The organism is Solirubrobacter ginsenosidimutans (assembly GCF_027587205.1).
In genome coordinates this window covers 115344-171762 of the sequence record NZ_JAPDOD010000014.1, presented here as the reverse complement: position 1 = coordinate 171762, position 56419 = coordinate 115344, and the positions used below count along the sequence as shown (strand labels likewise).

The 56419-nt window shown below is 71.0% G+C and carries 54 protein-coding genes (2 of these 54 only partly in view); 30 read left to right on the top strand and 24 right to left on the bottom strand.

Annotated features, from left to right (window positions below):
* Positions 1–26: the start of a Clp protease N-terminal domain-containing protein gene (locus OM076_RS16380; RefSeq protein WP_270041085.1), read on the bottom strand. 559 nt of this gene lie to the left of the window's left edge; only the first 26 of its 585 coding nucleotides appear in the window; its start codon is at positions 24–26; its stop codon lies beyond the left edge, outside the window.
* Positions 27–75: 49 nt separating this feature from the next.
* On the opposite strand from OM076_RS16380, the gene OM076_RS16375 reads away from it, so the two are divergent.
* The 4 genes from OM076_RS16375 (at position 76) to OM076_RS16360 (ending at position 4618) form a co-directional block, all read left to right on the top strand.
* On the top strand, positions 76–1713 hold the full coding sequence (locus OM076_RS16375) for an RNA polymerase sigma factor (protein ID WP_270041083.1): 1638 nt from the start codon (positions 76–78) through the stop codon (positions 1711–1713).
* Between the two features lie 357 nt (positions 1714–2070).
* Positions 2071–3459 carry an alkaline phosphatase D family protein gene (locus tag OM076_RS16370; RefSeq protein ID WP_270041082.1) on the top strand — a complete coding sequence of 463 codons (1389 nt, stop codon included), beginning with the start codon at positions 2071–2073 and terminating at the stop codon, positions 3457–3459.
* A 10-nt stretch (positions 3460–3469) separates the two neighbouring features.
* The gene (locus OM076_RS16365) at positions 3470–4225 is read left to right on the top strand and encodes a hypothetical protein (RefSeq protein WP_270041080.1); all 756 of its coding nucleotides are present in this window, start codon (positions 3470–3472) and stop codon (positions 4223–4225) included.
* 3 nt (positions 4226–4228) lie between these two features.
* Positions 4229–4618, top strand: a complete 390-nt coding sequence (locus tag OM076_RS16360) for a (R)-mandelonitrile lyase (protein ID WP_270041079.1) — start codon at positions 4229–4231, stop codon at positions 4616–4618.
* Here the strand turns inward: OM076_RS16360 and OM076_RS16355 are convergent.
* Positions 4606–6048: an MFS transporter gene (locus OM076_RS16355; protein ID WP_270041077.1), complete on the bottom strand. Its 1443-nt coding sequence runs from the start codon at positions 6046–6048 to the stop codon at positions 4606–4608. The genes OM076_RS16360 and OM076_RS16355 overlap by 13 nt on opposite strands.
* Positions 6049–6131: 83 nt before the next feature.
* Between OM076_RS16355 and OM076_RS16350 the strand changes: the two genes are divergently transcribed.
* From OM076_RS16350 to OM076_RS16340, 3 genes are read left to right on the top strand one after another with little or no spacing between them, the layout of a single operon-like run.
* Complete coding sequence (locus tag OM076_RS16350; RefSeq protein ID WP_270041076.1) at positions 6132–6413, top strand: helix-hairpin-helix domain-containing protein; 282 nt, start codon at positions 6132–6134, stop codon at positions 6411–6413.
* The gene (locus tag OM076_RS16345) at positions 6388–6837 is read left to right on the top strand and encodes a GNAT family N-acetyltransferase (protein ID WP_270041075.1); all 450 of its coding nucleotides are present in this window, start codon (positions 6388–6390) and stop codon (positions 6835–6837) included. The genes OM076_RS16350 and OM076_RS16345 overlap by 26 nt, the downstream gene beginning before the upstream one ends.
* Positions 6838–6849: 12 nt before the next feature.
* On the top strand, positions 6850–7449 hold the full coding sequence (locus tag OM076_RS16340) for an alpha/beta hydrolase family protein (RefSeq protein ID WP_270041074.1): 600 nt from the start codon (positions 6850–6852) through the stop codon (positions 7447–7449).
* On the opposite strand, the gene OM076_RS16335 is transcribed toward OM076_RS16340, so the two are convergent.
* Genes OM076_RS16335 through OM076_RS16325 form a run of 3 tightly spaced genes read right to left on the bottom strand, consistent with a single transcriptional unit; the run spans position 7417 to position 8970 of the window.
* Positions 7417–7824 (bottom strand): hypothetical protein, encoded by a 408-nt coding sequence (locus OM076_RS16335; protein ID WP_270041073.1) that lies wholly within the window; start codon positions 7822–7824, stop codon positions 7417–7419. The two genes, OM076_RS16340 and OM076_RS16335, sit on opposite strands and share 33 nt — an antisense overlap.
* 53 nt (positions 7825–7877) lie before the next feature.
* Positions 7878–8393: a GNAT family N-acetyltransferase gene (locus OM076_RS16330; protein ID WP_270041072.1), complete on the bottom strand. Its 516-nt coding sequence runs from the start codon at positions 8391–8393 to the stop codon at positions 7878–7880.
* Positions 8394–8403: 10 nt separating this feature from the next.
* Entirely contained in the window at positions 8404–8970 is a 567-nt protein-coding gene (locus OM076_RS16325) for a hypothetical protein (protein WP_270041071.1), read from the bottom strand.
* 123 nt (positions 8971–9093) lie between these two features.
* On the opposite strand from OM076_RS16325, the gene OM076_RS16320 reads away from it, so the two are divergent.
* Positions 9094–9702 carry an FAD-dependent oxidoreductase gene (locus tag OM076_RS16320; RefSeq protein WP_270041070.1) on the top strand — a complete coding sequence of 203 codons (609 nt, stop codon included), beginning with the start codon at positions 9094–9096 and terminating at the stop codon, positions 9700–9702.
* Here OM076_RS16320 and OM076_RS16315 read toward each other — a convergent pair.
* On the bottom strand, positions 9608–10075 hold the full coding sequence (locus OM076_RS16315; RefSeq protein ID WP_270041069.1) for a hypothetical protein: 468 nt from the start codon (positions 10073–10075) through the stop codon (positions 9608–9610). The genes OM076_RS16320 and OM076_RS16315 overlap by 95 nt on opposite strands.
* 32 nt (positions 10076–10107) lie before the next feature.
* On the opposite strand from OM076_RS16315, the gene OM076_RS16310 reads away from it, so the two are divergent.
* Positions 10108–11622 (top strand): hypothetical protein, encoded by a 1515-nt coding sequence (locus tag OM076_RS16310; protein ID WP_270041068.1) that lies wholly within the window; start codon positions 10108–10110, stop codon positions 11620–11622.
* Here the strand turns inward: OM076_RS16310 and OM076_RS16305 are convergent.
* From OM076_RS16305 to OM076_RS16290, 4 genes are read right to left on the bottom strand one after another with little or no spacing between them, the layout of a single operon-like run.
* On the bottom strand, positions 11598–12401 hold the full coding sequence (locus OM076_RS16305; protein ID WP_270041067.1) for an alpha/beta fold hydrolase: 804 nt from the start codon (positions 12399–12401) through the stop codon (positions 11598–11600). The genes OM076_RS16310 and OM076_RS16305 overlap by 25 nt on opposite strands.
* A 30-nt stretch (positions 12402–12431) precedes the next feature.
* Positions 12432–12941 carry a hypothetical protein gene (locus tag OM076_RS16300; RefSeq protein ID WP_270041066.1) on the bottom strand — a complete coding sequence of 170 codons (510 nt, stop codon included), beginning with the start codon at positions 12939–12941 and terminating at the stop codon, positions 12432–12434.
* Positions 12942–12946: 5 nt separating this feature from the next.
* Entirely contained in the window at positions 12947–14638 is a 1692-nt protein-coding gene (locus OM076_RS16295; RefSeq protein ID WP_270041065.1) for an alpha/beta fold hydrolase, read from the bottom strand.
* A 26-nt stretch (positions 14639–14664) separates the two neighbouring features.
* Positions 14665–15531 (bottom strand): LysR family transcriptional regulator, encoded by an 867-nt coding sequence (locus OM076_RS16290; protein WP_270041064.1) that lies wholly within the window; start codon positions 15529–15531, stop codon positions 14665–14667.
* Between the two features lie 50 nt (positions 15532–15581).
* On the opposite strand from OM076_RS16290, the gene OM076_RS16285 reads away from it, so the two are divergent.
* Both OM076_RS16285 and OM076_RS16280 read left to right on the top strand, forming a co-directional pair.
* Positions 15582–16490, top strand: coding sequence for a DMT family transporter (locus OM076_RS16285; protein ID WP_270041063.1), 909 nt, complete (start codon positions 15582–15584; stop codon positions 16488–16490).
* Positions 16487–17359 carry an SDR family oxidoreductase gene (locus OM076_RS16280; protein ID WP_270041062.1) on the top strand — a complete coding sequence of 291 codons (873 nt, stop codon included), beginning with the start codon at positions 16487–16489 and terminating at the stop codon, positions 17357–17359. The genes OM076_RS16285 and OM076_RS16280 overlap by 4 nt, the downstream gene beginning before the upstream one ends.
* Here the strand turns inward: OM076_RS16280 and OM076_RS16275 are convergent.
* Positions 17350–18270 (bottom strand): type IV toxin-antitoxin system AbiEi family antitoxin domain-containing protein, encoded by a 921-nt coding sequence (locus OM076_RS16275; RefSeq protein ID WP_270041061.1) that lies wholly within the window; start codon positions 18268–18270, stop codon positions 17350–17352. The two genes, OM076_RS16280 and OM076_RS16275, sit on opposite strands and share 10 nt — an antisense overlap.
* 65 nt (positions 18271–18335) lie before the next feature.
* Positions 18336–19376 carry an HpcH/HpaI aldolase/citrate lyase family protein gene (locus OM076_RS16270; RefSeq protein ID WP_270041060.1) on the bottom strand — a complete coding sequence of 347 codons (1041 nt, stop codon included), beginning with the start codon at positions 19374–19376 and terminating at the stop codon, positions 18336–18338.
* A 20-nt stretch (positions 19377–19396) separates the two neighbouring features.
* Here OM076_RS16270 and OM076_RS16265 point away from each other — a divergent pair, with 20 nt between their 5' ends.
* The 5 genes from OM076_RS16265 to OM076_RS16245 all read left to right on the top strand — a co-directional run bounded on the left by OM076_RS16265 (position 19397) and on the right by OM076_RS16245 (position 28744).
* Positions 19397–19897: a MaoC family dehydratase gene (locus OM076_RS16265; RefSeq protein WP_270041059.1), complete on the top strand. Its 501-nt coding sequence runs from the start codon at positions 19397–19399 to the stop codon at positions 19895–19897.
* 201 nt (positions 19898–20098) lie between these two features.
* Positions 20099–21892: a phosphoenolpyruvate carboxykinase (GTP) gene (locus OM076_RS16260; RefSeq protein ID WP_270041058.1), complete on the top strand. Its 1794-nt coding sequence runs from the start codon at positions 20099–20101 to the stop codon at positions 21890–21892.
* Between the two features lie 11 nt (positions 21893–21903).
* Positions 21904–26646 carry an NAD-glutamate dehydrogenase gene (locus OM076_RS16255; protein ID WP_270041057.1) on the top strand — a complete coding sequence of 1581 codons (4743 nt, stop codon included), beginning with the start codon at positions 21904–21906 and terminating at the stop codon, positions 26644–26646.
* A gap of 66 nt (positions 26647–26712) precedes the next feature.
* Positions 26713–27678 (top strand): CE1 family esterase, encoded by a 966-nt coding sequence (locus OM076_RS16250; RefSeq protein WP_270041056.1) that lies wholly within the window; start codon positions 26713–26715, stop codon positions 27676–27678.
* A gap of 427 nt (positions 27679–28105) precedes the next feature.
* Positions 28106–28744, top strand: a complete 639-nt coding sequence (locus OM076_RS16245) for a hypothetical protein (protein WP_270041055.1) — start codon at positions 28106–28108, stop codon at positions 28742–28744.
* Here the strand turns inward: OM076_RS16245 and OM076_RS16240 are convergent.
* Genes OM076_RS16240 through mftF form a run of 3 tightly spaced genes read right to left on the bottom strand, consistent with a single transcriptional unit; the run spans position 28701 to position 31674 of the window.
* Positions 28701–29324 (bottom strand): YkgJ family cysteine cluster protein, encoded by a 624-nt coding sequence (locus OM076_RS16240; RefSeq protein WP_270041054.1) that lies wholly within the window; start codon positions 29322–29324, stop codon positions 28701–28703. The genes OM076_RS16245 and OM076_RS16240 overlap by 44 nt on opposite strands.
* Positions 29325–29356: 32 nt before the next feature.
* Complete coding sequence (locus OM076_RS16235) at positions 29357–30016, bottom strand: peroxiredoxin (RefSeq protein ID WP_270041053.1); 660 nt, start codon at positions 30014–30016, stop codon at positions 29357–29359.
* A 50-nt stretch (positions 30017–30066) separates the two neighbouring features.
* Positions 30067–31674 carry a mycofactocin biosynthesis glycosyltransferase MftF gene (mftF, locus tag OM076_RS16230; protein WP_270041052.1) on the bottom strand — a complete coding sequence of 536 codons (1608 nt, stop codon included), beginning with the start codon at positions 31672–31674 and terminating at the stop codon, positions 30067–30069.
* Positions 31675–31694: 20 nt separating this feature from the next.
* Between mftF and OM076_RS16225 the strand changes: the two genes are divergently transcribed.
* From OM076_RS16225 to OM076_RS16205, 5 genes are all read left to right on the top strand, one after another.
* The gene (locus tag OM076_RS16225; RefSeq protein ID WP_270041051.1) at positions 31695–32837 is read left to right on the top strand and encodes a saccharopine dehydrogenase family protein; all 1143 of its coding nucleotides are present in this window, start codon (positions 31695–31697) and stop codon (positions 32835–32837) included.
* 78 nt (positions 32838–32915) lie between these two features.
* A complete protein-coding gene (locus OM076_RS16220; protein WP_270041050.1) occupies positions 32916–36623 on the top strand; it encodes a 5'-nucleotidase C-terminal domain-containing protein in 3708 nt (1235 codons plus the stop codon).
* A 109-nt stretch (positions 36624–36732) separates the two neighbouring features.
* A complete protein-coding gene (locus OM076_RS16215; protein WP_270041049.1) occupies positions 36733–36933 on the top strand; it encodes a hypothetical protein in 201 nt (66 codons plus the stop codon).
* 57 nt (positions 36934–36990) lie between these two features.
* On the top strand, positions 36991–38337 hold the full coding sequence (locus OM076_RS16210; protein ID WP_270041048.1) for a class I SAM-dependent methyltransferase: 1347 nt from the start codon (positions 36991–36993) through the stop codon (positions 38335–38337).
* Between the two features lie 16 nt (positions 38338–38353).
* Entirely contained in the window at positions 38354–40924 is a 2571-nt protein-coding gene (locus tag OM076_RS16205) for an ATP-binding protein (protein WP_270041047.1), read from the top strand.
* Between the two features lie 122 nt (positions 40925–41046).
* Here OM076_RS16205 and OM076_RS16200 read toward each other — a convergent pair whose 3' ends face one another.
* Positions 41047–41541, bottom strand: coding sequence for an RNA polymerase sigma factor (locus OM076_RS16200; protein ID WP_270041046.1), 495 nt, complete (start codon positions 41539–41541; stop codon positions 41047–41049).
* A gap of 140 nt (positions 41542–41681) precedes the next feature.
* On the opposite strand from OM076_RS16200, the gene OM076_RS16195 reads away from it, so the two are divergent.
* The gene (locus OM076_RS16195; RefSeq protein WP_270041045.1) at positions 41682–42707 is read left to right on the top strand and encodes a Glu/Leu/Phe/Val dehydrogenase family protein; all 1026 of its coding nucleotides are present in this window, start codon (positions 41682–41684) and stop codon (positions 42705–42707) included.
* Here OM076_RS16195 and OM076_RS16190 read toward each other — a convergent pair.
* From OM076_RS16190 to OM076_RS16180, 3 genes are read right to left on the bottom strand one after another with little or no spacing between them, the layout of a single operon-like run.
* Positions 42704–43318, bottom strand: a complete 615-nt coding sequence (locus OM076_RS16190) for a Clp protease N-terminal domain-containing protein (protein WP_270041044.1) — start codon at positions 43316–43318, stop codon at positions 42704–42706. The genes OM076_RS16195 and OM076_RS16190 overlap by 4 nt on opposite strands.
* Before the next feature lie 2 nt (positions 43319–43320).
* The gene (locus OM076_RS16185) at positions 43321–44088 is read right to left on the bottom strand and encodes an ABC transporter permease (protein WP_270041043.1); all 768 of its coding nucleotides are present in this window, start codon (positions 44086–44088) and stop codon (positions 43321–43323) included.
* Positions 44085–44840 carry an ABC transporter ATP-binding protein gene (locus OM076_RS16180; RefSeq protein ID WP_270041042.1) on the bottom strand — a complete coding sequence of 252 codons (756 nt, stop codon included), beginning with the start codon at positions 44838–44840 and terminating at the stop codon, positions 44085–44087. Before OM076_RS16180 ends, OM076_RS16185 begins: the two co-directional genes overlap by 4 nt.
* Positions 44841–44899: 59 nt before the next feature.
* Here OM076_RS16180 and OM076_RS16175 point away from each other — a divergent pair, with 59 nt between their 5' ends.
* Genes OM076_RS16175 through OM076_RS16165 form a run of 3 tightly spaced genes read left to right on the top strand, consistent with a single transcriptional unit; the run spans position 44900 to position 46831 of the window.
* Positions 44900–45838, top strand: a complete 939-nt coding sequence (locus OM076_RS16175) for an RNA polymerase subunit sigma-70 (RefSeq protein WP_270041041.1) — start codon at positions 44900–44902, stop codon at positions 45836–45838.
* Positions 45835–46065, top strand: a complete 231-nt coding sequence (locus OM076_RS46125) for a cupin domain-containing protein (RefSeq protein WP_270041040.1) — start codon at positions 45835–45837, stop codon at positions 46063–46065. The genes OM076_RS16175 and OM076_RS46125 overlap by 4 nt, the downstream gene beginning before the upstream one ends.
* A gap of 4 nt (positions 46066–46069) precedes the next feature.
* Positions 46070–46831, top strand: coding sequence for an inositol monophosphatase family protein (locus tag OM076_RS16165; protein WP_270041039.1), 762 nt, complete (start codon positions 46070–46072; stop codon positions 46829–46831).
* On the opposite strand, the gene OM076_RS16160 is transcribed toward OM076_RS16165, so the two are convergent.
* Entirely contained in the window at positions 46824–47159 is a 336-nt protein-coding gene (locus tag OM076_RS16160; protein WP_270041038.1) for a TfoX/Sxy family protein, read from the bottom strand. The genes OM076_RS16165 and OM076_RS16160 overlap by 8 nt on opposite strands.
* Positions 47159–48079: a methyltransferase gene (locus OM076_RS16155; protein ID WP_270041037.1), complete on the bottom strand. Its 921-nt coding sequence runs from the start codon at positions 48077–48079 to the stop codon at positions 47159–47161. Before OM076_RS16155 ends, OM076_RS16160 begins: the two co-directional genes overlap by 1 nt.
* A 36-nt stretch (positions 48080–48115) precedes the next feature.
* On the opposite strand from OM076_RS16155, the gene OM076_RS16150 reads away from it, so the two are divergent.
* The 4 genes from OM076_RS16150 (at position 48116) to OM076_RS16135 (ending at position 53024) form a co-directional block, all read left to right on the top strand.
* Positions 48116–48445, top strand: a complete 330-nt coding sequence (locus OM076_RS16150; protein ID WP_270041036.1) for a hypothetical protein — start codon at positions 48116–48118, stop codon at positions 48443–48445.
* Positions 48446–48496: 51 nt separating this feature from the next.
* A complete protein-coding gene (locus OM076_RS46120; protein WP_270041035.1) occupies positions 48497–50632 on the top strand; it encodes a putative bifunctional diguanylate cyclase/phosphodiesterase in 2136 nt (711 codons plus the stop codon).
* A 137-nt stretch (positions 50633–50769) separates the two neighbouring features.
* Entirely contained in the window at positions 50770–52410 is a 1641-nt protein-coding gene (locus tag OM076_RS16140) for a M28 family metallopeptidase (protein WP_270041033.1), read from the top strand.
* A gap of 56 nt (positions 52411–52466) precedes the next feature.
* Positions 52467–53024, top strand: coding sequence for an NYN domain-containing protein (locus OM076_RS16135; protein WP_270041032.1), 558 nt, complete (start codon positions 52467–52469; stop codon positions 53022–53024).
* 25 nt (positions 53025–53049) lie between these two features.
* Here the strand turns inward: OM076_RS16135 and OM076_RS16130 are convergent, their stop codons facing one another.
* The 3 genes from OM076_RS16130 to OM076_RS16120 all read right to left on the bottom strand — a co-directional run bounded on the left by OM076_RS16130 (position 53050) and on the right by OM076_RS16120 (position 55003).
* A complete protein-coding gene (locus tag OM076_RS16130) occupies positions 53050–53700 on the bottom strand; it encodes a hypothetical protein (protein WP_270041031.1) in 651 nt (216 codons plus the stop codon).
* A gap of 3 nt (positions 53701–53703) precedes the next feature.
* Positions 53704–54498, bottom strand: a complete 795-nt coding sequence (locus OM076_RS16125) for an ImmA/IrrE family metallo-endopeptidase (protein WP_270041030.1) — start codon at positions 54496–54498, stop codon at positions 53704–53706.
* A 64-nt stretch (positions 54499–54562) separates the two neighbouring features.
* Complete coding sequence (locus tag OM076_RS16120) at positions 54563–55003, bottom strand: helix-turn-helix domain-containing protein (RefSeq protein WP_270041029.1); 441 nt, start codon at positions 55001–55003, stop codon at positions 54563–54565.
* Between the two features lie 144 nt (positions 55004–55147).
* Between OM076_RS16120 and OM076_RS16115 the strand changes: the two genes are divergently transcribed.
* A protein-coding gene (locus OM076_RS16115) for a PKD domain-containing protein (protein WP_270041028.1) crosses the window boundary here: on the top strand, positions 55148–56419 show its 5' end (the start). It continues 5394 nt past the right edge of the window; 1272 of the gene's 6666 nt are visible here — the first part of the coding sequence; it begins with the start codon at positions 55148–55150; its stop codon lies beyond the right edge, outside the window.

Genomic DNA, 56419 nt, shown 5'->3' with positions numbered 1-56419 from the left:
ACGATGTTTTGCGCGTTGGGGGCCATATGGAGTCAACGCGCACTTCCGCGCAAGGTTGGGTACTAGTTCCGCGAGATGGCGGCGATCGCTGTTCCACTTCGGCTGCATCGCGAGCGCACCCTGCGCTCCCGCGCGACGCGTGGGGACACCGCGGCGTTCACCGCCGTCTACGAGCGCCACCACCAGGCGCTCTACCGCTACTGCCGCTCGATCGTCCGCCACGAGGAGGACGCGCAGGACGCGCTGCAGAGCACCATGGCCCGCGCGTTCGTGGCGCTCCAGGACGAGCAGCGCGACTTCGAGCTGCGCCCCTGGCTGTTCCGGATCGCCCACAACGAGGCGATCACGATCCTGCGCCGGCGGCCGGCGACGGGCGAGCTCGAAGACTCGCCGGCGCCCGGCTCGCTCGAAGACCGCGTCGCCGACCGCGAGGAGCTGCGGCTCCTGCAACTCGACCTCGCCGATCTGCCCGAACGTCAGCGCGCGGCGCTGATCCTGCGCGAGCTCAACGGCCTCAGCCACGCGGAGATCGGCGTCGTCCTGGACATCTCCGCGGGCGCCGTCAAGCAGGCGATCTTCGACGCGCGCAGCACGCTGCTGGGCTTCCGCGAAGGCCGCGCGACCGCCTGCGTGGACATCCGCCGTCTTTTGTCTGACGGCGACGGCCGCGTCCTGCGCGGGCGAGGCGTGCGCGGCCACCTGCGCGGGTGCCCGGACTGCCGGCGCTTCCGCGCGGACCTCGCGGGCCGTCCCGCCGCGCTACGTGCCTTGGCGCCACCGCTGCCGGTGGGTGGGGCGGCGGCGCTGCTCGCCTCGCTGCTCGGCGGCGGAACCGCGGTGAAGCTGCTGGCCTGCGTCGTCGTCGTGGGCGGGGGAGGGGCGACACTCGCCGCCGACCTGCGCCACGCCCGGGAACCCGCACACCTCGCCCCGGTGGTCGCCGAGGTGCGCCAGAAGCGCGCTCCGAAGCCGCCACCGGTCGTGAAGAAGACGCCGGTGCGGACCGCGGTGCTGGTCAGTGAGCCATTGACGGCGACGCCTCGTCCGCAGGTGGGTGGGGCGGGGCCGCAATCCGGGGACGGATCGAAGCCGTCGCGCGCGGGGAGTAAGGCGGCGCGGGCGCGAGCGGCGCGCAAGGCCGCACGCGTGCGAGCGGCGCGCCATGGCCGGCTGGGTCATAAGACGGCGCGGGCACGCGCGGCGCGCAAGGCAGCGCGGGCGCACGCGGCGCGCCATGGCCGGCTGGGTCATAAGACGGCGCGGGCACGCGCGGCTCGCAAGGCAGCACGCGCGGCGCGCCACGGCCGTCTGGGCCATGACGCGGCGCGGGCACGCGCGGCACGCAAGGCGGCACGCGCGGCGCGCCACGGCCGTCTGGGTCATGACGCGGCGCGGGCACGCGCGGCACGCAAGGCAGCACGAGCGCACACGGCGCGCCACGGGCGAGCAGGCCGCAACGCGGCGCGGAGCGTCGTCGCGCGCAACGCCCGATCCGGGCGCAAGGCGGCGCGGGCCAACGCCCACCGCGGCCGGCACGCCGGCTCAGCGCGCAGGGGCAAGTGGGCCCGGTCAGCAACGCGCGCAGCGCGGGGAGCCGTGCCGGTCCGAGCCCGCAGCCGTTTCACCCGCCCGACCGCCCGCCGGTTCGCCGCACAGCCCCACGGCGGTTCCGGCCGTCACCGCGGCGCGGGCTCGCACCGCCGCCACCGCTGACCGCACCCGCGCCGACGCGCCGCCAGTCGACCCGCGGCCACCGTCGCGGCGCGGGCAGCCACCACAGCCCCCGCAACCGGCGTCGCGCTGCCGCCCGCCGCGCTCGTCCACGACCGCGGACCGCCGGTCCCGGCCCCGCCGGCTCGCCCCGCCCACGGCGCCAAGCGGCCCGGTGTACCACATGCATACCACCGATATACCGGGGTCAGACCCCGGTGTACCGCTTGTATACCGGCGGGATACCGGGGTCAGACCCCGGTATACGACTTGGATGCATGGGTGTGGGTGGCGCTGGTGCCGGGTGCTCGCGGACCCGGTTCGCATCGGGGGCGCCGGTGACCATACGATTGGCCGACGATGGCGAGCGGAGTGTGGGTGACCTGCGGTGCGCCGCTCCCGGCCGGGGACGGGTGGCGGGTGTGGTACTCGTGGCCCGGCGGGGCGTTCACACCCGCCACGCCGCGCGTCCGGACCACGAACGGGACGCCGATGGCGGTCACGCTCGGGCCGTGGGCGCCCGGCAAGCCTCCGCCTGGCTCCAAGCGGCCGATGGCGATCCGCGAGCTCAAGGTGGAGAACGCCACGCCCGGTGCGCTGTATGAGGTGACGATCCCGGAGGCGCCGAAGCCGTTCCTGTGGCGCACGCTGCCCACGCGGCTGCCGAGCGAGGGCGTGAGCCTGCTGATCGGCTCGTGCTTCTGGCTCAACGACGACCGCGACGGGTACTACTCGGCCGCGGTCAAGGAGCTCGTGCAGCGCGAGCGGCCGGTGTTCAAGATCCTGATGGGCGACCAGCTCTATGCCGATGTGTGGGCGCCGCTGCCGAACACGATCCCTGAGGGGATGGCGCAGAAGTACGAGCGCTACTGGGGCGACGACGCCTACCGCGACCTGCTCGCCGCCTGTCCGACGCTGGTCAGCTGCGACGACCACGAGTTCTGGAACGACTTCCCGCAGAAGCAGATCCAGGTCCCGCTCTCCTGGGATCGCTACCAGCCGCACGCGGGCGACACGGCGGCCGCGCTCTACGACAGCTACCAGGCGCTGCTCAACCCCGGCGGCAAGCGCTGGATGAGCCTGGACCTCCCGCCGGTGTCGTTCTTCATCGCCGACACCCGCTCCTACCGGACCAGCGACGACGACCCCCACGCCCGCCTGATGCTCGAGGCCCAGTGGGAGGACCTGGAAACGTGGGCCAGGCAGCTCCAAGGCCCCGGCGTCCTCGTCCTCCCGCAGCCGCTGCTCAAAGCAGGCGGCAGCAAGACCGACCGCACGCTGCTCGACTTCAAGGAGTCCGACCGACTCGGCGCGATCTTCGAGCGCGCCCTCGGCGGTCCCAACCCGCACGACATCCTGATCCTGACCGGCGACATCCACACCGGCCGCCTCAGCAGCGCCGAGATCGTGGGCCTGCACGGGCAGATCTACGAGCTCGTCGCGTCCCCGGCGAGCCTCGTCACGCCCTTCCTGCCGCCCTGGGGCCACAAGCCGAACCCCCTGCCCGACAGGCTGACGATCAACCGCCGCACGTGGCATGTGACCGGCAACCAGAGGCTCACGGCCACCGTGGACAACAACGTCGGGCTGATCCGGATCGCCCCCGGGCGCAACGGCAGGTACCGCTTCACGCTGCAGCTGTGGCGGGTCCGGCCGCTGATCGGCATCGCCGGCCGGATCTTCGGCAAGAAGCCGAAGGCCAAGGGCGCGCAACCGATTCACGACCCGATCGAAATCGAGCTCCGCTGAGGAGGAAATGGTGCTCCGGCACTCCCAGAGCGACACGCAGAACCCGAACGTCACCAACTGGTCCGAGAAGTACGCGTCCACCGACAACTCGGCGTTCTTCACCGACGCCATCGCGGATCTGAGCGGCGACCAGGACGGCCTCGGCCTGATCGGCCTGGTGGGAAGCTCGGACCTGCCGGGCGTGGCCTTGCGCCGCGCGCAGAGCATCCTGCGCTGGGACCGGCGCCCGAGCCTGTGGTCGCACGCCTTCCTGCTCGTCGGCGGGGGAGAGATCCGCGAGGTCGCGCTGCACTCGCGCGCCGGACACTTCCCCGAGCCCGCCGACAACGCGATCACCGAGGCCACGCTCGCCCACTACGGCGACCCCAAGCGCGACCCGAACGTCGCCCTGCTCGCCGTCAAGATGGACGCCGAAGAGGCTGCCCGCGTCACCTCTCGCGCGACCGAGGACCCCAACCTCGAGCGCCTGCGCTACGACCTGTTCGAGACGCTCGGCTTCTGGCAGGCCTACCTCTGGACCCGCGGCACCGCCAACCCGCTCGAGGCCGGCGTCCCGAACCACTCGTCCGCGATGGTCGAGTACTGCTTCGAGGAGATCCAGCTGGACCTGACCCCCGGGGCCAACGATCGCAACAGCGCCCCCGAGCACCTCTGGAACGGCGCGCGCTGGTGGAACGACGCGTTCGGCGAGTTCGACCGCCCGATCTCCGGCCGCTTCGTGATCCGCGACCCGCACTGCGCGGTCCTGGGCCCGGGGGAGCTCTAGCCCGTGGAAGTCATCCGCCGCCAGCCCGACACCAAGCGCGGGCGCGCCGAGTGGTTCACCGGCGACGTCTACCTCGACGAGATCTCACCCGGCCCGCACGTGAAGCTGCTCAGCGTGCACTTCACGCCGGGGGCGCGCACGGCCTGGCACGCGCACCCGTTCGGCCAGACGATCCACTGCACGGAAGGGCTCGGGCTCTTCCAGGTCGCCGGCGACACGGTGCAGCCGCTGCGCCCCGGTGACACCGTGCGCTTCGACTCGGGCGAGGTCCACTGGCACGGCGCCGGCCCGTCGACCTTCATGACCCACCTGGCGATGCAGGAGGTCGCGGACGACGGGTCCGACGCTTCGTGGGGACCGCACGTGACCGACGAGGAGTACTACCCGGCGTGAGCGGCAAACGCCGCCGCCGGCGCGCTCTCGGAGACGGCGGCGCGCGGCACGCGGAGCACGACCAAAGCGATCACGACCGCGACGGCCAGCGCGCCCGCGCCGATCAGGTACGCGAGGTGGTAGCCGGAGTTCAGCGCCACCGCTGAGGTGGAGTCGCCGGTGCGCTCGCTCGCGAGCGTCGCCAGCACGGCCAGGCCGATCGCCCCGCCGACCTGCACGGTCGTGTTGACGAGCCCCGAAGCCAGCCCCGAGTCCTGCGGCGTCGCGCCGGACATCGCCAGCGCGATCACGGCCGGTGTCGAGAGGCCGGCGCCGAGGCCGATCAGCAGCGTCGCCGGGAGGATGTCGAGGACGTAGTTGCCGTCGACCGGCGTGCGGGCGAACAGCAGCAGGCCCGCGATCGTCACCAGCAGACTCGGCACCAGCACCCGCTGCGGGCCGTGGCGCATGATCAGCGGCTGCGACGCGCGCAGCGACACGATCCCCATCACGACCGTCGACGGCAGGAAGGCCAGACCGACCTCGAGCGGCGCGTAGCCGAGGATGCGCTGGAGATACAACGCTCCAAGGAAGAACAGGCCGAACATCCCGACCACGATCATCGCCATCACGAGGTTCGAGCCGGTGACGTTGCGCGAGCGGAACAGCCGCAGCGGCATCAGCGGGTTCTCGATCCGCGCCTGGCGCACGAGGAACGCGCCCAGCAGCAGCGCGGCGATGGCCGCGAGACCGACGGTGCGGTTGGAGGTCCAGCCGTGCTCGGTGATGCCGAGGATCGTGTACACGCCGAGCATCACGCCCGCGGTCAGCAGCACCGCGCCGGGGATGTCCGCACCGGCGCCGACGCCGATGCCGGGCTTGGGCTCGATCAGCCGCAGCGCCAGCACGCCGGTGATCACGCCGACCGGCAGGTTGATGAGGAAGATCCAGTGCCAGCTGATCAGGTCGGTCAGCACGCCGCCGGAGAGCAGGCCGATCGACCCGCCCGCGGACGCCACGAACCCGTACACGCCGAGCGCCTTGGCCTGCTCGCCCGGTTTCGGGAACATCGTCACGATCATCCCGAGAATCACGGCGGAAGTGAGCGCGCCGCCGACGCCCTGGATGAAGCGCGCGCCGATCAGCATCTCCTGCGTCTGCGCGAGCGCGCACAGCGCCGAGGCGGCGGTGAAGATCGCCAGGCCGATAAGGAAGATCCGTCGCTGCCCGATCAGGTCGCCGACGCGGCCGGCGAGGAGCAGCAGCCCGCCGAACGCGATCAAGTACGCATTGACCACCCAGGCCAGGTTGCTGGCTGAAAAGCCGAGGTCGTCCTGGATGGAGGGGAGCGCGACGTTCACGATCGTCGCGTCGAGCACGATCATCAGGGCGCCGGCGCACAGCACGTACAGCGCCGCCCAGCGATTGCGGTCTGTCTGCGAGGAGGTCATGCACATATGACCAGCCCTCTCACGGAAACTCATCGGTCGGCGCGTGACCGATTCGTTCAAGACCCGCGCGCGACACTGGAACCATGGCCGATCTCACGAGCATGCCCAACGTCGGGCCCAAGATTGCCGCGAAGCTCCGCCGGCTCGACGTCGACACCCCCGAGGACCTGCAGGGTCAGGACGGCGAGGAGCTGTTCGAGCGTCTCTGCGCAATGGACGGCCGGCGCCACGACCCGTGCCTGCTGGACACGTTCGTCGCCGCGGTCGACTACGCCAACGGCGGGCCTCCGCGGCCGTGGTGGGAGTACTCGCGCCAGCGGCTCGCGCGAGAATCCGCGCATGGAGGTGCGGAGCAGCCGGCCTGAGGATGGCGTCGAGGCGTTCCTGCGCGAGCACAACGCCGACAGGGTCGCGCGGCTCGGCGTGCTCGAGGACGCGCTCGCGCACCCGCACCTGGTCGCGCTCGACCCAGGGCTCGCCGGCGTCCTGACCTACGTCCTGCGCGACGACGATTGCGAGGTCCTGACCCTGCACGCCACGCGACGTCGCCACGGCGCGGGGACGGCGCTGCTTGAAGCGGTGCGCGCCATCGCGGGCGATCGCCGCCTGTGGCTGATCACCACCAACGACAACGTCGACGCGCTGCGCTTCTACCAGCGCCGCGGCTTCCGCCTCGCCAAGCTGCACGCGAACGCGGTCGATGACGCCCGCGAGCGCCTCAAGCCCGAGATCCCGCGCATCGGCAACTACGGCATCCCGCTGCGCGACGAGCTCGAGCTGGAGGGCTAAGGTCCAACCACGATGATCGAGCTCGAGACTCCGCACGGGCCCGCCCGCGCCCACGTCAACGAGGCGGCCGAGCCCGTCGCCGTCCTGGTCCTCGGTCACGGTGCCGGCGGCGGAGTCGGCGCGCCCGACCTGAAGGCCGCGACCGAGGCGGCGCTCGCGGTCAACGTGACCACGATCCTCGTCGAGCAGCCCTACCGCGTCGCCGGCCGCAAGTCCGCCGCGCCCGCCGCACAGCTCGACACGGCCTGGACCGCCGTGATCGAGCAGCTGCCGATCAACGGACTCCCGCTCTACGTCGGCGGCCGCTCCTCAGGCGCGCGCGTCGCGTGCCGCACGAGCGCCGCGGTGAACGCGACCGGCGTCCTCTGCCTCGCCTTCCCGCTGCACCCGCCCGGGCGTCCGGAGAAGACACGTCTGCCCGAGCTCGAGCAGGTGACCGTCCCGGTCCTGATCGTGCAGGGCGAGAGCGACCCGTTCGGGATGCCGCCCGAGGCGCCGAACCGCCAGGTCGTCCGGCTCAAGGGCAACCACAGCCTGAAGTCCGACGTCAACGGACTCCGCGACGCGGTCAGGACCTTTCTAGGGCGCGGGAACGACGGCGACGTCGATTAGCCGCGCGCAGGTGGCCCGCGCGCGAGCTCGAGCGAGCATCAGCTCCTCGAGGATCCCGTGCAGCGTGCGGGCCGCGAGCGAGGGATTCAGGCGCGCCGGCCGGATCGAGACGGCGCACACGAGCCGTACGTAGGCCGTCCCGCGCTGGTGCGCGACCCGCTCCACGCCGAAGGAGTCGACGTGGTAGCCCTCGGCCTCGAGCGTGGCGTGCTCGAGCCGGTGGTCGGTGTCGCCGAGCAACTCGGCCGCCCAGTCGGTGTCCGTGCGCTGGGCGCGGATGCAGTCGACCGCCCAGACCCCGACCACCTCCGCGTGCCGTATCACACGGTCACGCAACTCGGTCACGGGACGTACGGGCGCTGCGGTGCCGGCCATGGGTCTCTCCTCGCGGAACTGGTGTCCGCACGGCTGTATGCCCAACTAGCCCATCAGGTATTCATAAGGCGATAGAGCACGTGGTCGCCGTAGACCTTGTACGGCGCCGTCTTCTCGTACACGAACCCGAGCTTCTCCATCACCCGCCGTGAAGCACCGTTATGCGGGAGAGTGAACGCGACCAGATCGGCCGAACCTAACGGTCCGAAGGCAATACTCACGCACGCCTGTCCAAGCTCTGACGCGAAGCCCTCGCCCCAGCGCTCGGGCGTGGTCGTCCAGCCGACCTCGAGCTCGGGCTTTCCGTCGAAGACGGTGCGCGCGAGCCCGCCGCGCGCGACCGGCTCGCCGGTGGAACGCTCGAACCACATCATGTAGCCGAAGCCGTGCTCTTCCCAGTGCGCGTCCATGATCTGCGCGAGCGACTCGACGCTCGCCCGATCGGCCACGCCGCCCATCGTCGCGCCGACCCGCGGGTCGGAGAAGATCGGCAGCAGCACGTCGACGTGGTGCGGCCCGATGCGCTCGCCGCGGAGTCGCTCCGTAACGATCACTTCGGGCCCGCCCATCACGTCGAATTTACAGGAACAGCGACACGTCGAACGTCCAATCGTCGGTCCAGAACGTGGTCGCGCCGTTGCCGACGCGGCGCTCGATCCGGACGATGTGATTGCCGTCGCCGACGCGCTGGACCCACTCGTAGGCGTGCGCGGAGGCCGTTCCGTCCTCGGAGTCCATCGCCTGGAAGTTCGCGCCGTCCGGGTCCATCGGAGCACCGTCGATCAGGGCACGGACGTAGCAGGAGTCCGCCGCCAGCGGGCTCTGGCAGGCGGTCTCGGCGGTCAGGACCACCTTCACGCAGCGCGACTGGCCGCCGGGAACGTTGATCTGCGTCGCCGCCCCGAGGAGCGGGCTGAAGTTGACCGTGTTCGTCGTGGTCGGCGAAGCATCGGTCTTGACGATGCTGGTCTGGTTCGGGCCGCAGTTCGTGGTCATGACGTTCGGGCCTTGAGGAACCGGCGGGCCGCCGTCGGGCGGGTTCGGGATGACCTGGGCAGCGGCGAGCGCGGCGGTGGTGCCGAGCACGGCGGCGGCGCCGCCGAGGCCGGCGAGGAGCTTGGCGCGGGTGGTGCGGGGGCGAGGCATGAGCCTTCCCTTCCTTGGGGGTGGTGGTGGGGTCGAAGAGCAAGACCCCTCCCGCTCCGGAAAGGTTGGACGGTTAGGAAGACGATTCCGCGGGGGTCGCTCGTCGACGCCCTTCACACACGCGTGAAGGAGTTGGGCGTCCAGTGCCACTTCGGCGAGCGGGTCACCGAGCTGCCGGCCGGCGTCGTGATCGTCGCCGTCGAGCCCGAGCAGGCCCGCGCGCTGCTGGGCGACGACTCGCTGCGCGTGCCGAGCGGCCGCACGGTGTGCGCCGATCTCGCGCTCACCCACCGGCGCGGCGACCCCTACACGGTCTCCGACCTCGACGAGGCCGGCTGGGTGCAGCGCTACACCGCGGCCGACCCGACGCTCGCGCCTGACGGCGTGGAGCTCGTGCAGGCGCAGCTGCCGATGCGGCCGGACGAGACCGCCGACGAGGCCGCCGTGCGCCTGGACGCGCTGCTCGACGTCTCACTGCCCGATCGCGCGGCGCGGACGCAGTGGCACCGCCGGCTCGTGATGGAGGGACGCACCGGCGCGCTCGAGGAGCCCGGCAGCACCTGGCGCGACCGGCCCGCGATCGAGCGCGGCGACGGCGTCTTCCTCGCGGGCGACTGGACCGCCGCGCCCGGCCTGCTCAGCGAGGTGGCGTGGGCGAGTGGGGTCGAGGCCGGCGCGGGAGCCGTGCAGGCCGCGCAGCTCGCCCGGCCGTCGCTTCGCCGCGTGGCCTGAGCGCCAGCCACGCGGCGGCGAGTGCCCCGATGGCGGGCGCGACGAACGCCACGTACGCCGGCCATGCGAACGCCGGCGGAGGCGTGAAGTTCGGCGGGTCCAGCACCCACGCGCCGACGAACACGGCGCCGGCCGCCAGCACCACCGCCGCGACTCCCGCGACCGCGCGCCGCGGGAACGCGGCGGCCAGGAGCGCGACGGCGCCGAGGACGGTCGTCACGTCCCCGAGTCGCTCCTCCCACGCGAGGTCGAGCCCGAACGGCGTGCCGGGATCGCCCAGCAATAGTGCGTGCCAGCCATCGGCCTGGTACCACGATATGCGCGACACGACGATCGTCGCGAGCGCGCTCAAGAGCAGCGCGATTCGACCCACTAAGTGGACGCTACATGAGATAGCGTCGCGCGATGATCAACGTCATCCGGCGCCTGATGGGGAAGCCCGTCAAGCTCTCTCCGAAGCAGGAAGCCAAGATGGCCCGGATGTACGCGCGCGCCGACGAACAGGCCGCCAAGCAGCAGGCGGAGATGCGCAAGAACCGGGCGGAGTACGAGGCGTTCATGGCCTCGCAGGGGCTCCCGGTGCCGGACGCGCAGCCGGTCACGGCGCCGGCGAACCTGCGTGAGGCGGCCGGGATGTTCAAGCAGTCCTTCGAGGGCTTCAAGGACGCGATCGGGGAGAGCTTCGACGATCGCCGCGACGTGCTCGACCCCGGCGAGGCGCAGCTCAATAAGCCGATCGCCGAGGTCGAGGACCCGGCGGAACGCGGGCGGATCGCCACGGCCGAGCGCGAGGAACGCGACCGGGCCCGCTCCGTGTACGCGTCCCCGCACCGGCCCGCCGTCGTCTTCACCCGCTTCGCGACCACCGGCCGCGAGCAGTTCACCGACGTCGTCAGCGCGCTGCGCGAGTCGGGTCTCGCCGCCCACCCGGAGCGCGTCTACGGCGTCTACCGCGTGCCGGATCGCTTCGATCACAACCGCAATAACGAGGGCGGGGCGTATCTGGAGTGGGAGATCGCCCACGAGCCCGGCGCGCTCGCCCCAGCCGCGGGCGAGATCCTCACGACCGGCTTCAAGCGCAGCGACCACTGGGCGGCGCGCGAACGCGGCGAGGCGTCGGTGCTCGACGAGGACGTCGTGGGCGCGCTGATCACCCGCGCGCGGGTCCGGCCCGAGGACTGCTACGGCCTGCATCGCCTGCTCACCGCACGGGCGCGCGACGGCGAGGACGGCAAGTCGTGGAGCGCGCAGATCGAGGGCGTGCTGCTCCTCTCGCGCCCGCTGGCGGCGATCGGAACAGCGCAGGCCGAGATGACGGCGCAGGCGCCGCTGCGGCTGGACGAACCGCTGCCGTACCACGTCGAGATCCTCGACTGGGAGGCCGTCGCGGCCTGGGTCTCACCCCATCGCTACGGCCCGCAGCGCGTCCCGTCCCCGCTCCCGCATCTGCCGAGCACGTGGCAGGAGTTGCTCTTCGCCTACATCGACGTGGTCGGTGTCCACAGCGCGGACTGCTACGGCGTCCAGGTCACGCGCACCGCCGACCGGAGCATCGCGGACCTCTCGCTGGCGAGCTTCAACAAGAACCTGCGCGGGAAGGGGAAGTTCCCCTGTTCGGACGGCGAGGAGCGGGCGGTGATGCACCTCGCCGAGCACGTCGTGCTCGCCTATCGCGACAGCGCGGACTACGAGGCCGGACGGGCGCGATGGCGCGCCTACCAGCTCGAGGTGCTGCACGCGCGCCTTGACCATCTGACCGGCGTGCGCCCGCCGATCGAGGTCAGCGACCATCGCCCGCCGTCGTTTCTGGGCGAGGTCTTCGAGATGTTCGACCCGTTCGGGCAGCCGTCGTTTCCGCAGATCTTCAACCGCAACGCGCGGCCGAGCCTCGGCCCCTACTGCGGCGAGCTCGAGGACTGAAGAAATCCGCTGACGACCGGCGCCAGCAGGGGCGAGGTGAGGATGTCGTAGTGGCTCTGACCGGGGAGGATCGCGAGCTGGTTCTTCGGCTGCGCCGACCCGTCCCAGCCCGCGTCGCGCAGCCCGCCGCCGAGCAGCCCGTAGAACTCGACGATGTGGTCGGGGCGGATCGAGTCGGCGTCGGCGAACACCAGCAGCGTCCGCGCCTGCAGCCCGGCCACCTCGGCGGTCCAGTCGTAGTCGTGATGGATCGCGTCGCTCGTCTTGGCGATCAGCGTGCCCCAGTTGTCGGGGTTCGGGGCGTGCTGCGCGTAGAACTGGCCCGCGGGCGACGGCTTGATCATCTCCGCCATCTCGGCCGACATGCCGTCCATCGCGACGATCGCGTCGGCGTGGTTGCCCGAGCGCTTGATCGCGATCGAGACGAGGATCAGGTCGTTCACCCGCTCGGGATGCTGGAGCGCGAGCCGCAGGGCGACGTCCCCGCCCAGCGAGTAGCCGAGCACGTCGGCCTTGCCGTCGACGCCGAGCTGCTCGATCACGCCGGCGACGTCGTCGGCCATCGCGCCGACGTCGAAGGGACGGTCGACGTCACCCGTGCGGCCATGACCCTGCAGGTCGACGGTGATCACCCGCCGCGAGGCGGCGAGCGCCGGCAGCACCGGCTCGAACATCTCGCCCGATCCGATCCCGCCGTGCAGGAGCACGAGCGGCATCCCCGTCGCGTCGCCGTGCTGCTCGTAGTAGAAGTCGATCCCGTTGCTGCGTGCGTAGCTCATGTGGCGTCTAACGATGACGGCGCACAGAACTCATCGGTCGGTCGCGAGTCCCCGCATCACGTGCCGCAACGCCTCGCTCGGCGGCGTCCCGCTGATCACGACCGTGCGCCCCTGGCGCTTGAAGTACATGAGCCCGTCGCCCGCCCAATTGAGGTCGATGGACTCGCCGCGGACCTTGACGTTGGTCGTGGCACCCCAAAGCTCCTCGGCCGGGACGTCGCCAGTCCCCGCCAGCATCGTGTACGTGACCCGCTGCTCGCCCTTGGCCCAGATCACACTCGCGCCGGGGCGCCCGTCGAGCGTGAACGTCGTGCCGCCGATGGGGTGAAAGCCGTCGCGGATCCGCTGCGGGAACCCGAGACCGTCGACGAACCGGCCGAGCGCGATCTTCGGGTTCGCCTCGAACGTCGCGACGCCTGCCCCGGCGACCTTGGCGATGGTGGGGTGCTTCGCGTCGAAGTAGGCGAAGACGGACACGGCGAGGGCGACGGCGAGCACGCCGGCAAGCAGCCATCCGGTGCGCGACCGGGAAGCGAGCATGGGCGTCACCGGGGTCGGAAGGACTGCGCCTTGAAGGCGCGCAGGACGACTGTGCCCTCGCGCTTGCCGCTCAGGGTCAACGTGCCGTTGCCCGCGGCGCTCACCTTGCCCGAGACGCGCAGGCCCGTGAACTGGGAGACCTTGCGCAGCTCCAGCGCGCCGCGGCGTGCGATCGCCGAGCCGCCACGCAGGCCCGCGACGCCGAACGTGCGGTTGATGGTGCGGCCGCCCTTCGCGGCCTCGACGTCGTGGCGGATCGCGGCGACGGTCGCCTCGGCCGCTTTGGCGGGGCCGCCGCTGAAGACCGCGGGGTAGTAGGCGCCCGCCGGGACCGTCGGCTTCGTCGCGCAGGGGGCGACCGGCTGGCCGGCCAGGAATGCCGCGGCGCCGGCGAGCGCGCAGCCGTCCTCGTCGGTGGTCAACACCGAGTGGCCGACGTGCGGGACGGTGAGCAGCGTCGCGTGCGGGAACGCGGCGGCGACGGCCTCGGCGCCCTCCAGCGGCGTGCGGATGTCGTCGCGCCCGGAGATCACCAGCACGGGCACGTCCGGCGTCGTGGCCGGCGGCGGTTCCGGGGCGGGCGTCGCGGGCCACTTGCGGCAGTCCTCCCACACGCCCACCTTGCTGACCAGCGACGGCTTGAATGGGGCGTACGGGCGCGAGCCGAGCTGGGCGAGATACGCCTTGGTGGCCGCTTTGCGGGTGGAGATCGCGGAGCTCGGCGACCAGGGCAGGCGCGCCTCGAGACAGGCGGTCGCGAGGAAGCGCGACGTGCTGTAGCCGCCGTCATCGCTCTGCAAGCTGAACCGCCGCAGCGCGCGGAAGCCGTCGGCGGACCCGCGGCCGAACAGGTGCACGAACGGCGCGGCGTCGCCATGCGCGAGCGAGGCCAGCGCGGCGGGCAGGTCGGCGCGCATCACGGGGTCGAAGTCCGACCCGCGCAGGACCAGGAACACCTCGCCCTCGCCCACGCGGATCTTCTCGCCGCCGAGGTGGGCGACGACCTTCGTGTCGCGCACGCGCTTGACGGCCGCGTACAGCGCCGCCCCCGCGTCCTTCACGGTGCCCGCGCAGGGGCCGTCGGCGCACACCTCGCGCAGGATGCGGGGCATCGCGGCGATGCCGCTCAGCGCGTCGAAGTCGATCGCGTCGACGCCCACCGTCGAATCGAGGATCACGGACGCGGTGCGGTCCGGGAAGCGCCGCGCGTACTCGCCCGCGACCTTGGTGCCATAGGAGACGCCGAGCGGCGTGATCTTCTCCAGCCCGAGCGCGACGCGCAGGTCGTCGAGGTCGCGCGCGGTCTCCGCCGTGGTGAGGAACGCGCGCTTGGCCCCGAGCTTCTTCGCGCACGCCGCCGCGCTGCGGCTCTCCTCGCAGCTGGTCGCCCCCGACCGGCCGGTCCCGCGCTGGTCGACCATGACGATGTCCTGGGTCTTGCGCAGCGGGCCGAACGCCTTGCGGATCTCGCTCGTGTAGATCACCGCCGACTCGCCGGGGCCGCCGCTGAGAAAGAAGATCGTTCCGGTCTTGGGACCGGTGGCGGGCAGGACGGCGTAGCCGAGCGGCAGCGTCCCCGGCGTCGCTCCCGAATGGTCGAGCGGCACCGTGATCGAGCCGCAGCGTGCCTGGTAGGGGCACGTCGCGGCGGCGGCGGGTGCGGCGCCGACTGCGAGAAGGGCGAGGGCAATGATCAAGAGACGCAAAGCGTGGCGGAGGGTACTCATCTGCGCAGCGCGCTGATCAGCGCCTGGACGGATGGACGGGCGGCGTCGGCGGCGCGCACGACGGCCAGGATCCGCCTGGTAACACCCGTGGAGCGCAGCGCGATGCCGGGATGCTCCTGCGGGATCGCCAGGCCGGGGACGAGGGCGACCGCGAGCCCGCGGGCGACGAGCGCGAGGCTGACGGTGGCGTCGTTGGTCCGATGGCGGATGTCGGGCTCGAAGCCACCGAGCTCGCGGCAGGTGCGCTGCGTCATCTCGTCCCAGGCCATGCCCGGATGCCCAGTCGTCCATGCCTCGTGTTCGAGGTCGGAGAAGGTCGCGTCGCGCAGGCGCTCGCAGGTCGCCAGTTGCACCTGGTCGTCGAAGAGCTCGTGGCGCTCGAGGCCCGCCGGAAGGCGCAGCGGCTGGTGCTGCCACTCGTCGCCGAGCACCAGGTCGAGGTCGCCGAGCGCGAGCGCGGGAATGGCCTGCTCGGGCTCGGCCTCGATCAGCTCCGTACGCAGCTGTGGGGCGTGGGTGCGCAGCGCGTCCATCGCGGGGATCGCGAGCTGCAGGGCGACGGATTGGAAGGTGGCGATCCGGGCTCGGCCGGCGACGGTGCCGGCGGCCGCGGCGAGGTCGGCCTCGGCGCGTGCGGCGCGGTCGAGCAGCGCGGTGGCATGGCCGACCAGCACGACCGCGGGGTCGGTCAGCCGCACGCCGCGCCCGGCCTTCTCGAGCAGCGTCACGCCGGTCTCGCGTTCCAGGATCGCGAGTTGCTGCGAGACCGCCGAGGGGGTGAACTGGAGCGCGTCGGCGACGGCCGCGATCGTTCCCCGCTCGTGCAACTCGCGCAGCAGGCGAAGGCGGCGAAGCTCGAGCATGTAGGAAAACTACCGTTTCATCGGTAGAAATCAGAATCGACGCTTGCTGATTGAGCCGGCACGATGCCGACATGGGAACGGTCTTCTGCCTCGGCTCGGGCGCCGCGTTCGGCGCCATGGCGGTGTTCGGCAAGCTCGCCTACGGCGAAGGCGCGACGGTCGGGACGCTCCTCGCGGTGCGCTTCGCGCTCGCCGCGGCGCTGTTCTGGGTGGCCGGCGCGGCCGCCCGCGCCTGGCGCGCCCGTGACGCGCTCGACGTCCCCGGCGCTCCTCTCGCCACGCGCGACGTCGTCACCGCCCTCGGCCTCGGGGCCTTCGGTTACGCCCTGCAGGCCGGCTGCTACTTCGCCGCGCTGGAGCGCATCGATGCATCGCTGCTCTCGCTGCTCGTCTACACGTTTCCCGCGATCGTCGCCGCGGCCGCCATCGCGCTCGGGCGCGAGCGGGTGGACTCGCGGCGGCTCGGCGCGCTGGCTGTCGCGTCCGGGGGCATCGCGCTCGTCGTCGCGGGCGCGGGCGCGGGTGCGCTCGACCCGGTCGGCGCCGCGCTCGGCATGACCGCCGCGGTCACCTACAGCGCCTACATCCTCGTGAGCGACGGGATCGCCAAACGGCTCCGCCCGCAGGTCCTGGCCGCGCTCGTGTGCACCGGCGCCGCCGTTGCGCTCACGATCGGCTCGGCCGCGCTCGGCGACCTCCGGCTCGGCGCGCTGACCGCCGCCGGCTGGGGCTGGCTCGCCGCGCTCGCCGCGATCTCGACCGTCGGCGCGATCGGGCTGTTCTTCGCCGGGCTCGCGCGGGTCGGGCCGACGACGGCCTCGATCCTCGCCACCGTCGAGCCGCTCGTCACGGTGCTGCTCGCGTTCCTCGTCTTCAGCGAGACGCTCACTGGAGTGCAAATCGGCGGAGGCGCGCTCGTGCTCGCCGCCGCCGTGACGACAGGGAGGATGGCGGCATGAACCAGGTTGCAATGGTGGCGGGCGCGACGCGCGGAGCCGGACGCGGCATCGCCGTGGCGCTCGGCGAGGCGGGCTTCACGGTCTACTGCACCGGCCGCAGCACCCGCCGGCGGCGCTCGGAGATCGACCGACCGGAGACGATCGAGGAGACCGCCGAGCTGGTGACGGCGGCGGGCGGGACAGGGATCGCGGTCGCCGTCGATCACCTCGACCCGGCGCAGGTGGCGGATCTTGTGGGCGGGATCGATCACCTCGACGTGCTCGTCAACGACATCTGGGGCGCCGAGCACCTCTTCGAATTCGACAAGCCGGTCTGGGAGCACGACCTCGCCAACGGCCTGCGGCTGCTGCACCTCGCCCTCGACACCCACCTGATCACCAGCCACCACGCGCTCCCGAAGCTGCGCGACGGCGGGCTCGTGGTCGAGATGACCGACGGCACCGCCGCCTACAACGACACCCACTACCGGGTCAACCTCTTCTATGACCTCGCCAAGACCGCGATCACCCGCATGGCGTGGGGGCTGGCGCACGACCTCGGCGACCGGGCAACCGCCGTCGCGCTCACACCCGGCTGGCTGCGCAGCGAGACGATGCTCGAGCACCACGGCGTGAGCGAGGCCAACTGGCGCGAGTCTCCGGTCCCGCATTTCGTCATCAGCGAGTCGCCGCGCTACGTCGGCCGCGCGGTCGCCGCCCTCGCCGCCGACCCGGACCTGCACCGCTGGCACGGCCAATCGCTCTCCAGCGGCGGCCTCGCCCAGGTCTACGGCTTCACCGACCTCGACGGCACGAGACCCGATTGCTGGCGCTACCTCGTCGAAGTGCAGGAAGCGGGTCTGCCGGCCGACGACACCGGCTATCGATAGAGGGTCGCTGCGACGGTCGTCAACACCTCGCGCGGAGCCCGGTACACGGCCTCGTCGGTGAACCGCAGCAGGGTGTAGCCGGCCTCAGAGAGCGTCCGGTCGCGGGCGGCGTCCTCGAGCTCCGTCGCCGGACGGCCGTGGCCGGGTCCGTCGATCTCGACCGCAAGCCGGAACTCCGGCCAGTGGAAATCGCGCTCAAAGCCGGCGAGATGGACGTTCACGAAGGGCTCGGGCAGCTCGCCGACCAACGCCAGGAACGCGTCCTCGGCGCCGCTCTTGGTGCCCGCACTGCCCGACCGATGGAGCGCGATGGCGCGCGAGAGCACGTGGAGCCGATGACGGCCGGTGACACGGGCCATGGCGTCGCGGGTCGCCGATTCCACGAACCGACCGCGAAAGGCCGCCTCGTGGATGACGTTGGCGAGCTGGTGGGGCGTGAGAACATCGCTGAGATCCACGAGCAGCCGATGGACGCTCGTGACCGGGATGCGCAGGTGGGTGGTCACGTCGAGCGCGTCGAGCACCCGCGTGCGATGGAAGCGGACGTCGCCCCGGGACTCGCGCCGGTGCGTCGAGGTGACTTCGGTGATCGGCGCGGGGAACCGGCTGACCGCTAAGAGCTTCCCCGCGGGGCGGTGGCTCAGAACGGCGCCCGGGCCACCGGCCAGCACGCCGGCGAGCCACACGCCCTCTCGCGACAACGCACCGTGGCCAACCGCGTAGACCCCGTATCCCACACGGTGGAGCGCGCCGCGCGAAACGCGCTTCGACGTCGCGCTGTGGCTCACACCGAGCTTGATGAGCTGCGCGATCGTGATGACGCCGTGTTGCCTGGCCGCCAGCTCGGCGAGTGCGAGCTCGACCGGGGGTGAGGAGGCTCGCTTTCCTGAGAGGACCGTTTCCGTACCCACCCCCGGATCGTGCGGCCCACGCCTGAACGGAACAAGACGCGTTCGTTACGAAACTGCACCAAGACTCACATGCCATACGCCTCGGCGAGTTCCGGGTCCTTGGCCGCGAGCAACTCGGCGAGGTCGACCATGACCTTGGACTGCTTCCAGGTCGCGTCGTCCTGCATCTTGCCGTCGATCATGTGCACGCCCGCGCCGTCCGGGATCGCCTCGAGCACCCGCTTCGCGAAGGCGACCTCGGAAGGCTCGGGGGAGAAGACCTTCTTGGCCACGGCGATCTGGCCGGGGTGCAGCGACCAGGCGCCCACGCAGCCCATCAGGTACGCGCCGCGGAACTGGGCTTCGCAGCCTTCGAGGTCCTTGATGTCGCCGAACGGGCCGTAGAACGGGAAGATCCCGGCGGCGGCGCAGGCGTCGACCATGCGCCCGATCGTGTAGTGCCAGAGATCCTGCTGATAGGAGGGACGAGCGGCATCACCCGCCGGATCGCCGAGCACGCGATAGCCCGGATGCCCGCCACCCACCCGCGTGGTCTTCATCCGCCGCGACGCCGCCAGATCGGCAGGACCGAGCGACATCCCCTGCATGCGCGGTGACGCGTTGGCGATCTCCTCGACGTTCGCCACGCCCTGGGCGGTCTCGAGGATCGCGTGGATCAGGATCGGGCGAGACAGCCCCGCGCGCGCCTCCAATTGCGCCAGGAGACGGTCGACGTAGTGGATGTCCCACGCGCCCTCGACCTTCGGGACCATCACCACGTCCAGGCGCGAACCGATCTCTGTGACCAATGTCACCAAGTCGTCGAGGACCCAGGGCGATTCGAGCGCGTTCACCCGCGTCCACAGGGGCGTTGAACCGAGATCGATCTCACGCCCCGCGCGCACCAGGCCCGCGCGCGCGGCCTCCTTGCGATCGGCCGGGATCGCGTCCTCGAGATTGCCCAGCAGGATGTCGGCGGAGGCGGCCATATCCGGCAGCCGGGCGAGCATCTTCTCGCTCGAGGGGTCGAAGAAATGGATCATCCGCATCGGCCCCACGGGGATCTCGCGGAGGGGTTCGGGCGCGCCGATCGCGAGCGGCGCGAAGTGGGAGCGAGGGTTGCGCATCCCGGGCATCATGGCGCTCTATGACCCCCGTTGACACCGATGGCGCGGCCCGCGAGGCCTCTGGCGCCCACCCCTACGGCCGCTACTTCGAGGAGTTCGAAGTGGGCGCGATCTACAAGCACTGGCCCGCGAAGACGGTGACCGAGGCCGACGATCACCTGTTCTGCCTGCTGACGATGAACCACCACCCGCTGCACATCAACGACGTCTACGCGGCGCAGTCCCAGCAGGGCAAGAACGTCGTCGTCGGCCCATACGTGTACAGCCTCGCGCTGGGCATGAGCGTGTCCGACATCAGCGGCAAGGCGATCGCCAACCTCGCCACGCACGAGCTCAGCCATCCGGCCCCGGTCTTCCACGGCGACACGCTCTTCGCGGAGACGGAAGTGCTGGAAAAGACGCCTTCTCGCAGCAAGCCCGACCGCGGCACCGTGCTCGTCCACACCCGCGTCCTGAACCAGGAAGGAACGCTTGTGGCGGAGTTCAAGCGGCTTGTGCTCGTCCCGAAGCGGGAAGTTTGAACGAGACTGGCAAAACCCTCTAGAGCGCACCACCCGTTCGTCTGGTGGTGTTCTGCGTAAGCCTCGCGTAAGCTTAGGTATGGCGGAGTATTCGTTTTGGCGCATTCGCACTCGCGGGCGCCATTTCGGTCGTTCAATCCCGCAAAGGTTTGTAGTGCCCTGCCAAACCCCGCAAATGTCCCAGAGAGGCCGAGCTCACAAGTGACCATCGAGACCACCGTCCCCACCAAACACAAGAAGCTCCTCTCCTGGGTGGAGGAGGTGGCCGAGCTCACGCAGGCCGCAGCGATCCATTGGTGCGACGGCTCCGCGGAGGAGTACGACGCGCTGTGCACCGAGCTCGTGGACGCGGGCACCTTCGAGAAGCTCTCGGACGCCAAGCGCCCCAACTCGTACCTGGCCCGCTCCGACCCCGGTGACGTCGCCCGGGTCGAGGACCGCACGTTCATCTGCTCGACCGACCCGGAGGACGCCGGCCCGACCAACAGCTGGCACGACCCCGCCGACATGCGGGTCGTGCTCAAGCACAAGTTCAGCGGCGCGATGCGCGGGCGGACGATGTACGTCGTGCCGTTCAGTATGGGCCCGCTCGGCTCCCGGATCGCCGAGATCGGCGTGCAGCTGACGGACTCGGCGTATGTGGCCGTGAGCATGCGGATCATGACCCGCATGGGCAAGGGCGCGCTCGACGTGCTCGGCGAGGACGGCACCTTCGTTCCCTGCCTGCACTCCGTCGGCGCGCCGCTGGCCAAGGGCGAGAAGTCCGCCGCCTGGCCGTGCAACGCCGAGAAGTACATCGTCCACTTCCCGGAGACGCGCGAGATCTGGTCCTACGGCTCGGGCTACGGCGGCAACGCGCTGCTGGGCAAGAAGTGCTTCGCGCTGCGGATCGCGTCGGTGATCGCCCGCGACGAGGGCTGGCTGGCCGAGCACATGCTGATCCTCAAGCTCACGAGCCCCGAGGGCGCGGTCAAGTACATCGCCGGCGCGTTCCCGAGCGCATGCGGCAAGACCAACCTCGCGATGCTCGTACCCACGCTCGAGGGCTGGGACGTCGAGACCGTGGGCGATGACATCGCGTGGATGAAGTTCGGCGAGGACGGCAGGCTCTACGCCGTCAATCCCGAGAACGGGTTCTTCGGCGTCGCGCCCAACACGGCCCAGAAGACGAACCCGAACGCGATGGACACGATCGAGCGCAACACGATCTTCACCAACTGTGCGCGCACCGACGCCGGCGACGTCTGGTGGGAGGGCATGTCCGGTGAGACGCCGGACCACCTGATCGACTGGAAGGGCAACGACTGGACGCCGGCCACCGGCACGCCCGCAGCGCACCCGAACGCCCGCTTCACGACGCCGGCGGCGCAGTGCCCGTCGATCGCCGACGAGTGGGAGGACCCCAAGGGCGTGCCGATCGACGCGTTCCTGTTCGGCGGTCGCCGCGCGAGCGGTGCGCCGCTCGTCCGCGAGTCCTTCGACTGGGAGCACGGCGTCTTCCTGGGCGCGACGATGAGCTCGGAGCAGACCGCGGCGGCGGGCGGCACGATCGGCGATCTGCGTTTCGACCCGTTCGCGATGCTCCCGTTCTGCGGCTACAACATGGCCGACTACTTCGACCATTGGCTCTCGCTCGGCGATCGCGAGGGCGCGCAGCTCCCGAAGATCTTCCACGTCAACTGGTTCCGCAAGGACCAGGCCGGCAAGTTCGTCTGGCCGGGCTTCGGCGAGAACTCGCGCGTGCTCGCGTGGGTCTTCCGCCGCTGCGACGGTGAGGCGGAGGCCAACTCGACGCCGATCGGCTACGTCCCGGAGCCCCAGCACCTGGAGCTCGAGGGGCTCGACAAGGCCAAGGTGGGCGAGGCGCTGACCGTGGATCTCAACGAAGCGCGGGCCGAGCTCGACCAGACGCAGGCCCACCTGGAGCTGTTCGGGACCAAGCTCCCGAAGCCGATTCGCAACCAGTTCGAGGCGCTCAAAGAACGCCTGAGCTAAGTTCACTCGTCGTGAGCCTCGCGGAGGAGACCGAGGCAGGCTCAACCGAGTACCGGGATCGCCTGCTGGCCCTCGTGGAAGACCACGGGGGCGATACCGCACGCGCGTTCGCGGCCGCCTACGTCCGTCGGCTGTCCACCGACGGCATCTCGGCCGAGCACCTCGCAGCAGAGGTGCTCGGCGCGTATGGCTTCGCGAACGAGCGTGGTCGTGCACCGGTGGCGGTGCGCGCGTTGAACCCGACCCTCGGCGACGAGGGCTACGAGCCCCTGGGCTCGGTGCTGGAGACCAACACCGACGACTGGCCGTTCCTGGTCGACAGCGTGAGCGCCGCGCTCGAGCGGCGCGGCGAGCAGGTCGCCCGGCTCGTGCACCCGATCATCGGGATCTCGCGCGAGGACGGGCACATCGCGAGCGTCTCGCACGCCCGCAACGCGGTCCACCGCGAGTCGGTGATGCACTTCGACCTCGCGCGCAAGCTGACCGACCGCGAGCTGACCGAGCTCGAGGACGACATCCGCAAGGTGCTGCACGCGGTGCGCTCGACCGTGACGGACTTCGGCGCGATGACCCAGCGCGTCGAGGGCATGATCGGGCTCGCGCGCAAGGCGAGCAGCCGCTACGACTCCGACGAGGTCCGCGAGGCGGTCGACTTCCTCGCCTGGCTGCTGCGCGGCAACTTCGTGCTGCTGGGCGCGCGCGAGTACGAGATCCGCGACGACGCCTACCGCTGCATCCCCGGCTCCGGCCTCGGCATCCTCGCCGACGAGGAGCGCTCCGCCTACGCGCAGCCGGTGCCGCTCAGCGAGCTCTCCGAGCAGCAGCGCAAGCTGGCGACGAGCGGCGAGCTGTTGATCGTCGACAAGGCCAACGCGCGCTCCCCGGTGCACCGCTACGAGCGGATGGACTACGTGGGCGTGCGGCGGGTATCGCCGGACGGCGAGATCCTCGGCGAGGCGCGGCTGCTCGGCCTGTTCACCACCAAGGCCTACACCGAGCCGGCGTCGGAGACCCCGGTCCTGCACCGCAAGCTGGGCCGCGTGCTGGACACCGAGGACCTGATCGAGGGCTCGCACGACTACAAGAACGCGGTCGGCCTCTTCGACACGTTCCCCAAGGACGAGTTGTTCGCCGCGCCGGTGGACGATCTGCGCCGCGCGGTCGTCGCGCTGCTGCGCCTGGAGGGCACCGATCGCGTGCGCCTGCTCGGTCGCCGCGCCCCCCACGGCCGCAGCGCGTCCTACATCCTCGCGCTGCCGCGCGATCGCTACCGGACCCTGCTCGTCGACCGCGTGCGCAAGCTGTTCATGCGCCGCTTCCATGCCGACGACGTCGAGGCCCAGCACACGCTCGGCGAGGGCACGCGGGTGCGCGTGCACTTCCTCGTCCACGCCCCCGGTGGCCTGCCGGAGATCCCCAACGCCGAGCTCGAGCGCGAGGTCGTCCAGCTCGCCCGCACGTGGGACGACGCCTTGCGCGACGCGCTGGTCGAGCAGTACGGAGCGCCGCGGGCGCGGCTGCTCAATTCGATCTGGGCGTCGCACCTGCCCGAGCACTACAAGGGCTACACCTCGCCGGCCACGGGGGCGCTGGACATCGCGCTGCTCGAGAACCTCGCCGAGGACGGGCCGTTCGAGGTCTCGCTGCAGCCGCTGCGCCAGCACACCCGCGTCGCGCTCTACGTCCGTGGGCCGAAGGTCGAGCTGGGCGACGCGCTGCCGATGCTCGAGGACCTCGGGCTGCGGGTGATCGAGGAGATCTCGACCCGCCTCGTGGGCGAGGACGAGACGTGGGTGCAGGAGTTCCGCGTGCTCGGCCGCGACGGCAAGCCGCTGGACATCGACGCGCTCGGCTCGCGGGTGGCGGAGCTGCTCGCGGCGATCCACCGCGGCGCCGCCGAGACCGACAACCTGAACCGCCTCGTGATCACGGCCGGGCTCGATCGCCGCCAGATCGCGATCCTGCGCGCCTACCGCAAGTACCGCCAGCGCGTCGGCTCGCGCTTCACCGAGAGCTACCAGAACGACGTCCTGGTGGCCAACTCCGCGGTCACCGCGAAGATCGTGCGCTTCTTCGAGCTGCGCTTCGATCCGGACATCGAGACCGACGACGCGGCCGAGGCCGCGCTGAAGGACGAGATCCTCGCCGATCTCGACGAGGTCGCCTCGCTGGACCACGACCGCATCCTGCGCAACCAGCTGACGGTGATCGAGGCGACGCTGCGCACCAACGCCTACAACGAGAGCCGGGCGGCGCTGGCGTTCAAGCTGCGCTCCAAGGACGTCCCGGCGATGCCGCAGCCGGCGCCGGCGTTCGAGATCTACGTCTATTCGCCCGAGGTGGAGGGCATCCACCTGCGCGGCGGGACGATCGCCCGCGGCGGCCTGCGCTGGTCCGACCGCCAGGACTACCGCACCGAGGTCTACGGCCTGATGCGGGCGCAGCTGACCAAGAACGCGGTGATCGTGCCGGCGGGCGCGAAGGGCGGGTTCTATTTGAAGCATCCGCCGACCGAGCGGGAAGCGCTGAAGGCCGAGGTCGAGAAGCAGTACGTGACCTACATCCGGTCGCTGCTGTCGGTGACCGACAACCTGGTCGACGGCGCCGTCGTGCATCCGGAGCGGGTGCGCGTGCGCGACGGCGACGACACCTACCTGGTGGTCGCCGCCGACAAGGGCACCGCCACCTTCTCGGACACCGCCAACCGCGTGTCCCAGGAGTACGGCTTCTGGCTCGACGACGCGTTCGCCTCAGGCGGGTCGGCGGGCTATGACCACAAGGCGCTGGGCATCACGGCCAAGGGCGCGTGGGAGTCGGTCAAGCGCCACTTCAAGGAGCTTGGGGTCGACACGCAGGCCGACGAGTTCACCGTGGTCGGCATCGGCGACATGTCGGGCGACGTGTTCGGCAACGGCATGCTGCTCTCCGAGCACATCCGGCTGGTGGGCGCCTATGACCACCGGCACATCTTCATCGACCCGAACCCGTCGGCGAAGCAGGGCTACGCCGAGCGCACGCGGCTCTTCGAGCTGCCGGGCTCGTCGTGGGACGACTACTCGCGCGAGCTGATCTCTGAGGGCGGCGGCGTCTTCCCGCGCACCGCCAAGTCGATCCCGCTCACGCCGCAGATGCGCGAGGCGCTGGGCGTCTCGGAGTCCTCGCTGGCGCCCAACGACCTGATCCGCGCCGTCCTGCGCGCCCCGGTCGACCTGTTCTGGAACGGCGGGATCGGAACCGTCGTGAAGGCGAGCGACGAGACCGACGCCGACGCCGCGGACCGCTCGTCCGACGCGATCCGCGTCAACGCGGCGGAGCTGCGGGCGAAGGTCGTCGGCGAAGGCGGCAACCTCGGCTTCACCCGCCGCGCGCGGGTCGAGTACGCCGCGTCCGGCGGGCGCATCAACGCGGACTTCATCGACAACTCCGCAGGCGTCGACTGCTCCGACCACGAGGTCAACCTCAAGATCCTGTTGGGGCTGGCGGAACGGCGTGGGGAACTGACGCGGGCCGAGCGCGACGAGCTGCTGTTCTCGGTCACCGAGGACGTCACCCAGCACGTGCTCTACGACTCGTTCCTGCAGGCGCAGATCATCGCCCAGGAGGTCGATCGCTCCGCCTCGCGGCTGTACGCCTACGAGGACCTGATGACGCTGCTGGAGGAGAACAAGCTCTTCTCGCGCGCGTCGGAAGATCTGCCGTCCAGCGAGGAGATCGGCGAGCGCCGCCGCTCCGGGCGCGGGATGGAGCGGCCGGAGCTGGCGATCCTCGTCGCGTACTCCAAGCGGCTGCTGGCGCGGGCCTTGGAGCAGTCGGACTTCGTCGAGGAGCCGTGGCTGGAGCGCGACCTGCGCGACTACTTCCCCGCCGCGGTCGTGTCGCGGTTCGGGCACCTGCTCGCCGACCATCCGCTGAAGCGCCAGCTGATCTGCATGGTCAACTCCAACCTGCTCGTCAACTCGCTCGGGCCGACGTTCGTCTCGCAGCTGCTGGCCGAGCGCGGCGCCGAGGCGGCCGACGTCGTCCGCGCGTTCCGGATCGCCCGCGACGTGACCGGCGCGGAGGCGCGCTGGGAGGTCGTCGAGCGCCTGGAGGGCGTCGACAAGGCGCCGCAGCTGGAGCTGATGGGCGGCGTCGACCGCCTCGTGGAAGAGATCACCCGCTGGTATCTGACGTGGGAGCCCGAGGGCGAGATCGACGAGACGATCGCGGCCGGTCGCGACGGCTTCGAACGCCTCGCCGGGGTCCTGGGCGACCTCGGCTCCGACGAGCGGCGGCGGCGCCGGGACCAGATCGCGGAGCGGCTGGCCGGAACGGGCGTACCCGAGCCGCTGGCGCGCGCCCACGCGGTGCGTGCCGAACAGCGCTACGCGCCCGACATGGTGTGGGTCGCCGGGTCCACCGGCCGCCCGATCGAGGAGGTCGCCAAGGTCTTCTTCGAGGTCGGCGCCGAGCTGCGCCTGGACTGGATGGAGACCGAGCTCGAGCGGGTCCCGGCGACGTCGCGGATGCAGCGCTGGGCGCTGCAGGCGGTGCGCGAGGACGCGGCGCAGGTCCGGCGCGAGCTGGCCGGCGGCGTGCTCGCCGAGACGGATGAGACCGGCACCGCCCACGAGCGCGTACAAGCGTTCCTCGCCGAACGCACCGACGCGCGGCGGCGGCTCGAGCTCTTCCTCCGGTCCCTGTCGCGCGAAGGCGAGCCGGACCTCGCGGGGCTCACGCTGGCGGTTCGCCAGTTGCGCGCACTGGTCGCGTAAGCGGCCAACCTCGGTGGCTTGCCGCGGGTCCTACCCCGCGACAAGCCACTTCCGAAAGGGACTCCAATGTCCATCAAGCTGCCGGTCGCGCTCCTCGCGGCCGCCGCTGCGCTCGCCGTGCCATCCGCGGCGAGCGCCCAAGCTCCGCCGTGCGCCACCCAGGGCCCGGTCGGGACCGCGTACGGCACCGGCATCAACTGCCGCACGCTCCAGCTCGACGGCGTGCCGCGCCGGTTCGAGGTCTATGTGCCGGCCAATGTGCCCGCCGACGCGCCGGTCGTGTTCATGTTCCACGGCTCGGGCGGCACCGGCGAGCAGTTCGGCAAGATCTCCGGCTGGCGCGAGCAGGCCGACCAGAGCGGCCTGATCGCCGTCTTCCCGACCGGCCAGCGCTACCGGATCACCGAGACCGGCCTGCTGTCGACCAAGTGGGCCGACTTCAACCTCGAAGACGACATCGAGGAGCTCGAGACGCCGCCCGCCGACGACGTCGGCTTCGTCGACGACATGCTGGCCGACATCGAGGCCGGGCTCTCGGTCGACTCGCACCGCATCTACGCGTCCGGGTTCTCCAACGGCGCGGGCTTCGCCGCCCGGCTCGCGGTCGACCGCTCCGAGACGTTCGCCGCCGTTGCCTACTCGGGCGGCGGGCTGAACGCCGCGCACACGCCCGCGAGATCGGTCCCGACGTACGCGACCGTCGGCACGCTGGACCAGAAGATCCTCGAGCGCATGGACCCGCCGCTGACCGAGCTCCCGCTCGGCCCCGTGCAGATCCTCAGCAACGCCGAGATCCGCGGCTACCTGAGCGACGCGCTGGAGACGGTCGGCCTCGACGAGCACCTCTACGGCGTGACCGCCCAGCCGCATTCGACGAACTTCCGCTGGCCGGCCACGGGCAACGGCCCAGTGTACCGCTTCGCGATGCTCGAGGGCGTCACGCACCAGTACCCGAACGGCACCAACAACCCGAACGGCTTCGCGGCCGCGCCGGAGTTCGCGGCGTTCTTCGCCGCGCACCGGCTGCCGTGAGCGGTGGTCTGGGCCGTCGCGCTGGTCAGTGCGCGACGGCCCGGCACCGGCATCGGTCCACGGGGTTCGGTGTGGGGGAAGAACGACCCGGGACCGGGGTTGCGGAGAGGTGGTCAACCTCTACGGCGTGAGCCTTACGCGCCCGCGCACAAGTACCTATCGCTCGTGGGGGTGAAGCGGATCACCCCTCGCGCGAAAGCTTTCCGAAGAGGAGAGGGTGGGCCGCCGCGCTGGTCAGGCGCGGCGGCCCTGTAGTTCGCCAGGCCGGCGAGTGTCGGGGAGGAGAGAAGGGACTGCCCGGTGGCCTATTGGCTGAGGAGAGGGGGTCAACCTCTGTGTCTGTGATCGCAATACTGGCGGCCACGCACCAGTGCTCATATCGCCTATAGGGGTGAATCGGATCACCCCTGGCGGTACGGTTGGTCTTGTGCTCGCGTTGTTGATGGCCGCCGCCGCGCTCGCGCCCTGTGCGCCGGAAACGCCCGCGGCGCTGCAACTCACCGGGATTCCGTCGGTCGCGATCCCCGGCCACGGGTACCTGGCGTCGCTGACGGGCGATGGGCCGGTGGTGGACTCGGCGGGCTCGGACTTCGGCGTCACCGACGCCTCCGGGCGCGGCTACACCGCGCACTACGAGTACGCGCGCGGCGTCACGCAGGCCTTCAGCGTCGGCCTGCGCGGGCCCTACACGGTCAAGGCGTCCTGGACCGAGCCGGTGGGGACGTCGGAGCAGTGCCTGCGGACGGTCACGGTGCCGCTGCCGATCGACCGGCAGATCCTCGCCGTGGTCGGGTGCAAGCGGGGCGCGGAGGAGCCGGCGAGTGGGCTGGTCCTGCGCTGCGACGGCTCCAAGCTGCGGTTCTCGGGCCTGAAGTGGAGCGGGTGGAACGGCGCCACGACGACGGGGCGCGGGACGCTGAATGGCCGCCCGGCGACGGTGAAGCTGTCGTCGCCGCGCGAGTGCTCGCAGCTCAACGGCTACATCTACACCCGCGCGACGGTCACCACGCGCTCGCGGACGCTCAAGCGCGTCGCGATCGACTGTCCCCTTCCGCCGCGGTCATGAAGACCTCGACGGGTCCCGGCCCGGTGCCGAGGGCCTCGTCGATCCACTCCTGGTTGATGACCATCGCGTCGAAGTCCTTCCAGATGCGCTTGTCATCCGCGCACGTGTACTGACGACACGGCGCCGGGCGCTCCTCGTAGATGCCGCAGGCGTGCGTGTCGGGGGCGCACTGCACGCAGTAGCCGTCCGGGCCGTGGCGATTGAAGTAGGGGCGGCCGAGGTCCCACTTCATCAGGCCGGACTCGACCTCCTCGACGGTCAGCGGGAAGCGCAGCCGGCAGCAGACGGCGTGGCACGCGTGCATCCGGGCCGCGCAGTCGACGGGGTTGCCGACGCCCTCTGAGCCTTCCTTGTCGACGCGGATCGCGATCCCGATGTCGGTCTCCGTGCGGACAGCGTCGACGGCCGCGACCAGTTCCTCGGCAGTCACGACCTCGCGCTGGATCAGCAGTTCGACGAGGCCGCGGATGATCGCCTCGTTCTGGTCCGCACGGTTGGCTTCCTGGGCCAGCACGGCATGCGCGAACATGCCGCCGGCCTCGACCTGGCGTTCGAGCTCCCGCAGCGGGTCGGGCTCCATGGCCCGACCCTAACTGCACGAGCGCGGCGACGCTAGGACGGCTGCGGGACGATGCGGATGTAGGGCTTCGGGGACTCCCACCCGTCCGGGTACGTCTTCTCGGCCTCCTCGTTGGACACCGAGCCGGCGATGATCACGTCGTCGCCCTGCTGCCACTGGGCGGGCGTCGCGACCTTGTGCTTGGCGGTCAGCTGGAGGCTGTCGACGACACGCAGGATCTCGTCGAAGTTGCGGCCGGTCGTCATCGGGTAGACGAGGATCAGCTTGATCTGCTTGTCCGGGCCGATCACGAACACGTTGCGGACGGTCGCGTTGTTGGCCGGCGTGCGCGCCGTCGGGTCGCCCTCGACGTCGGCGGGCAGCATCCCGTAGAGCTTGGAGACGTTGAAGTCGTGGTCCCCGATCATCGGGTAGTTCGGGCGGAAGCCCTGCGTCTCCTCGATGTCGTCGGACCACTTCTCGTGGTTGCCGACCGGGTCGACCGAGAGCCCGATGATCTTCACGCCGCGGGCGTCGAAGTCCGGCTTGATCTTCGCCAGGTACCCGAGCTCGGTCGTGCAGATCGGGGTGAAGTCACGCGGGTGGGAGAACAGCACGGTCCACGAGTCGCCGATCCAGTCATGGAAGGAGATACGGCCTTCCGTCGTGTCGGCCTCGAAGTCCGGGGCGATGGAGCCAATCTGCAGAGCCATTTCTGGGCGGTCTCCTCTAAAGGGCGGGGACGAGGTTTGGGACTCAACCTCTATTCACAGTCAAGTTTAGGGTACTTCCCGTCAGGCGCCAGGATCGAGGGCACCAGCGGCGCCGGTGTGCGCGCGCGGGCGCAGCCTTTCCACACGCCGGCGGCGTAGGCGAGATCGTCGGCGAGGCGCAGCGCGCCGAAACGCAGCGGGTCGAGCGCGGGGCGACGCGTCAGCCAGTCGGCGGCGGTGCCGGCGACGAACGCCGCGGCGAGGAACCGCCTCCCGCGGCGGGTGAGGAGGAGCGCGGGCGCGTGCGCGCGGGTGGCGGCGTCGGCGATCTGCCGCGCGGTGCGCGCGCGGGACTCGAGCGCGAGCCCGGCGAACTCCCGCCGCCGCGCGAAGCCGCGCGGGGGAGGGGCGGGGTTGCGAGGGGGCGCGGCGCGATCGCGTGGCGCTGGCGCCGCCGGTTCGCGTGGTGCTGGCGCGGCCGGTTCGCGTGGTGCTGGCGCGGCCGGTTCGCGTGGTGCCGGCGCGGCCGGTTCGCGTGGTGCCGGCGCGGCCGGTTCGCGTGGTGCTGGCGCGGCCGGTTCGCGCGGTGTTGGCGCGGCCGGTTCGCGCGGCTGCGCGGCGAGCTCGTGCCACGCGAATTCGAGCGCGGCGGCGGTGAGGGCGAGTTTCGGCTTGTTCGCGAGCGCGAGCGCCCACGGCAGCAACGCCTGTCGCGGCGCCACGACGTGGCGCATCTTGCCCGGGTGGCGGCGCGCGAGTGGGCCCGCCGAGGAGCCGTACGCCGCCCGCTGCGCCAGCCACGCGCGGAGGGTCGCGCGGTGCGGGTGCTCGACGACCGCCGCCGGTTCGTAGCGGACGATCCACCCCGCCGCGGCGAGGCGCCAGACCAGGTCGACGTCCTCTCCGAACCGCATCCGCTCGCCGAGCGCGGCGCGGCGGACGACCAAAGCCGCAGCGGGTACATACCCGATCCGCCGTCCCGGGCCGACGATGCCCGGATGCGGGCCGAGGTCGAGCGGTGAGCGCGCCGCTTCGTAGGCGGCGAGCGCGGACGTTCCCGCCGGCACCCGCACCCGCGCCGCGACCGCCCCGACGCGCGGGTCGGCGAAGTGCGCGACCAGCGGTTCGAGCCACCCCGCGGTCGGCAGCGTGTCGGAGTCCAGGAACGCGACGAACGGCGCCGCCGTCGCGGCAACGCCCGCGTTGCGGGCCGCGGCGGGACCGCCGCCCACTTCGCGCCGCACGATCCGCGGTGCGTGGTCACTTAACGTTGCCTGACAACGTTTAGTGACCACTGCGGCCACGGCGGCGGGATCCGTCGACCCGTCGTCGACGACGACGAGCTCGCCGCACGCTCCCACCCGCGCCAGGCACGCCGCCAGTGCGTCCGTTCGATCGCGCGCCGGGATCACGACCGCGACGTCGCGCACGGACACGACACCCCGCGCCGGACGCGGGTGGGCGAGACCCGCGTCGATCAACCGCTCGGCGAGGCGCCGCGCACCCGCGCCCTCACCCACCGGCTCACCCGCCCGCCACGCGTCGACCATCCGCGCCCCCGCCGGAGTGAACCGCAGCCTGCGCGCGGGCTGGCCGCCGAGCAGCACGCGGCCGTTCTCGAGGCGCCGGGCCGACGGGTCGAACACCAGCGTCGTCATGGACAACTAGTGTCCAGGACGTGAACGACATCGTGGTCTTCGGGGCCACGGGGTTCGTCGGCCGTCTCGTCGCCGAATACCTCGCCCTCCACGCGCCGCCGCACGTCACGGTCGCGCTCGCCGGGCGCTCGGAACGCAAGCTCGAACTCCTCCGGGCGCAACTGGGCCGGAATTGGCCGCTGATCGTCGCCGACTCGGCCGACGACGCACAACTCCACGCCATGGCCGCCCAGGCGCGGGTCGTCGCGAGCACCGTCGGGCCGTATCGCACCGACGGACTCAAGCTCGTCGACGCCTGCATCGCGGAGGGGACGCACTACATCGACCTCACCGGCGAGATCCTCTTCACGCACGCGAGCCTCACCCGCCACGAGCAGGCCAAGCGCAACGCGGTGCGGATCGTCCACAGCTGCGGGTTCGACTCGATCCCGTCCGACCTCGGGGTCTTCCTGCTGCACGAGGCGCTGGGCGACCTCGACGACACCACGCTCGTCGTCGCCGCGCTGAAGGGCGGCCCCAGCGGCGGCACGCTGGCCTCGATGAAGGGGCAGATCGACGAGGCGACCGCCGACAGGGCCGCCCGCAAGATCGTCTTCGACCCGTACTCGCTCGGCGGCACCGGCCCGCCCACGCGCGACGTCGCCAAGGTCACGCGGCACAAGCAACTCGGCTGGATCGGCCCGTTCGTGATGGCCACCTACAACACCCGCATCGTCCGCCGTAGCCACTCGATCCTCGGCTATGGCCCCGCCTTCACATACCGCGAGGTCAGCCGCTACAAGGACCCGCTCACGGCCCTCGGCTTCACCGCGGGCCTCGGCGCGCTCGCGACCGGCCTCGCCTTCGGACCCACCCGCAAGCTCCTCGACAAGGTCCTGCCCGACCCCGGCGAAGGCCCGACCGAGCACGCCCGACGCACCGGCTTCTTCAAAATGGAGATCCACGCCAATGGCCGCAAGGCCACTGTTGCCGCCAAGGGCGACCCCGGCTACGCGGCCACCGCCCTGATGATGGGCGAGAGCGCCCTGACCCTCGCGCTCGACCACGAACGCCTCCCGCCGCACACCGGCGTGCTCACCCCCGCGACCGCGCTCGGCACGCCGCTGGTCGAGCGTTTGCGCAACGCCGGCATGACCCTCGAGATCGATGTAAACAACCCTTGACGTACTGCTGACACGTCGTCACGGCAGGCGTATGGTTGCCCGATCTGACCGGAAGTATGGGGATTGGGGGTTGGAGCGATGAGTTTCAGACGAGCGCGGCTGGCGGGAGGCCTGGCCGCGGTGGTGGCAGCAGGAGTGCTGGCCGTCCCGTTGGTCGGGGCGCAGGCCAATGGCGGTGGCGACGGCCGGGACGACGGCTGGGGCCACGGTCACGATCACGGTGACGACAGCGGGAAGGTTCTGTTCTTCACTTCGGACGGCATGCGCCAGGACGCCGTCGAGCAGTTCGCCGATGACGGCGATACGCCCGGTTTCAAGGAGCTGCTGAAGCGGGGCGCGCACGCGTCCGGCAACGGCCTGCTCACGCAGGCGCCGCCGAACACCGGCGCGGGTTGGTTCAGCTTGAGCACCGGCGCGTGGCCGGGCGTGCACGGCTCGACCAACAACACGTTCCACATCAACGGCGCGGCGTTCACCGGCTCGACCGCGGCGTTCTCGAACCCGAGCATCCTGCAGGCCGAGACGCTCGCCCAGGCGGCTGAGCGCGGCGGCAAGACGGTGGCCCAGCTCGAGTGGGCCGGCGGGCGCAGCGGCTCGATCAACGGCCCGACGCTCGACTTCCGCAACTTCCGCTCCGGCCGCGGCGTGGTGACCAACTACACCGAGCCGCCGGACAACCTGCCGTTCGCCGCCCAGCTGGGCGTGCAGTTCGACCGCGCAGACCCCGTCGCCGCCACGGGCTGGACCGGCGCGCCGACCTCCTACAGCCCCGCCAAGGAAATGCACCTGCGGGTGCTCGACTCTGGCGTCGACAAGTACGGCCTCAACGCCTACCTCTACGACTCCAAGAACGACCGCAAGACGCGCTATGACCGCGTGTTCTTCAGCCGCACCAAGGCCGCCGCCGACAAGGTCGCCGACCTCAAGGCCGGCGAGTGGGCCGACGTCAAGGTCAAGATCGTCGGCTCGGACCTCGACGGCAAGACGGGCGCGTTCCTGCTCAAGGTCGAGCGCCTGGACAAGGACCTCAGCCATGTCCGCCTCTTCCACACGTCCGTCACCCGCGCGATCGCGATCTGGCCGAACTGGACCGGCGAGCCGGGCTACGGCCCGGGCACGACGAAGACGTTCGAGGACTACGTGGCCGAGAAGTACCCGTCCTCCCAGGCCGGCGACTTCGCCGTGCTCGAGTCGGGCATCGTCTCCGAGGACACCTACATCCAGCAGGGCCAGTACTGGGAGACGCTGTACCACCCGCTGATCAAGTACGTGCTGACCAAGTACAAGCCGGATCTGGCGATGGTCGGCTATCCGGGCACCGACGAGGTCCAGCACCAGTTCCTCGGCCTGGTCACGAAGAAGCTGCCCAACGGGGCGAAGAACCCCGCCTATGACGACCTCGAGGTCAACGGCACGCCCGACCACCGCGTCGCGCAGCGCGAGGAGTACATCCGCGAGGCGTACGAGGGCTCCGACGCGACGATGCGCCTCGCCCAGCAGTACATGCGCGACGACGATCTGAACACGTTCGTCAGCTCCGACCACGGGTTCGCGCCGCAGTTCGCGGCGATCGACGCGTCCAAGGTCCTGGTCGACCTCGGCCTGCTGTCCACGCCGCAGACCGGCAACTGCCGCCCCGCCGCGGCGGAGACGATCGGCAGCGCCAAGGCCTGCTGGGCCGGCGGCGCGGTGCAGATCTACCTGAACCTCGCGGGCCGCGACCCGGCGCCCGTCGCGCCGAGCACCTTCAAGCAGATCGCGGCCACTGACGAGGCGGCGACGGTCCAGAAGATCAAGAGCGCGTTCCTCGCGCTCAAGGACCCCAACGACTGGACCGGCGACGGCAAGCCCGAGGGCTGGACGGTCATCGACCGCGCCTACACCAAGGCCGAGGCGCGCTACATCCCGAACGGCAAGAAGAGCACGGCCGACATGTCGTCCCCGACCCGCACGGGCGACGTGGTGGCCTTCTCCTACCCGCCGTACCAGTTCGACGCCGAGACGCCGGGCACGCTGATCGCGCGCTCGCAGTTCTACGGACAGCACGGCTACGTGCCGGACGTCCAGGATCTGAAGTCCAACACGAACATGCGCGCGACGTTCCTCGCCGGCGGCCCGGCGATCGAGCGCGGCGAGGCGCAGGACATCCGCACGATCGACATCGCGCCGACGATCGCGTTCCTGCTCGGGATCCCCGAGCCGCAGCAGGCCCAGGGCGTGGTCCGGCGCGACGTCCTCGACAACGGCGGGCGCTACACGCCGATCTCGATCGTGGGACTCAACGACTTCCACGGTCAGCTCGAGCAGACGACGACGACCGTCGACGGGCGCACCGTGACGGTTGGCGGCGCGTCCGTGCTCGCCACCCTGTTCGACGAGGAGGCGAGCGCGCTTCCCGGCCCGACGCTGCTGCTGGCGGCGGGTGACAACGTCGGCGCGTCACCGCCGATCTCGGCGCTGCTGCAGGACACCCCGACGATCGACGTCGAGAACGCGTGGGGCCTGGACGCGACGTCGTTCGGCAACCACGAGTTCGACTACGGCGTCGGGCGCATCCTGATGCACGAGGCGCGGGCGAACTTCCCGTTCCTGAGCGCGAACATCGTCGACAGCACCACCAACCAACCGCCCGCCTGGATCAAGCCGTCGACCGTGTTCCGCGTCAACGGCGTCAAGGTGGGCGTGATCGGCGCCACGGTCAAGAACACGCCGGAGCTCGTGGCCGCGGGCAACACCGCGGGCCTCGCGTTCCTCGACGAGGCTGACCGCATCAAGCGCGAGTCGGCGAACCTGCGCCGCCAGGGTGTCGAGGTCCAGGTGGTCGTCATCCACGAGGGCTCGGCGGCGGGCACGAACACGATCGGCAACGTCCCCGGCACGCCGTGGACCGGCCCGATCCAGGAGATCGTCGGCAAGCTGCAGGACTCCGGCGTCGACCTCGTGATCGCGGGTCACACCCACCGGATCGCGAACACGATGGTCGGGCGGATCCCGGTCGTCGAGGGCGTCAACGCGGGCGGCAGCTACTCCGTCGCCCAGCTGATGGTCAAAAACGGCGACGTCGCGTGGGCGGGCGGGACGACCCGCATCGCCAAGAACCTCGGCGTGGCCGGGCGGGCAGACGTCCAGGCGATCGTCGACAAGGCCAACGCCGACACCGCCGTGCTGCGCAACAAGGTGATCGGCACCGCGACGATCGACATCCGGCGCGACCTGAACCGGCTCAAGGAGTCGGCGATGGGCAACCTGGTGGCCGACTCGATGCGGGCCAAGTATCCGGGCGTCGACGCCGCGATCACCAACTCCGGCGGGCTGCGTCAGGACATCCTGCTGACGCCCCCGAGCGCGGGTGAGGCGCCGGGCGAGATCACGTGGGGCGAGGTGTTCGCGGTGCTCCCGTTCGGCAACCGCTCGACGATCCTCACGCTCACCTACGATCAGCTCAAGGCCGGCCTGGAGAACGGCTTCAAGCCGCCGTGCGGTGACGTGGCGGGCGGCACGGGCCGCACGCCGCAGATCTCGGGCATCAAGGTCACCTTCCACTGCAACGGTCAGGTGCCGGTGGTGGATCAGGTGCTCAAGGGCACCACGCCGATGACGGCGACCGACACCATCCGGGTCGTGATCAACGACTTCATGTACACGGGTGGCGACGGCTACACGGCGTTCTCGGCCGGCACGGACGTGCTCCAGCCCGGTGACGACCTGATGCAGGTCGCCGCCGACTACATCACGGCCCACTCGCCGGTGGCGCCCGTGGTCGAAGGGCGGGTGGTCGGCCCGTAAGGTGGCGCAGCGGCGGGCGGCTTAACAGTCGCCCGCCGCTTGACCCAATACGCTTGGTCTTTCCAGGGGCCGGATTTCGGTCCACTCGCCACCGCGTCAGGAGCGGCATATGAAGACCAAGGCCAACGAGGCACCGCTGCGCGGCGAGGCAGCCTGGCGCGCGGAGAAGCTCCGCATCTCCCAGAGCAACGAGAAGGCGTGTGCGAAGGCCCAGTCCGAGCGCGGCAAGCGCGACCGGGCGATCGAGGCCGAGCGCCGCGCGGCCGACCGCCGCGACTTCGCCGCCGTACCGTCGCAGCCGAACCACTAGCTGCGGTAGCGCCGCACCGGTTTCCGGCCGGCGCACCTAAAGGTGTATTGTTGAGCTATGCAACTAGCTCGTGTTCGCGTTCGCCAGGAGATCGCGGGCGCGGTGCGGGATGCGCTCACCGGTGTTCGGATTCACGAACTGCCGGTGACCCTGCGCTTCTGGGACGGCAGCGTTCTCGACGGCGGCGAGCCCGTCGTCGAGGTCCGTGACCCTGTCGCGATCGCCCACATCCTCCACGCCCCCGGTCAGATGGGGCTCGCGCGCGCCTGGGTGACCGGCGCGCTGGACGTCGAGGACGACGGTGACTTGGAAGCCATCCTGCGCCTGCGCGCCACCTTCCGGCACCAGCTCACACCGGTCGACCTCGTCAAGCTCACGGCCGCCGCCGTGAAGATCGTCGGGCCGTCGGTTCTGCGCAGGCCGCCCGTTCCCTCGCTCGAGGCGCCCCGCAAGGGCCCGCTCCACTCGCTCGCCCGCGACCGGGCCGCGATCAGCCACCACTACGACGTCTCCAACGCGTTCTACCGCATGCTGCTCGGCCCGACGATGGTCTACTCGTGCGCGTATTACGCCGATCCGAGCGACTCGCTCGAGGTCGCGCAGGAGCGCAAGCTCGACCTGATCTGCCGCAAGCTGCGCCTGGAGGCCGGCGAGCGCTTGCTGGACATCGGCTGCGGCTGGGGCTCGCTGCTGATCCACGCGGCGCGCCACTACGGCGTGCGCGGCGTCGGCGTGACGCTCTCGGTGGAGCAGGCCAAGCTCGCGCGCGAGCGGGTGGCCGCCGCGGGCTTGGAGGATCGGATCGAGATCCGCGTCAGCGACTACCGCGAGCTGACCGACGGGCCGTTCGACAAGATCGCCAGCGTCGGCATGTACGAGCACGTCGGCCGGGGCGAGCTGGCGCGCTACACGGAGACCGTGCACGGGCTCTTGAAGCCTGGCGGGCTGTTCCTCAATCACGGGATCGCGCGGCTGTTCTCCGAGCCGCCCGCGACGGACACGTTCCTCTATCGCTACGTCTTTCCCGACGGCGAGCTTACGCCCGTGACCGAGGTCATGACCGCGATGCAGGACGCAGGGCTCGAGGTGCGCGACGCCGAGTCGCTGCGCGAGCACTACACGCTCACGCTGCGCGCCTGGCTGGCGAACCTGGCGGAGCATCGGGCCGAGGCGGAGGCGGACATCAGCGTCGGCCGCGAGCGGGTGTGGCGGATGTACATGCTCGGCTCCGCGCTCGGGTTCGCCGACGGTGACGTCACCGTCTACCAAGTGCTCACCGCTCGCGCGGGGGCGCCGCACCCGCTGCCGCTGCAACGTTCGCTCGGTGTCGAGGAGACGCACTGCGAAGGCGGGCGCAACCACGGACGCCGGGGCGGCCTGCCCCATGGCGCTCTAACAGGCTGATTGTCACCATGCGCGTATGCCCTCTCGCCTGCTGGAGCGCGATGCGCCGCTGAGCGCGCTGCTGGCGGCGCTCGCCGAAGCCGAGACCGGGCGCGGGTCGACCGCGCTCGTCTCGGGTGAGGCGGGGATCGGCAAGACGTCGCTGGTACGGGAGTTCGCGGGGCGGGTGGGGTCGCGGGCGCGGCTGCTGCAGGCGGCGTGCGACGATCTCGTGACGCCGCGGACGCTGGGCCCGCTGCACGACGCGGCGGCGGGCACCGACGGCCCGCTGGCGGCCGCGCTGGCACAGGAGGGACAGGTCTTCACCGCCCTGCTGGACGAGTTGGGCGAGTCGCCGCCGACGGTGTTGATCGTCGAGGACGCCCACTGGGCCGACGACGCGACCCTCGACGTGCTCGGCTACGCGGCGCGGCGGCTGGAGTCGCGCGGCGCGCTGCTCGTGCTGACCGTGCGCGACGAGGCGATCGACGCCAACCACCCGCTGCACCGGCTGCTCGGGATGCTCACGAGCGTGCCCCTGCGCCGCCTCGAGCTCTTGCCGCTCTCGCGCGACGCGGTCCAGCGGCTCGCCAACGGCACCGGCCGCAACCCGGACACGGTGCACGCTCTCACGCGCGGGAACCCGTTCTTCGTCGCCGAGGCGCTGGCCGCGCCGCCGGACGAGGTGCCGGTGAGCGTCAAGGACGCCGTTCTGGCGCGGGTCCGGCTGCTCTCGCCCGAGTGCCGGGACGCGCTGGATCGGCTGTCGGTGCTGCCGTCGACGATCCCGACGGATCTGGCGTCTGCGTTGGGTGCGCTGGACCCGCTGGAGGAGGCCGAGCTGGCGGGGCTGATCGAGCTGCGGCCGGACGGGCTCGGGTTCCGGCACGAGCTGGCGCGGCGGGCGATCGAGCAGTCGCTCCCGGCGTTGCGGCGGCGGCTGCTCAACGCCGACGTCGTCGCCGCGCTGCAGACGCGCGGCGGAGCGGATCGCGGGCGGCTGCTGCACCATGCGGCCGAGGCGCGCGACGTCGAGACGCTGCTCGCGGAGGGGCCGGACGCCGCGCGCGAGGCCGCGCGGGCGGGCTCGCACCGCCAGGCGCTCGCGCACTTCGAGGCCGTGGTCCCGCACGCCGACAAGCTGCCCTTGCGTGACCGGGCCGCGTTCCTGAACGACTACGGCTGGGAGCTGTACAACGCGCATCACTTCCCCGAGTCCGTCGAGGCTTCGCGCGCCGCCGAGGAGCTCTATCGCGAGGTGGGCGATCCTCTGGCGCTCGGCCTGTGCCTGGTGCGGCTCTCCCGGCACCTGTTCATGACGGGGGCGACCGACGCCGCCGAGGAGGCCGCGCAGCGCGCCGTGGTCACGCTGCTCGGCGTGGGCGACGACGCGGCCCTGGCATACGCGACCTTGTATCTGGGCGGCATTCTCGCCCAGTCGCGGCCGCGGGAGGCGCGCGAGGTGCTCGAGCGCGCGGACGCTCTTGCCTTGCGCTCGCAGCGCCCCGAGCTGGCCGCGCTGTGCCTGAACTACCTCGCGATCGTGCGGGTCGAGGCGGGTCAGCCGGACGGCCTGCAGACGATGCGCAATTCGATCGCTCTGGCGCAGGCCGGCTCCCACCACGAGGCGACCGCGCGGGGGTACTGCAACCTGGCGGAGCTGCTGCTGCGGATGGGCCGTTTGGACGAGCTCGAGCGCTGCGTGCGCGAGGGCCTCGAGTTCACGCGTGAGCGGGGCTTCTGGTCGCACGGCTACAACCTCGACGTCCACCGCTGCCTGCTGTTGCTGCGGCGGGGTGACTGGGCGGGTGCGGAGGCGGGTCTGCGGCACCTCTTCGAGCTCAACGACGACCCGGGAATGCTGTTCGCCTACAGCGCTCCGTGGCTCGGGCGGTTGCTGGCGCGGCGCGGCGATCCGTCGGCGGGCCCGCTGCTGGCCGACGCGTGGGAGCAGGCGCAGCGCTCGCGGCTGATCCTCGGGCGGGCGTACGCGGGGATCGCGCGGGCCGAGTGGGCGTGGCTGACGGGCGATCTGGACGCGGCGCGGCAGGTCGCGTCGGTGCTCCTGCCCGCGACCATGAACCCGGGCGCGGCGCCGTTCCGGGGCGAAGTCGCGCGCTATCTGGTGCGGGCGGGGGTGGACATCGAGGCGTTCGGCGACCCGTCCGCGGACTTGCCGCCCGGCTACGCGGCGGGCCTGCGCGGCGATTGGCGCGCGGCGGCCGACGCCTGGCTCGCCGTCGGTGACCCGTACGAGAGCGCGCTGGAGCTGATGGACGGCGACGCGGAGGCGTGCGAGGAGGCGATCCGGACCCTCGAGGGTCTCGGCGCGACGGTGCCGGCGCGCTTCGCCCGCGAGCGCCTGCGCGCCCTCGGGGCCCCGGTCCCACCGCGCCTGCGCGGCCCACGCGCCGCCACCCGCGCCAACCCGGCGGGTCTGACCGCCCGCCAGGTCGCGGTCCTCGACCTCGTCCGCGAAGGTCTGACCAACGCCGAGATCGCCGACCGACTCGTCCTCTCGGTCCGGACCGTCGACCACCACGTCGCCGCGATCCTCCAGAAACTCGGCGTCTCCTCCCGCCGCGAAGCGGCCGCCCGCCAACTCTAAACCCCACCTAAGGGGCCAGACCCCTTAGGTTCCCTTTAGGTCGCCTTCGGCGGCGCGGCGCGGGTTCCGTGCCGAACGCCAGCATAAACGCCAGCTAAGGGGTCAGACCCCTTAGGTTTCCTTTAGGCGGCGAGGGCGCAGGCGAGGCGGGAGCGGCCGCGGGAGAGGCGGGACATGACGGTGCCCGTCGGGATGTGGAGTTGGCGGGCGGTCTGGCCGTAGCTGAGGCCGAGGACGTCGACGGCTTGGACCACCTTGCGGAAGTCCTCCGGGAGGTTGTTGACGTGGGTGTAGACCTCGCTCGCGATGAGCGCGTCCTCGGGGTTGCCGTCGGTCGAGAGGTTCGGGTGGTCCTCGTCGACCTCGCCGACGACCTGGGGCCGGCGCTGCTCCGAACGCCAGTGGTCGTTGGCCACGTTGCGCAGGGCGCGCACGAGGTAGGGGAAGTCGGCACCGTCGGTCAGGCGGCGTGGCTTGGCCAGGACACGTGCGTACGTTTCCTGGGTCAGGTCCTCGGCGAGCTGCGGAGACCCGGTCAGGGCACGTGCCACCGCCAGCAGGCGGCAACGGTGCTCTGCGGCAGCGTTCGGATCGAGGAGCGAGATGTGGGGAGGCATCGGAGAGCAATCTCCCGCGTACGGGGGTCTCCGCGCATCGGCAGCCGCTGCCCAAATTACCTAGGTAGGTACCTATTTTGGGACGCAGACCCGCCTGCCCATGGATGAGCCGGTTTCGAGACTATACGCTGGCACGCCAGATGAGCACCTTCGAACGCCTCCTCACGGGTTGGGACGGACAGCAGGTCGCGGTCCGTTACGACACCGAGTTCGCCACGTGGATGTTCATCGGCGTGCACTCCACATGCGACGGCCGCTCGGGCGGCGGGACGCGCATGGCGGTCTACTCAGCGCCCGAGGACGGGTTGGCCGACGCGCTCAAGCTCTCCGCCGCGATGACCCGCAAGATGGCGGTCTGCAACGTCTCGATGGGCGGCGGCAAGGCCGTGCTCGCCGTGCCTTCGCTGCCGACCGGCGAGGCGCGGGTGGAGCTGCTGCACCGCTACGGCGAGTTCATCGGCTCGCTCAGCGGCCTGTACGCGACGGCGCCGGACATGAACACGTCCGAGCGCGACATGGACACGATCGGCGAGCGCACCGAGCACGTGTTCTGCAAGTCGGTGGAGAAGGGCGGCTCCGGCAGCACCGCGCCCGACACCGCCGTCGGCGTCTTCCACGGCATCCGCGCCAGCGTCGAGCATGCACTGGGGCGCGACCTGGACGGGGTGCGCGTGCTCGTACAAGGGCTGGGCGCCGTCGGCTCCCGGCTTGCGCACCAGCTCTCCGCCGCCGGCGCCGAGGTACTCGTCTCCGACGTGAACGCCGAGCGCGTTGCCGCTTCGGGCCTGCCCGCCGTCGACCCCGCCGCCGTGATCGGCACCGAGTGCGACGTCTACGCGCCGTGTGCGCTGGGCGGGACGATCACCGCGACGACCGTCGAGCAACTGCGCTGCCGGGTGGTCGCGGGCGCGGCGAACAACCAGCTCGCGTCCCCCGACCTCGCCGATCGCCTGCACGAGCGCGGGATCCTCTACGCCCCCGACTACGTGATCAACTCCGGCGGCGTCCTGCATGGCACCGGTCTCGAGTTGCTCGGGTGGGACCAGCCGCGGCTCGACCAAGCCCTGCGCGGCCTCGGCGACACGCTGCTCGAGCTCTACGCCGACAACGGCCGCTCCCCGGTCCACGCGGCCGAGGCGCTCGTCGCCCGCCGCCGCGCGCGCTAGAGGAGGCGGCGCACGCCGTCCTCGGTGACGCCGCGCTCGGACAGCCATGCGGCTACCGGGCCGCCGCTGCGGAGGATGGCGAGCAGGAGTTGCGCGTCGACGTCAGGCGCGCCGAAGTCGCCGAGCAGGGCGCGGCCGAGCGCGGTCGTGACGAACTCGTACTGCGCTCCGGGCGTCTCAGCGCTCGCCGGCGTCGCCTGCAAGCGCTCGATGATCGTCGCGCGCAGCTCGCTCGGTACGGCACCCGCGGCGACGAGCACGCGCCGTGCCACGCCGTCACGCTGCTTGAGCACGGCGAGCAACAGATGCCCGGGGCGGATCTGCCGGTGGCCGAGTCCCATGGCCTCGCGCAGCGCGGTCTGCATCGCCTCTTTCGCTGCGGCGGTGAACGGGATGTGACGCGACTTCGGGTGATGCTCGCCCAGCCCGACCGTCTTGACGACCTCGCCACGAGCTCGCTCGCGATCGAGGCCGAGTGCGACGACCTCGGGCTCAGTCGCGAGGCCGACGAGAAGGTGTTCGGTGCCGATGTGCCCGTGTTGCATCAGGACCGCCTCCTCCTGGGCGATCTCGATGACGCGCCGCGAGTCGTCGGTGAACCGTTCGAACATGGCTATGCGCGCAAACGGTACCCGCGCGCGAACAACCGGTAGTTGATCGCAAACAACCCTGCAGCGGCGACTGTCAGGAAGAGCAGCGAGAACGGAATGCTCTGCTCGGAATAGCCGAGGAAGCCGTAGCGGACGAGGCCGATCATGTAGTAGACGGGATCGAACTTCGTCAGCGTCCGGAACGGCTCCGGCAGCAGCGCCGCGGAGTAGAACACGCCGCCCAGGAAGATCAGCGGCGTGAGGATGAAGGTCTGGTAGAAGCTGACGTCGTCGAACTGCTCCGCCCGCAGGCCCACCAGCACGCCGAGCTGGGAGAAGAAGAAGCCCACCAGGAAGAGCGACGGGATCAGCACCTCGAGGTGCTCGAGCGGGATGTCGACGAGGATGCGGGCGGCGACGAACGTCGACACCGCGACGATCCCGCCACGCACGAAGCCACCCGCGCTGAACGCCAGCAGCAGCTCGGCCGGCGATGCGGGGGAGGAGAGCTGGTCGTCGATCGAGCGCTGGAACTTCTGCTGCAGCAGCGACGAGGAGTTGTTCGAAAACGCGTTCGTCGCCCAGGCCATCATGATCAGCCCGGGGATGATGAAGACGACGTAGTCGACGCCGTGGAGCTTGTCGATGCGCGAGCCGAGCGCGGCGCCGAAGACGCTGATGTAGAGGAAGGTCTCAAGCAGCGGTGCACCGAGCGTCTGGCGCTTGATCTTCCAAAACCGCGTGGTCTCGCGCCTCACCAGCGTGAGGAAGCGGATCTGCGCGGGACTCATGGGGTGACGTGCGCCCGGCTGAGCTCGCCGCGGCCGACGAGCGCGAGATAGGCGTCCTCGAGCGAGGTCACGCCGTACGTCCTGGCCAGGTCATCGCTGGTTCCGGTGGCGACGATCTCGCCGCCGTTGATGAAGGCGATCTTGTTGCAGAGCTGCTCGGCCTCTTCGAGGTAGTGCGTCGTGAGCAGGATCGTCGTGCCCTCGGCGTTGATGCGCTGGACGTAGTGCCAGAGCTCCAGCCGCAGCTCGACGTCCACGCCCGCGGTCGGCTCGTCGAGGATCAGCAGCCTCGGGCGGTGCATCAGCGCCCGCGCGAGCACCAGGCGGCGCTTCATGCCGCCGCTCAGCGTCCGGGTGCGGTCATCCTTCTTGGACGTGAGCGAGAACTCCTCGAGCAGCTCCTTGGTCCGCTCGCGCCGGTCCTTGCGCGACATCCCGAAGTACCCGCCGTGGTAGTCGAGCTGCTCCTCGAGCGTGAGGAACCAGTCGAGGTTGAGCTCCTGCGGCGCCAGCCCGACGGCGCTGCGCGCCGCCCCGTAGTGGTGGACGGCGTCGTGCTCGAACACGCGGATCGACCCGCCGGTCGGCTGCGCGAGCCCGGTCGTGCAGTGGATCAGCGTCGACTTGCCTGCGCCGTTGGGCCCGAGCAGACCGAAGAACTCGCCCTCCTCGATGTGCAGCGAGACGCCCTTGAGCGCCTCGGTGCCGGTCGGGTAGCGCTTGACCAGGTTCTCGATGTCCAGAGCATGCATTCGCGGGGCGCCGTGATAGCAGCACGATGACTTTTCGGGGAGGGGACCGTCACACAGACATGACCGCACCGGAACTGACCACCGAGACCGCGTTCGGCGCCCTGACCGAGCGTCATCGCCGCGAGCTGCAGGTCCACTGTTACCGCATGCTCGGCTCGCTCGACGAGGCCGAGGACCTGACGCAGGAGACGTTCCTGCGGGCCTGGCGTTTCCGCTCCACCTATGCGGGCCGCGCGTCGCTGCGGGCGTGGCTGTACCGGATCGCGACCAACGTGTGCCTGGACGCGCTCGAGCGGCGGCCGCGGATGCCCACCGACGTCGGCGAGATGCTGTGGCTGCAGCCGATCCCCGACGAGCTGCTCTCCGACGCGGACGAGCCGGACGCCGAGGTCGTCGCGCGCGAGACGATCGAGCTCGCCTTCCTGGTGGCGATCCAGCATCTCCCGCCGCGCGCGCGGGCGGTGCTGATCCTGCGCGACGTGCTCGGCTGGCGGGCGCGTGACACGGCGGAATTGCTGGAGACCAGCGAGGCTTCGGTCAACTCCGCGCTGCAGCGGGCGCGGGCGGGGCTGAAGGAGCACCTCCCGGCGCGGCGGAGCGAGTGGAGCGCGGACGGCAGCGCGGCGGACCGGGCGCTCGTGGCGAAGTACATGGAGGCCTGCGAGGCGGGCGACGCCGCGGCGCTGAAGGCGATCATGGCCGAGGACCTCCGCTTCTCGATGCCGCCCGAGGGGGGCATGTACGTCGGTGGGGACGCGAACGTCGATCTCTGGTTCGAGGGCGGGCTCGGCGACAAGGAGAACTTCGGCGAGCTCCGCGTCGCGCTCACGTTCGCCAACCGGCAGCCCGCGGTCGCCAACTACGTCAAGCGGCCCGGCTCGGACGTGTTCGTGCCGATGGCGCTCGACGTCCTGACCATCGCGGGCGGCGAGATCACCGAGATCCTCGCGTTTCCGCTGACCGCGTTCGCCGCCTTCGGGCTCCCGGAGACGTTGTGAGGTTCGAGGTGCGGGTGGTCGCGCCGGGGGACGACCGCGCGTATGACGAGGCCGAATGGCGCGACGCGCTCGTCGTCGTGCAGGCGGGGGAGATCGAGCTGCGCGGCGTGTCCGGCACGTGCTCGTCGTTCGGTCGCGGCGACTTCCTGTACCTCCAAGGCATCCCGTTGCGCGCGCTGCACAACCCGGGCGACGAGCCCGCCGTGCTGGTCGCAGTGTCACGCTAGGGGCGTGGAACGAGAACTGGCAGCCGCGCACGCCGCGGTGGACGAGGCGGTCGCGGTCCTGCGCGCGGGGCGCGACCAGCCGCACACCCGCACCGCCAAGGCGGCCAAGGACTTCCTGACCGAGGTCGACACCGCGTCCGAGGACGTCTTGAAGCGCGCCTTGGGCGCCTCGACGCCGGACATCGGCTTCTACGGCGAGGAGGGCGGCGGCGCCGCGCTCGACGAGGGCCGGGTGTGGGTGGTGGACCCGCTCGACGGGACGATCAACTACGCCACTGGCTCACCGCTGTGCGGCGTGATGGTCGGACTGCTCGAGGACGGCGTGCCGGTACTGGGCGTGATCGACCTGCCGTTCCTCGGGACGCGCGTGGACTCATCAGGCGGCGCGTTGTCCGACGTCTCCGCCCTGGACGAGGGGATCGTGGCCGTCGGCGACGCGTTCCATCGCGGCGGCCCGCGGATGGACGCCTTCCTGGACCTGGGCAGCGAAGTCCACCGGCGCGCGCTGCGCTTCCGCTGCGTGGGCGCGGCGTCCGTGCTCTGGAGCTGGCTCGTGGGTGGCCAGATCCAGGGGCTGTTCCTGGCCCACAACAACCCGTACGACGTCGTCGCGGGTCACGCGATCGCCCGCGCCGCCGGTGCCGTGGTCACCGACTACGCCGGAGCGCCGCTGACGCTCTCGTCGAGCGGCGCGATGGCCGCCGTGCCCGGCATCCACGCGCCCTTGATCGACCTCGCGGCGGACCTCGCCGCCGCCGCTACTTAGCGGGCAGCTCCAGCGCCCGCGCCGTACCGCGCTCGATCCACTCGGCGAGCGTCGCGTCGTCCTCCAGGCCCGCGGGCTCGATCAGCACGAACCCCTTCATCGGCTTGGCTCCGGGCCGCCCGAACTCGTGGACGAACGGGGCGCGGATCGCCTCGTCGACCTCCTCCGGAGGCAGCCGGACGCAGAGGTGATCGGTGCGCATGATCCCGACGGCCATGTTCCCGTTCAGCGTCCAGCCGACGCCGCCGAACATCTTGCGCTCGATCACGCCGGGGCGGGCGTGGATGAGGTCATTGACCCGCGCCTCGAGTTGTTCGTCGTACGCCATCAGTTCCTCCGGAGCTCGACGTAGAAGCGTCCGTCAGCTTGCTCCGCCGAGCGGACGACGGCAAGGCCCGCGCGTGCCGCCCGCGCGGCGAAGGCCTCGAGCGAGTCCGTCGTCCCGCCGAGCAGGACCATCTCGATCATCAGCCGGCGCGGCGCGTCGTCGGGCGCGACGCCGCCGCTGACGATCAGCCGGCTCTGCTCGCCCAGCGCGCTCGCTACGTTGCGCAGCAGCGCGTCGGTCTCCTCGTCGGGCCAGTCGTTGAGGACGCTGCGCAGGATGTAGAGGTCGGCGCCCGCGGGGAGCGGGTCGAAGAAGCTCTGGCCGCGCGTCTCGAACGCGCCCGCGGCGCGCTCCACGGTGCCGGGGAAGTCGACCAGCGTGGCGCGAACGTGCGGGTGGGCCTCGAGGATCCGGTTCAGCAGCGTGCCGATGCCGCCGCCGACGTCGACCACCGTCGCGATCGACGGCCAGTCGAGTCCGAACTCCGGGTCGGGCGGGGCATGACCGCCCGGGCCGATCAGGTCATCGAACTCCTGCGCGAGCGCCGGATGGGCGGCGAGGTCGTCCCAGAACGGGCGGCCGAACTTGGCCGCGTAGCCGGGCTTGCCCGTCTTCACGTAGGCGGGGATCGTCTCCCACGCGCCCGCGAAGCGCCCGCCGATGCCGCCGAGGTCGAAGAACGGCATGCCGAGAAGCTCACCTCCCGGCCCCGTGAGCGCGAACCGGCCGGGCTCGGGCTCGGTGAACACGCCCTTCGTGACGAGGTGGCCGAGCACGTTGTGCAGCGCCCGCGGGTCGCACTCGGCGGCGGTCGCGAGCGCGTCGATCGTGTCGGTTCCGGCCTCGATGTGCCGCGCGATCTTCAGTGTCGCGACGGTGTGGACGCACCAGGGCGTCATCAGATCGGTCAGGTCCTCCATGCCTCTCGAGGATGATGGGTCCAGTACCGTGGCGCGATGAGCCAGCCTGAGCGGATGAAGCGGGCCCCGGCCGACGGAAGCGAGTGGTCGATCATCACGCTGCTCGCGATCGGCGCGTTCTTCGTCGGGATCGGGTGGGTGGTCGGCGTGGTGCTGCTCTGGCGCTCGCGGGTGTGGAGCGTCACCGACAAGCTGATCGGCACGCTGCTGTGGCCCGGCGGGTTCGTGACCGGCTTCGTGTTCGCGGTCGTGCTCGTCCAGGCCGGCGGGGGGCTGATCGCCGTCGCGGTCGTCGCGGTGCTCGTGCCGGCGGGGAGCGCGTGGCATCTGTGGCGGCGCGCAGAACAGTCGTCCACTTCGCGCTGAAACCCGGCGCGGCGCATCAAGTCCGGCGCCACGGCGCCGATCCCGGAGGAAGTGAACGTCCTCTTCGCCGGTGTGCCGGTTCTCGTCGCGACCGCGGCGATGCTGGTGCGCGTGGTCAAGCGCCGCCAGGACCGCTGGGCGTGGCTCGCGCTGGCCGTCGCGGTGGGTGCCAACGCGGCCGGAAGCGTCACGCTCGCGGGGCATTCCGGAGCGCTGGCGTTCCCGTCGGGCGCCGACGTGATGCTGCTCGTCTTCTTCCCCGCGTCGATCGTCGCCGCGCTGCTGTTCGCGCGTGCCCGGATGCCGCGCTTCGGCCCCGCGCTGTGGCTGGACGGCGCGATCGGTGTGCTCGGCGGGGCGGCGATCGTCACCGACATCCTCGGCGCCGAGATCCAGGCCGATATCGGCAGCGGCTGGAAGACCGCGATCGCGCTCGCGTTCCCGATGGGGGACGTGCTGCTGCTGGTCATGGTCGTCGTCGCGCTCACGCTGCGCGGCGGCCGGGTCCGCGCCGTCTGGCTGCTGCTCGCGGTGGGCGTGCTGATGCGCGCCGGCGCGGACGCGGCGCACGTCTCGGCGGGCGTCGGCGGGGCGGTGCAGGCCTGGTTCGTCCCGCTGCTCGGCATCGGGTCGATGTTCGCGCTCGTCGCTGCCGCGTGGAGCCCGGAGTCGCCGCCCCGGCCGGTCTCCTTCGACGGCTGGCGGACGCTCGTCACGCCGACCTTGCTCGCCCTCGTCGTCGGCGCGCTGCTCGTCGCCGACCACTTCCACCGGACGCTCGACGCCGCGGTCTGGCTGTCGGCGGCGACGCTGGTCGCCGTGCTCGGCCGGATGGCGCTGACGTTCGTCGAGAACACCGCCTTGCACGCCAGCCGCGAGCTGGCGCTGACGGACGAGCTCACCGGGCTCGCCAACCGCCGCCTCTTCCACGAGCGCCTGGCGCAGGAGCTGGGCGGCGACCGCGACACGCCGCTGGCCGTCGCGATGGTCGACCTCGACCGCTTCAAGGAGCTCAACGACACGCTCGGGCACCACGCCGGCGACCTCCTGCTCGCCCAGCTCGGCCCGCGGCTGCAGGACGTCGTGGGGGAGGCCGGGCTCGTCGCCCGCCTCGGTGGTGACGAGTTCGCGCTCCTGCTCCCCGGCGCCGGGCTGGCGAAGGCCACCGAGCTCAGCCGCCGCGTCGGCATCGCGCTGCAGACGCCGTTCGAGATCGACGGGCTCGAGGTCGTGATGGACGCGAGCATCGGCGCCGCGTTGTGTCCCGACGACGGCGTGGACGCCGAGGCGCTGCTGCAGCGCGCCGACGTCGCGATGTACCAGGCCAAGGAGGCCCGCACGGGCTTTCAGGCCTACGACCCGTCGCGCGATCGCCACTCGCGCGAACGGCTCACGCTGATGGCCGAGCTGCGGCGCGCGTTGGAGCGCGACGAGCTCGTCCTGCACTACCAGCCGAAGGTGGATCTGCAGACCGGCCTGGTCGCCGGGGTCGAGGCGCTGGTGCGCTGGCAGCATCCGGTTCACGGTCTGCGTGGCCCGGGCGCGTTCCTGCCGCACGCCGAGCACACCGCGCTGATGCGCCCGCTCACGCTGCACGTGCTCGAGACCGCGCTGTCGCAGCTCGCCGCCTGGCGCGCCGACGGGCTGGACCTGCACGTCGCCGTCAACCTGGCGGTGCAGAATCTGCTCGACCTGCGCACTCCGGGTCACGTAGCGGACCTCCTGGAGCGCCACGGACTACCGCCGCAGGTGCTCACGCTCGAGGTCACCGAGTCGCTGATGCTGCACGATCCGCAGCGCGCGGGCGAGGTGCTGGCCGACCTGAAGGAGCTCGGCTGCGGCCTCGCGCTGGACGACTTCGGCACCGGCTACTCGTCGCTGGAGCACCTCAAGCGGCTGCCGGTCAACGAGCTCAAGATCGACAAGTCGTTCGTGATGACGATGGACCGCGACGCCGCGGACCGGGCCATCGTGGCCTCGACGTCGGCGCTCGGTCGCTCGCTCGGCCTGCGGGTCGTCGCCGAGGGCGTCGAGTCGGCCGCCTCGGGCGCGGTGCTGGCGGCGATCGGCTGCGACCTCGCCCAGGGCTTTCACTACTCCCCGCCCGTTCCGGCCGACCAGCTGCCCGGGCTCGTGCGCGCGGCGATCGACCGCCAGGTCGGCACCGCCTCCGTCACGCGCCGTTGACTACCTACTACGCCAGGTAGTCATAACCAGTAATGTGGGTGTTCAGAGGGCTTTGGGAGCCCTCACCCGTATACCTGAGGGGGTACACATTGTCTCGGAGCCCTATGGCTCTGGCGGCCGCTTGCGCCGTCACGCTGATGTTTGCGCCGACCGCGCTCGCGGACGGCGGAGGAGGGAACATCACGCCGCGCGACCAGGGGGCGCGCCGGTTCGTAGAGAACGTCTCCGTCCCGAACATCCTTCAGCACAGCGTCGCGCTGGAGTCGATCGGGAAGCTCAACGACGACACCCGCGAGGTCTTCTCGTCCGGCTACCAGGAGTCGCTGGACTACGTCGTCCAAACGCTGCGTGACTCCGGGTACAACCCGAAGGTCACGCCGTTCAACTTCCCGTTCTGGGCGGAGAACAAGCCGGCCGTCCTGAACTCGGTCTCGCCGGCGCCCGGCAAGACCTACAAGCCCGGCACGGCCGCTGATTCGGACACGCCGAACAGCGACTTCATCGTGATGGCCAACTCGCCGACGGTCGAGCTGACCAACGCGCCGGTCTTCCCGGTCGGCGGCATCCTCGACCCGCCCACCGGCGGCTCGGCGAGCGGCTGCGCCGACGCCGACTACGCGGGCGTCTCGGGCAAGGTCGCGCTCGTCCAGCGCGGCACGTGCCCGTTCGTCGAGAAGTGGGAGCGCGCGCAGGCCGCGGGCGCCACCGGCGTGATCATCTACAACGAGGGCAACACGCCCGCGCGCCAGAACCCGATCTTCGTCGACAACCAGCCGGATCCCGCGGCGACGATCGCCGCCGTGATCTCCAGCTACACGCTCGGCAACGATCTCCTGCAGGCGTACAAGCAGGGCAAGGCTCCGAAGGTCGACTTCAAGGTCTACGGCGGCTTCACGGACCGCTTCATCAACCAGGTGATCGCGGAGACCAAGGGCGGCGACCCGAACCACGTCGTCGTGGTCGGCGCGCACCTGGACTCGGTGCCGTTCGGCCCGGGCATCAACGACGACGGCTCCGGCACCGCGATGCTCCTCGCCCAGGCCCAGGAGCTCGCCGACGGCCACTACAACCTGCGCCAGAAGATCCGCTTCGGCTGGTGGGGCGGCGAGGAGAACGGGCTCGTGGGCTCGACCTACTACGCCCACAACCTGTCGCAGAAGGAAGTGGACAAGATCGACGTGATGCTCGACTACGACATGCTCGCGTCGCCCAACTACGCCCGCCTGGTCTATGACGGCGACGGCGACGACGCCCCCGGCAACCCGGCCGGCCCGGAGGGCTCCGGCAAGGTCGAGCAGGTCCACGACGACTGGCTGCGCTCCCAGGGCCTCACAAGCGAGCGGATCCCGTTCGACGGCCGCTCGGATTACGTCGGCTTCACCGATCGCGGCATCCCCGCGGGCGGCGTGTTCGCCGGCGCCGAGGCGCCCAAGACCGCCGCGCAGGTCGCGCTCTACGGCGGCGCCGAGGGCGCGTGGCTGGACCCGTGCTACCACCAGATCTGCGACAACCTGTCGACGATCCTGACCAGCGTTCCGCCGATCAGCGCGGACGGCCTGGCGATGTTCGCCACCGACGCCGAGAAGAAGGCGGCGGCGCGCAAGATGAAGGGCCTCTCGCTCAAGGGCCTCAAGGAGCTCGGCGGCGCGGCGAGCTACGCCGTGTACTACTTCGCCAACTCCAAGGACCCGTTCGGCACCAAGCCGGGCGGCCACGGCAAGCCTGACCGGCACCGCCGCGACCGCTGGCACGGCCACGGGAAGCGGATCAACCGCTAAGCCGTTCTGACCCGCGGGGGAGTCCGACTCCCCCGCGGGTTAGTCTCCGCCTCACGGTGGCGCAGACCTTCCTGCTCGTCGACGGCGAGAACATCGACACGACGCTGGGTGTGAGCCTGCTCGGCCGGCGCCCCGCGCCCGAGGAGCGGCCGCGGTGGGACCGCGTGCTCGACTACGCGCGGGCGATCTGGGACCAGCCCGCACGCGGGTTGTTCTTCCTCAACGCGACGGCGTCAGTGCCGCTGAGCTTCGTGCAGGCGCTGACCTCGATCGGCTACCGCCCGGTCCTCCTGAGCGGGCCGCCGGAGGTCAAGGTCGTCGACGTCGCGATCCAGCGGACGCTCGACGCCCTGGCCGAGCGCCCCGACGGCGGCGACGCGCTGCTCGCCTCCCACGACAGCGACTTCGCCCCGCAGCTCGCCTCACTGCTGCACGTCGAGGGCCGGCGGGTCGGCGTCATCTGCTTCCGCGAACTGGTCTCGAGCACGCTCGCCGACCTCGAGGGTCTCGAGCTGTACGACCTCGAAGACGACGTCGGCGCCTTCACGGTCACCCTGCCGCGCACGCGGGTCATCCCGATCGACCGCTTCGACCCCTGGACACTGCTGGACTAGCGCTTCGCCCGGTCGGCGCGGAGTGTCAGCCGGCGCGGTCCATCGCGGCTCGCGCCGCGGCGAGCAGGATGCCGTCGCGGTTCGGCAGCGCCAGGAATGCGCTGAAGCCCGGATCGTGTCGCCTCCGCAGCGCCCGAAACGCGGCGACTGCTCCGGTGAAGCCGCGTTTCGCGATCGAGTCCGCGAGAAGGATTGAGTGATACGTCCCGCGGGTGGCTTCGACGTCTCGGTGCACACGCCACGCCGTCCGCTGCTCCACATGCTCGTAAGCGACCGCAGCGGCGAGCATCGTCACGATCGCGATGTGCGGCACCCCGTAGTCATCGGCCTGACGGCAGCCGACGAGGTCTTCCATCAGCGCGGTGTAACCGAGGCGGTGCGAGATCGCGACGACATCCATCTCGCCCTGGTTCCTGTTCGGAGGCGTCGGGTACCGGTTGCCGAGGTCGGCGACGATGCGCAGATCCGCGGGGTGATCCGCCGTGACCGTTGTGATCCAGGGATGGCCGACGACGTGGCCTTCGGGGGCGACAGCGTGGGGATGCCACTCCCCGACGACGGTGACCGGGGCGAAGGTCTCGCCGACCCGCTGGCAGAGCTCTTCGAGCGTCGAGAGGAGCCCGGCCTGCTCGAAATGGATCAGCGGCGTCGTGTCCAAGCAGAGCTCGCCGGCCATGCGTCAGGCGTCGTCCTCGTCAAACGCCAGGTCCGCCACCAGTGCGTCGAGATCTACTCCAGCTTCTTCGAGTTGTTGAGCCCCATGGGCAGCGCTTTCCTCGGCTCGATCGCCGCGGGCAATCCCCCACGACCGCATCTGAGCCAGAGCGCTCCCCACGTCGAGCTCGAGGATCTGGCCGAGTCGCTCGTCGGTAATGACCCAGCCCGCCCAGAGTTTCGCGGCTCCGAGGGAGAGCGCGGCTGGCAGCCGTGGCGCGTCGATCGCGAAATGCGCGGGGCCGATGCCGTTGGCCTCGTAGATCGCAACGCGCGGCTCGGCCAACAAGCGGTCCAGGTCGACGCGGCGGATGATGCTCTCGCTCTTGAGCCGGAAGCAGACCATCTCCCAGGAGACACGATGCCGGCGGACCAGATCCACGATGTGTACTGCCTTGACATCGGTGTTGCGGACGTCTCCGAGCGCCTGCCGGATCGCTCCGGCCGGGAGCAAAAGATGTGCGGCAAAGCTGTTTGCGGCAACCTCATCGAGATCCTTGGTTCCGTCGGCTCTCCGATCTGAGCCAACGTCGAGGTCGACGAGCTGCTGCGGCCCGCGGAACCGGTGAAGCTCGTGATGCCCGAGCTCGTGCGCGACCGTGAATCGTTGCCGCTGGGGGAGCTTGGAAGCATTGGCGACGATCAGCGACTGCTCGCCGTCGTAGACGTACATTCCGTCCGGAGCGTCCTGGCCGAACTCATGAAACGCGATCGGGACTCCGCGAGCTTCGGCTATCGCCGCGAGGTCGACATCGTCCAAGCCCAAGCCGAGGCGATGACGCAGTGCGAGCGCCGCGTTCTCGCCCTCTGCCCTCGCTGCGGGCTCAGAGGCCGCGATGGTCCACCTCGCGTTTCACGAAGCGCCATTCGTCGAGCTTGCGCAGACCCCAGCGTGCCATTTCGTCCGCGGCGGGGACGTTCGCGTCGTCCCGTCGCGCCTTCACGACAAGTCCGTTTGTTTGCGGTCGTGTGAAGAAGGCCTCCATCGCCACGCCGTAAAGCGATGCCGCGCGCCTTAGTACGACTGAGTCCAAGCTGCGCTCGCCTCGTTCAATCCGCGACAGTTGGGAACGGTGCGCGAGCCCCAGTTCCCGAGCGGCTTCGTCGAGCGTGAGGCCGTTCCGTTCACGCTCCTCGCGGAGGCGGAGGCCCGCAAGCTCCAGTGTTTCCTTACCGTCCACTTCCTCCCCCTTTCGTCTGATCACGATATCGGCACGTTGCCGATCTAGCAACAGGGCGTTGTTGATCTGTTGCGTTGCGCGCAAAGACGATGCATTTCCTAACCCTGTAGATGAGGGTTAGGAACGAGGTGTTGCGCTGTCGCGCTTGCCGGCCGGCAAGGTCGCGGCAACGTTCCTAAACGCCGCGTCAAGGTGCGGTCAAGGCGGCCTCAACAAGCTGCCGCCTCGATGAATCACGGACGACGCATCGAGCGCGCGGCTGCCTTGGCCCTCGCGCTCGCCGCGCTGCTCAGCGCGGCGCTGACCACCTCGGCGGCCATGGCCGCCTCGCAGGGGCTGGCGGGCCGGATCGCCTTCACCCCGAGCGACAGCAGCATCAAGACCGTCGAGGGAGACGGCACCCGGGGCACGGAGGCCTACACGCGCGGGGGCGACTGGAGTGCGCTGAAGCTCAGCGACCCGGCGTACTCGCCCGACGGGCGCAAGGTCGCGGTCGCGGGTGACGCGACGCGCATCGGGGTCATCGACGCCCGCGCGCAGCAGGGGGACCCGAAGACCGTGGCGCAGGCGGGGGACACGCTGCACGACCTCGCGCGGCCCGCGTTCAGCGCCGACGGCAAGACGATCGCCTTCCAGGCCGCCGAAGGGCTCTTCACGGTTCCCGCCGCCGGCGGCACGCCCGCCAAGCTCGCGCTGCCCGCGACCTACAAGAACGCGGCCGACCCGGCGTACTCGCCCGATGGTCGCCTTCTCGTCTTCACCGCGCTCGACGCCGACGGCGACCGGCGCGTCTACCTCAAGAACTTCGACAACGACGCGATCAGCCAGCTGACGATCGGCAGCGGCCATCAGGACCGCCCGGCCTTCTCGCCCGACGGCGCCAGCGTGGTCTACGTCGACACGCCGCTCGCCCCGGGCGGCGGCTTCGGCCTGCCACAGCTCGCGGTCCGGCCGGTCGCGGGCGGCGCGCCCGACGTCCTCTGGTCCAATCAGGTGGAGCCGGGGCGCTTCGTGACCGGCCGCCCCGCGTATGCGCCGGACGGGACCCGGGTGGCGTTCACGGTCACCAAGCCCAGCGACCCGGCCTGCGCCGGCGAGCTCACCGTCGTCAACGCCGACGGCGCGGCGAACCCGCGCGCGATCGGCTGCTCGACCGGCAGCGTCGACTGGGCCGTGCGCACCGCCGAGGGCGCCAACAAGCTGATGTCGGCGCTTCCGGGCACCACCCGCGAGACCGCGGACCAGACCTCCGGCCCCGCGCTGATCTCCGCCGAGGGCCGCTACGCCGTCTTCACCTCCGACGCGACCAACCTCGTCGCCGGCGTCGACGACGCCAACGGCAAGAGCGACGTCTTCGTCCGCGACCTCGCCGCCGGCAAGACCGCCCTCGTCAGCGCGAACAAGGACAACCGGATCGCGGCCGGCGTCTCCGACTCGCCGGTGATCGACGCCAAGGGCACGTCGATCGCCTTCCGCTCGACCGCGCCCGACGTCGTGGAC

What these genes read in the sequence shown, in the direction of transcription:
- OM076_RS16280 (WP_270041062.1), top strand. Translation starts at nt 16,487, where the DNA reads ATGAACCAGGTTGCAATGGTGGCGGGCGCGACGCGCGGAGCCGGACGC.
- OM076_RS16330 (WP_270041072.1), bottom strand. Translation starts at nt 8,393, where the DNA reads ATGGGCGGGCCCGAAGTGATCGTTACGGAGCGACTCCGCGGCGAGCGC.
- OM076_RS16235 (WP_270041053.1), bottom strand. Translation starts at nt 30,016, where the DNA reads ATGGCTCTGCAGATTGGCTCCATCGCCCCGGACTTCGAGGCCGACACG.
- OM076_RS16335 (WP_270041073.1), bottom strand. Translation starts at nt 7,824, where the DNA reads ATGGCCGGCACCGCAGCGCCCGTACGTCCCGTGACCGAGTTGCGTGAC.
- OM076_RS16310 (WP_270041068.1), top strand. Translation starts at nt 10,108, where the DNA reads ATGATCAACGTCATCCGGCGCCTGATGGGGAAGCCCGTCAAGCTCTCT.
- OM076_RS16190 (WP_270041044.1), bottom strand. Translation starts at nt 43,318, where the DNA reads ATGTTCGAACGGTTCACCGACGACTCGCGGCGCGTCATCGAGATCGCC.
- OM076_RS16270 (WP_270041060.1), bottom strand. Translation starts at nt 19,376, where the DNA reads ATGCGCAACCCTCGCTCCCACTTCGCGCCGCTCGCGATCGGCGCGCCC.
- OM076_RS16345 (WP_270041075.1), top strand. Translation starts at nt 6,388, where the DNA reads ATGGAGGTGCGGAGCAGCCGGCCTGAGGATGGCGTCGAGGCGTTCCTG.
- OM076_RS16375 (WP_270041083.1), top strand. Translation starts at nt 76, where the DNA reads ATGGCGGCGATCGCTGTTCCACTTCGGCTGCATCGCGAGCGCACCCTG.
- OM076_RS16210 (WP_270041048.1), top strand. Translation starts at nt 36,991, where the DNA reads ATGCAACTAGCTCGTGTTCGCGTTCGCCAGGAGATCGCGGGCGCGGTG.
- OM076_RS16150 (WP_270041036.1), top strand. Translation starts at nt 48,116, where the DNA reads ATGAGCCAGCCTGAGCGGATGAAGCGGGCCCCGGCCGACGGAAGCGAG.
- OM076_RS16370 (WP_270041082.1), top strand. Translation starts at nt 2,071, where the DNA reads ATGGCGAGCGGAGTGTGGGTGACCTGCGGTGCGCCGCTCCCGGCCGGG.
- OM076_RS16215 (WP_270041049.1), top strand. Translation starts at nt 36,733, where the DNA reads ATGAAGACCAAGGCCAACGAGGCACCGCTGCGCGGCGAGGCAGCCTGG.
- OM076_RS16140 (WP_270041033.1), top strand. Translation starts at nt 50,770, where the DNA reads ATGTTTGCGCCGACCGCGCTCGCGGACGGCGGAGGAGGGAACATCACG.
- OM076_RS16130 (WP_270041031.1), bottom strand. Translation starts at nt 53,700, where the DNA reads ATGGCCGGCGAGCTCTGCTTGGACACGACGCCGCTGATCCATTTCGAG.
- mftF (WP_270041052.1), bottom strand. Translation starts at nt 31,674, where the DNA reads ATGACGACGCTGGTGTTCGACCCGTCGGCCCGGCGCCTCGAGAACGGC.
- OM076_RS16185 (WP_270041043.1), bottom strand. Translation starts at nt 44,088, where the DNA reads ATGAGTCCCGCGCAGATCCGCTTCCTCACGCTGGTGAGGCGCGAGACC.
- OM076_RS16250 (WP_270041056.1), top strand. Translation starts at nt 26,713, where the DNA reads ATGTCCATCAAGCTGCCGGTCGCGCTCCTCGCGGCCGCCGCTGCGCTC.
- OM076_RS16200 (WP_270041046.1), bottom strand. Translation starts at nt 41,541, where the DNA reads ATGCCTCCCCACATCTCGCTCCTCGATCCGAACGCTGCCGCAGAGCAC.
- OM076_RS16350 (WP_270041076.1), top strand. Translation starts at nt 6,132, where the DNA reads ATGGCCGATCTCACGAGCATGCCCAACGTCGGGCCCAAGATTGCCGCG.
- OM076_RS16265 (WP_270041059.1), top strand. Translation starts at nt 19,397, where the DNA reads ATGACCCCCGTTGACACCGATGGCGCGGCCCGCGAGGCCTCTGGCGCC.
- OM076_RS16155 (WP_270041037.1), bottom strand. Translation starts at nt 48,079, where the DNA reads ATGGAGGACCTGACCGATCTGATGACGCCCTGGTGCGTCCACACCGTC.
- OM076_RS16175 (WP_270041041.1), top strand. Translation starts at nt 44,900, where the DNA reads ATGACCGCACCGGAACTGACCACCGAGACCGCGTTCGGCGCCCTGACC.
- OM076_RS16325 (WP_270041071.1), bottom strand. Translation starts at nt 8,970, where the DNA reads ATGCCTCGCCCCCGCACCACCCGCGCCAAGCTCCTCGCCGGCCTCGGC.
- OM076_RS16180 (WP_270041042.1), bottom strand. Translation starts at nt 44,840, where the DNA reads ATGCATGCTCTGGACATCGAGAACCTGGTCAAGCGCTACCCGACCGGC.
- OM076_RS16220 (WP_270041050.1), top strand. Translation starts at nt 32,916, where the DNA reads ATGAGTTTCAGACGAGCGCGGCTGGCGGGAGGCCTGGCCGCGGTGGTG.
- OM076_RS16355 (WP_270041077.1), bottom strand. Translation starts at nt 6,048, where the DNA reads ATGACCTCCTCGCAGACAGACCGCAATCGCTGGGCGGCGCTGTACGTG.
- OM076_RS16300 (WP_270041066.1), bottom strand. Translation starts at nt 12,941, where the DNA reads ATGCTCGCTTCCCGGTCGCGCACCGGATGGCTGCTTGCCGGCGTGCTC.
- OM076_RS16240 (WP_270041054.1), bottom strand. Translation starts at nt 29,324, where the DNA reads ATGGAGCCCGACCCGCTGCGGGAGCTCGAACGCCAGGTCGAGGCCGGC.
- OM076_RS16305 (WP_270041067.1), bottom strand. Translation starts at nt 12,401, where the DNA reads ATGAGCTACGCACGCAGCAACGGGATCGACTTCTACTACGAGCAGCAC.
- OM076_RS16160 (WP_270041038.1), bottom strand. Translation starts at nt 47,159, where the DNA reads ATGGCGTACGACGAACAACTCGAGGCGCGGGTCAATGACCTCATCCAC.
- OM076_RS16290 (WP_270041064.1), bottom strand. Translation starts at nt 15,531, where the DNA reads ATGCTCGAGCTTCGCCGCCTTCGCCTGCTGCGCGAGTTGCACGAGCGG.
- OM076_RS16205 (WP_270041047.1), top strand. Translation starts at nt 38,354, where the DNA reads ATGCCCTCTCGCCTGCTGGAGCGCGATGCGCCGCTGAGCGCGCTGCTG.
- OM076_RS16195 (WP_270041045.1), top strand. Translation starts at nt 41,682, where the DNA reads ATGAGCACCTTCGAACGCCTCCTCACGGGTTGGGACGGACAGCAGGTC.
- OM076_RS16340 (WP_270041074.1), top strand. Translation starts at nt 6,850, where the DNA reads ATGATCGAGCTCGAGACTCCGCACGGGCCCGCCCGCGCCCACGTCAAC.